General features: G+C 41.5%; 42 protein-coding genes and 1 rRNA gene. 21 read left to right on the forward strand and 22 right to left on the reverse strand.

What is annotated here, in order from left to right; translation table 11 throughout:
- Together JV16_RS12400 and JV16_RS12405 are read right to left on the reverse strand one after the other, a co-directional pair.
- Window positions 1-566 (reverse strand): 16S ribosomal RNA (locus tag JV16_RS12400); the annotation flags it as partial.
- Between the two features lie 196 nt (window positions 567-762).
- Window positions 763-1,635: a nucleotidyltransferase-like protein gene (locus tag JV16_RS12405; RefSeq protein ID WP_021095984.1), complete on the reverse strand. Its 873-nt coding sequence runs from the start codon at window positions 1,633-1,635 to the stop codon at window positions 763-765.
- A 111-nt stretch (window positions 1,636-1,746) separates the two neighbouring features.
- Between JV16_RS12405 and JV16_RS12410 the strand changes: the two genes are divergently transcribed.
- On the forward strand, window positions 1,747-2,109 hold the full coding sequence (locus JV16_RS12410; protein WP_009360872.1) for a YgzB family protein: 363 nt from the start codon (window positions 1,747-1,749) through the stop codon (window positions 2,107-2,109).
- 23 nt (window positions 2,110-2,132) lie between these two features.
- On the opposite strand, the gene perR is transcribed toward JV16_RS12410, so the two are convergent.
- From perR to JV16_RS12440, 6 genes are all read right to left on the reverse strand, one after another.
- Window positions 2,133-2,576, reverse strand: a complete 444-nt coding sequence (gene perR, locus JV16_RS12415) for a peroxide-responsive transcriptional repressor PerR (protein WP_026011847.1) — start codon at window positions 2,574-2,576, stop codon at window positions 2,133-2,135.
- Between the two features lie 183 nt (window positions 2,577-2,759).
- Window positions 2,760-3,221 (reverse strand): thioredoxin-dependent thiol peroxidase, encoded by a 462-nt coding sequence (bcp, locus tag JV16_RS12420; protein ID WP_021095986.1) that lies wholly within the window; start codon window positions 3,219-3,221, stop codon window positions 2,760-2,762.
- Between the two features lie 10 nt (window positions 3,222-3,231).
- The gene (locus tag JV16_RS12425) at window positions 3,232-3,630 is read right to left on the reverse strand and encodes a potassium channel family protein (protein ID WP_021095987.1); all 399 of its coding nucleotides are present in this window, start codon (window positions 3,628-3,630) and stop codon (window positions 3,232-3,234) included.
- Window positions 3,631-3,672: 42 nt separating this feature from the next.
- Window positions 3,673-4,458 (reverse strand): ABC transporter permease, encoded by a 786-nt coding sequence (locus JV16_RS12430; RefSeq protein ID WP_021095988.1) that lies wholly within the window; start codon window positions 4,456-4,458, stop codon window positions 3,673-3,675.
- A gap of 4 nt (window positions 4,459-4,462) precedes the next feature.
- The gene (locus JV16_RS12435; protein ID WP_021095989.1) at window positions 4,463-5,254 is read right to left on the reverse strand and encodes an ABC transporter permease; all 792 of its coding nucleotides are present in this window, start codon (window positions 5,252-5,254) and stop codon (window positions 4,463-4,465) included.
- The gene (locus JV16_RS12440) at window positions 5,247-6,242 is read right to left on the reverse strand and encodes an ABC transporter ATP-binding protein (RefSeq protein ID WP_021095990.1); all 996 of its coding nucleotides are present in this window, start codon (window positions 6,240-6,242) and stop codon (window positions 5,247-5,249) included. The genes JV16_RS12435 and JV16_RS12440 overlap by 8 nt, the downstream gene beginning before the upstream one ends.
- A 133-nt stretch (window positions 6,243-6,375) precedes the next feature.
- Here JV16_RS12440 and JV16_RS12445 point away from each other — a divergent pair, with 133 nt between their 5' ends.
- The 3 genes from JV16_RS12445 to JV16_RS12455 all read left to right on the forward strand — a co-directional run bounded on the left by JV16_RS12445 (window position 6,376) and on the right by JV16_RS12455 (window position 13,616).
- Window positions 6,376-7,671, forward strand: a complete 1,296-nt coding sequence (locus JV16_RS12445; RefSeq protein WP_021095991.1) for a glutamate-1-semialdehyde 2,1-aminomutase — start codon at window positions 6,376-6,378, stop codon at window positions 7,669-7,671.
- Window positions 7,672-7,934: 263 nt separating this feature from the next.
- Window positions 7,935-12,404 (forward strand): glutamate synthase-related protein, encoded by a 4,470-nt coding sequence (locus tag JV16_RS12450; RefSeq protein ID WP_042536097.1) that lies wholly within the window; start codon window positions 7,935-7,937, stop codon window positions 12,402-12,404.
- A gap of 138 nt (window positions 12,405-12,542) precedes the next feature.
- A complete protein-coding gene (locus tag JV16_RS12455; RefSeq protein WP_021095993.1) occupies window positions 12,543-13,616 on the forward strand; it encodes an FUSC family protein in 1,074 nt (357 codons plus the stop codon).
- 31 nt (window positions 13,617-13,647) lie between these two features.
- Here JV16_RS12455 and nikC read toward each other — a convergent pair whose 3' ends face one another.
- The 7 genes from nikC to JV16_RS12490 form a co-directional block, all read right to left on the reverse strand.
- Window positions 13,648-14,541, reverse strand: coding sequence for a nickel transporter permease (nikC, locus tag JV16_RS12460; RefSeq protein WP_021095994.1), 894 nt, complete (start codon window positions 14,539-14,541; stop codon window positions 13,648-13,650).
- 15 nt (window positions 14,542-14,556) lie between these two features.
- A complete protein-coding gene (locus JV16_RS12465; protein WP_009360861.1) occupies window positions 14,557-15,561 on the reverse strand; it encodes an ABC transporter permease in 1,005 nt (334 codons plus the stop codon).
- A 65-nt stretch (window positions 15,562-15,626) separates the two neighbouring features.
- Window positions 15,627-17,231 (reverse strand): ABC transporter substrate-binding protein, encoded by a 1,605-nt coding sequence (locus tag JV16_RS12470; RefSeq protein WP_021095995.1) that lies wholly within the window; start codon window positions 17,229-17,231, stop codon window positions 15,627-15,629.
- Window positions 17,232-17,279: 48 nt separating this feature from the next.
- Window positions 17,280-18,248 carry an ABC transporter ATP-binding protein gene (locus JV16_RS12475; protein WP_021095763.1) on the reverse strand — a complete coding sequence of 323 codons (969 nt, stop codon included), beginning with the start codon at window positions 18,246-18,248 and terminating at the stop codon, window positions 17,280-17,282.
- On the reverse strand, window positions 18,223-19,236 hold the full coding sequence (locus JV16_RS12480) for an ABC transporter ATP-binding protein (RefSeq protein WP_021095762.1): 1,014 nt from the start codon (window positions 19,234-19,236) through the stop codon (window positions 18,223-18,225). The genes JV16_RS12475 and JV16_RS12480 overlap by 26 nt, the downstream gene beginning before the upstream one ends.
- Window positions 19,237-19,428: 192 nt before the next feature.
- The gene (ntdP, locus tag JV16_RS12485; protein ID WP_021095761.1) at window positions 19,429-19,959 is read right to left on the reverse strand and encodes a nucleoside tri-diphosphate phosphatase; all 531 of its coding nucleotides are present in this window, start codon (window positions 19,957-19,959) and stop codon (window positions 19,429-19,431) included.
- A gap of 99 nt (window positions 19,960-20,058) precedes the next feature.
- A complete protein-coding gene (locus JV16_RS12490) occupies window positions 20,059-20,211 on the reverse strand; it encodes a gamma-type small acid-soluble spore protein (RefSeq protein ID WP_021095760.1) in 153 nt (50 codons plus the stop codon).
- Window positions 20,212-20,311: 100 nt separating this feature from the next.
- Between JV16_RS12490 and JV16_RS12495 the strand changes: the two genes are divergently transcribed.
- Complete coding sequence (locus JV16_RS12495; protein ID WP_021095759.1) at window positions 20,312-20,536, forward strand: hypothetical protein; 225 nt, start codon at window positions 20,312-20,314, stop codon at window positions 20,534-20,536.
- 12 nt (window positions 20,537-20,548) lie between these two features.
- Here JV16_RS12495 and mutY read toward each other — a convergent pair whose 3' ends face one another.
- Complete coding sequence (mutY, locus tag JV16_RS12500) at window positions 20,549-21,637, reverse strand: A/G-specific adenine glycosylase (protein ID WP_035063560.1); 1,089 nt, start codon at window positions 21,635-21,637, stop codon at window positions 20,549-20,551.
- Between the two features lie 55 nt (window positions 21,638-21,692).
- Here mutY and JV16_RS12505 point away from each other — a divergent pair, with 55 nt between their 5' ends.
- From JV16_RS12505 to JV16_RS15355, 3 genes are all read left to right on the forward strand, one after another.
- A complete protein-coding gene (locus tag JV16_RS12505; RefSeq protein ID WP_021095757.1) occupies window positions 21,693-22,670 on the forward strand; it encodes a metal-dependent hydrolase in 978 nt (325 codons plus the stop codon).
- 91 nt (window positions 22,671-22,761) lie between these two features.
- Window positions 22,762-22,929, forward strand: coding sequence for a small, acid-soluble spore protein K (locus JV16_RS12510; RefSeq protein ID WP_035063558.1), 168 nt, complete (start codon window positions 22,762-22,764; stop codon window positions 22,927-22,929).
- Between the two features lies 1 nt (window position 22,930).
- On the forward strand, window positions 22,931-23,095 hold the full coding sequence (locus JV16_RS15355; protein ID WP_006322047.1) for a YpzG family protein: 165 nt from the start codon (window positions 22,931-22,933) through the stop codon (window positions 23,093-23,095).
- A gap of 24 nt (window positions 23,096-23,119) precedes the next feature.
- Here the strand turns inward: JV16_RS15355 and JV16_RS12515 are convergent, their stop codons facing one another.
- A complete protein-coding gene (locus JV16_RS12515) occupies window positions 23,120-23,440 on the reverse strand; it encodes a YfhH family protein (RefSeq protein ID WP_021095756.1) in 321 nt (106 codons plus the stop codon).
- Window positions 23,441-23,493: 53 nt separating this feature from the next.
- A complete protein-coding gene (locus JV16_RS12520) occupies window positions 23,494-25,140 on the reverse strand; it encodes an L-lactate permease (RefSeq protein ID WP_021095755.1) in 1,647 nt (548 codons plus the stop codon).
- 157 nt (window positions 25,141-25,297) lie between these two features.
- On the opposite strand from JV16_RS12520, the gene JV16_RS12525 reads away from it, so the two are divergent.
- Window positions 25,298-25,966: an SDR family NAD(P)-dependent oxidoreductase gene (locus JV16_RS12525; protein ID WP_021095754.1), complete on the forward strand. Its 669-nt coding sequence runs from the start codon at window positions 25,298-25,300 to the stop codon at window positions 25,964-25,966.
- A 6-nt stretch (window positions 25,967-25,972) separates the two neighbouring features.
- Here the strand turns inward: JV16_RS12525 and recX are convergent, their stop codons facing one another.
- Window positions 25,973-26,773, reverse strand: coding sequence for a recombination regulator RecX (recX, locus tag JV16_RS12530; RefSeq protein ID WP_021095753.1), 801 nt, complete (start codon window positions 26,771-26,773; stop codon window positions 25,973-25,975).
- Between the two features lie 68 nt (window positions 26,774-26,841).
- Here recX and JV16_RS12535 point away from each other — a divergent pair, with 68 nt between their 5' ends.
- The 5 genes from JV16_RS12535 (at window position 26,842) to JV16_RS12550 (ending at window position 30,206) form a co-directional block, all read left to right on the forward strand.
- The gene (locus JV16_RS12535; RefSeq protein ID WP_042536099.1) at window positions 26,842-27,750 is read left to right on the forward strand and encodes a TIGR01777 family oxidoreductase; all 909 of its coding nucleotides are present in this window, start codon (window positions 26,842-26,844) and stop codon (window positions 27,748-27,750) included.
- 41 nt (window positions 27,751-27,791) lie between these two features.
- Window positions 27,792-28,919 (forward strand): amidohydrolase, encoded by a 1,128-nt coding sequence (locus JV16_RS12540; RefSeq protein ID WP_042536101.1) that lies wholly within the window; start codon window positions 27,792-27,794, stop codon window positions 28,917-28,919.
- A 243-nt stretch (window positions 28,920-29,162) separates the two neighbouring features.
- Entirely contained in the window at window positions 29,163-29,720 is a 558-nt protein-coding gene (locus tag JV16_RS12545; protein ID WP_042536102.1) for a GNAT family N-acetyltransferase, read from the forward strand.
- Between the two features lie 95 nt (window positions 29,721-29,815).
- Window positions 29,816-29,944 carry a YfhE family protein gene (locus JV16_RS15360; protein WP_084220365.1) on the forward strand — a complete coding sequence of 43 codons (129 nt, stop codon included), beginning with the start codon at window positions 29,816-29,818 and terminating at the stop codon, window positions 29,942-29,944.
- Between the two features lie 73 nt (window positions 29,945-30,017).
- Window positions 30,018-30,206, forward strand: a complete 189-nt coding sequence (locus JV16_RS12550; protein ID WP_042536104.1) for a YfhD family protein — start codon at window positions 30,018-30,020, stop codon at window positions 30,204-30,206.
- Between the two features lie 706 nt (window positions 30,207-30,912).
- Here JV16_RS12550 and JV16_RS12555 read toward each other — a convergent pair.
- Window positions 30,913-32,355: a protein adenylyltransferase SelO gene (locus JV16_RS12555; RefSeq protein ID WP_042536106.1), complete on the reverse strand. Its 1,443-nt coding sequence runs from the start codon at window positions 32,353-32,355 to the stop codon at window positions 30,913-30,915.
- Window positions 32,356-32,628: 273 nt separating this feature from the next.
- Here JV16_RS12555 and JV16_RS12560 point away from each other — a divergent pair, with 273 nt between their 5' ends.
- Complete coding sequence (locus tag JV16_RS12560; protein ID WP_244149303.1) at window positions 32,629-33,984, forward strand: DNA cytosine methyltransferase; 1,356 nt, start codon at window positions 32,629-32,631, stop codon at window positions 33,982-33,984.
- Between the two features lie 23 nt (window positions 33,985-34,007).
- Here JV16_RS12560 and JV16_RS12565 read toward each other — a convergent pair whose 3' ends face one another.
- The gene (locus tag JV16_RS12565) at window positions 34,008-34,751 is read right to left on the reverse strand and encodes a PmeII family type II restriction endonuclease (RefSeq protein WP_021095850.1); all 744 of its coding nucleotides are present in this window, start codon (window positions 34,749-34,751) and stop codon (window positions 34,008-34,010) included.
- Window positions 34,752-34,982: 231 nt separating this feature from the next.
- Between JV16_RS12565 and hxlR the strand changes: the two genes are divergently transcribed.
- The 5 genes from hxlR (at window position 34,983) to JV16_RS12590 (ending at window position 39,020) form a co-directional block, all read left to right on the forward strand.
- On the forward strand, window positions 34,983-35,348 hold the full coding sequence (gene hxlR / locus JV16_RS12570; protein ID WP_021095848.1) for a transcriptional activator HxlR: 366 nt from the start codon (window positions 34,983-34,985) through the stop codon (window positions 35,346-35,348).
- Between the two features lie 708 nt (window positions 35,349-36,056).
- Window positions 36,057-36,914: a carbon-nitrogen hydrolase family protein gene (locus JV16_RS12575; RefSeq protein ID WP_042536108.1), complete on the forward strand. Its 858-nt coding sequence runs from the start codon at window positions 36,057-36,059 to the stop codon at window positions 36,912-36,914.
- 33 nt (window positions 36,915-36,947) lie between these two features.
- Complete coding sequence (locus tag JV16_RS12580; RefSeq protein ID WP_042536110.1) at window positions 36,948-37,634, forward strand: GNAT family N-acetyltransferase; 687 nt, start codon at window positions 36,948-36,950, stop codon at window positions 37,632-37,634.
- Window positions 37,635-37,639: 5 nt separating this feature from the next.
- Window positions 37,640-38,311: a hypothetical protein gene (locus JV16_RS12585; RefSeq protein WP_021095845.1), complete on the forward strand. Its 672-nt coding sequence runs from the start codon at window positions 37,640-37,642 to the stop codon at window positions 38,309-38,311.
- Between the two features lie 157 nt (window positions 38,312-38,468).
- A complete protein-coding gene (locus tag JV16_RS12590) occupies window positions 38,469-39,020 on the forward strand; it encodes a DJ-1/PfpI family protein (RefSeq protein WP_020961363.1) in 552 nt (183 codons plus the stop codon).
- 210 nt (window positions 39,021-39,230) lie between these two features.
- On the opposite strand, the gene JV16_RS12595 is transcribed toward JV16_RS12590, so the two are convergent.
- A complete protein-coding gene (locus JV16_RS12595) occupies window positions 39,231-39,680 on the reverse strand; it encodes a DUF5071 domain-containing protein (RefSeq protein WP_052023561.1) in 450 nt (149 codons plus the stop codon).
- 446 nt (window positions 39,681-40,126) lie between these two features.
- On the opposite strand from JV16_RS12595, the gene JV16_RS12600 reads away from it, so the two are divergent.
- Window positions 40,127-41,352, forward strand: a 1,226-nt coding sequence (locus JV16_RS12600) for an IS1634 family transposase (RefSeq protein WP_042536114.1), incomplete at its 3' end; no start/stop codon positions are given.

Genomic DNA, 41,352 nt, shown 5'->3' on the forward strand with positions numbered 1-41,352 from the left:
CCGGACAACGCTTGCCACCTACGTATTACCGCGGCTGCTGGCACGTAGTTAGCCGTGGCTTTCTCGTTAGGTACCGTCAAGGTACCGCCAGTGACTGCGGTACTTGTTCTTCCCTAACAACAGAGCTTTACGACCCGAAGGCCTTCTTCGCTCACGCGGCGTTGCTCCGTCAGACTTTCGTCCATTGCGGAAGATTCCCTACTGCTGCCTCCCGTAGGAGTCTGGGCCGTGTCTCAGTCCCAGTGTGGCCGATCACCCTCTCAGGTCGGCTACGCATCGTCGCCTTGGTGAGCCATTACCTCACCAACTAGCTAATGCGCCGCGGGCCCATCCTGTAGCGACAGCTTGCGCCGCCTTTCAACGAAAAACCATGCGGTTCTTCGTGTTATCCGGTATTAGCACCGATTTCTCGGTGTTATCCCCGTCTACAGGGCAGGTTGCCCACGTGTTACTCACCCGTCCGCCGCTAACGATTCAAAAGCAAGCTTTTGAATCGTCCGCTCGACTTGCATGTATTAGGCACGCCGCCAGCGTTCGTCCTGAGCCAGGATCAAACTCTCCATAGAAAAGTTATCCTTAGCTTCTGTACGCTTTTCGCTTCGTTCAGTTTTCAAGGAACATCTCGTCGCTTTTGAAGCGACTTTCTTATAGTATCACATCATAAACTTGATGTCAACAACCTTTATTTTTAACCGCCGCTACATCTCAGCAGCGACGATTAAAAATATATCACGAACATTTTTAAACGTCAACACCTTTTCTTTATTTTTTTTCAACCATGTAGTGTCTATGAAACACTCCTTGCCCTTTCGTTGCAATTTTTTCAACGGAAAGTATATGTTTTTCAACTAGAAATTCAAGCAAAATAGCTAAATCAACCCCGTATACCGCCAACTCTTGTTCATCGAGCAACTCCGCCATAGACCATGACGTTTTCTTTTTTTGAAGCACGTGTATCAAGTGACTTGCCCCTTGTTTCAACTTCGAATGGATAAAAAAATCGCTTGCTAAAAATAGCAATTGCAATCGTTTATCAAGCGGTTCTTCACTTCCAACTAACTCAGCATATAGTTTATGAATTTGTGGTTCAATATGTTTCACCTGGTTCCATACGGTTACTTCGGGATAAAAACCATTTTCGATAATAGACAGACGGGCTAAGTGATGAAGTGCATGTAATACGTGATTGTACGCATCAAGCCATTGATCTTTTTCAAAAAAACTTCGTCCTTCTATATAGCGACGTACTAACTTAGCAAATTCTATTCCCATCTTTACTTTTCTTTCGTCTACTGGAAACTGCAATAGACGTTGCCGCCACTGCTCGATATATTCATTCCGATCAAATAAAACTTTCCCATTCAGCAACCAATTCATCACTTTTCGATTTGAACCGAACAACACCCATTCTTTCACTTGACGTTCATCTACAATGTGCAAAGACGCGCTTTTTTCCTCAAACGCATAATGTTTAATAAAAATCGGTTCTCTCCCTTCCCGAACGATAACAAATAAAACGACATCAAACAAATCCGTCTCCGGAGAGTAATCCGACCCTTTTTCAATCATTAAAATTCCAAGCGTTTGTGGATGACTTGCTCGCTCTTGGTAAATCGGACGCAACACATCTTCCATAAACCGATTCCTCCACTTTTCAACATTGTTTGACCGTATTCGACAATTTTAAAAAAACTCCTGCTTATTATTCAAAACTTATGATATAGTTATGCCTAGGAGGAGATATATGTGGGTGTGAAATATTCGAGCAAGATCAACAAAATTCGTACGTTTGCGTTAAGTTTAATTTTTATCGGATTTTTCGTGATGTATGCGGGTATATTTTTCCGCACATCGCCTATTGTTATGACATTATTTATGATTTTAGGTTTGTTGTTTATTATCGCAAGTACAGTTGTCTATTTTTGGATTGGAATGTTGTCAACAAAAACGGTACAAGTTGTCTGTCCTTCATGCAATAAAGTAACAAAAATGTTAGGACGGGTCGATGTATGTATGTACTGCAACGAGCCACTTACACTCGATCCAACACTTGAAGGAAAAGAATTTGATGAAAAATATAATCGAAAAACAAGAAACAAAAAAAGCTGATAGCCGCGTCGCTACCAGCTTTTTTAATGATGTCCTTTTTGACAGTCTGGACACGTTCCGTAAATCTCCATCCGATGATGACTAACTTTAAATCCCGTCACATGCGCCGCTAAATCTTCGACTTCATCTAAGCCTGGGTAATGAAAATCGACAATTTTTCCACACGTTTCGCAAATCACATGATAATGATGTGTCGTAACAAAATCAAAACGACTTGACGCATCCCCGTACGTTAGTTCTTTGACAAGACCGACTTCTTTAAACACACGCAAATTGTTATACACAGTTGCGACACTCATATTTGGAAATTTTCCTTCCAAAGCTTTATAAATTTCATCCGCTGTTGGATGGGACATGGACTGAATCAAATATTCGAGTATCGCATGACGTTGCGGTGTAATACGGACGCCGGTTTCTTTCAACGTGTGAAGCGCTTCTTTTAATTGATGTGCGTGCGTCACCGTCATGCACCTCACTTTCATTTATAAAAATTATAATTATTACTTTATAATTTTTATAAATAGTGTACAAAAAAATGAAACTGTTTGTCAATTGTATTTTTAGGTAAGAAAAAAGGCGACCCTTTAAGGAATCGCCGCATACATATTTGAGGAGGTGTGTGCTCTACTATATCGTACGCAACGATCCTTTTATTTGTTTGAGCCAACCGCCTCTTTTAAAGCGTTCAACACTTCTTCGACATGCCCATTTACTTTTACTTTTCTCCACTCTTTCACGATTTGACCGTTTGGATCGATTAAAAACGTCGAACGCTCAATCCCCATATACTCTTTCCCGAAATTTTTCTTTAACTTCCATACGTCATACGCCTTTGCTACGTCTTGTTTTTCATCAGCAAGAAGTAAAAACGGCAAGCGATGTTTTTCAATAAATTTTTTATGCCGAACAATTGAATCAGGGCTAATACCGATTACAACCGCTCCAAGTTCCTCAAATACTTCATGATGATCGCGAAACTCGCAAGCCTCTGTCGTACATCCTGGCGTCATATCTTTTGGATAAAAATATAATACGACATACTTCCCATGAAATTGCGACAACGTCACGTTTTCTCCGTTGCTTGCTGGCAATGTAAAATCAGGTGCTTTCATATTTCTCCTCCTACCTTCTTTCTACATCCATCACTGTTCGAACAACAAAAGCGGCAGGTAGCGCATAGCCGAGCAACGCTTCGACCATCGCAATCCACCGACCGATTCCAATCGGCACAACATCCCCATAGCCGACCGAAAGCAAAGTGACTGCACTAAAATATAAACTTGTTTCGACATATTGCAAAAAGTTAGAAGCCTCTATATTCTTCCCATTTTCCATCATCACAACATGTCCATTTATATGCAAAATCGTATATACAAGCGCAAAGCCAATCATCGTCGTTGAATACACAAATAAAATGGCAATAAAGTTTTTTATCGAAATGACAGAACGCTTCGTCTGCCAAAAGGAAAAAAAACTCATACATATGATAAATGCAATAATCCCAATCCATATATACGTCACAACATCCCCTCCTGTCCTCATATATACGAGAGGATGTTTAATTTAATTCCCGGCACCACGATAACGTTTGACACCCGCATTCCATAACAGCACCGACAATGTAAAACAAACAATTCCCATCACCGGCGTCAAAAACGAGTACGTATACCATTCCGTTTTACGCAAAAAATACGCTGACGGATATACACCAACAAACGCAAACGGCAAAACCCATGTTAAAACGTAGCGAATAACGCGATTGTAAATATCGACAGGGTATCTTCCGTAGTTTCCTATATTATACATCATCGGCATAATCGAACTGCGCGCATCAGACCAAAAACTAATGCTTGCTAATGAAATAAAAATGCCCGCGTAAACGAACGTCCCTCCTAAAACGAACAACACAAATAAAATGACATCATACCAATGAAACGATAAATGTAATCTTGATACGGCATACCCCATAACAATTAAACCAGTAATTCCTCCGAGGAGCGACTCTAACTCCATTCGTTCAAGCACAATTTGGAACAAACTATGCACAGGACGGGTTAATACACGGTCCATTTCCCCACGCACAATATATCTTTCGTTAAAATCCCAAATATTAAAAAACGCAGCAAACAAAGAAAAAGGAACTAAAAAGAAGCCGTAGATGAAAATAATTTCATCGCGCGTCCATCCGTTTAATAATTGCGTATGTCCAAATACAACAAGGATAAAAATTAAATTCACACCTTGAAACATTAAATCAGACAAAAACTCAACGAGCAAATCGGTACGATATTGCAGCTTTGTTTTTACATATTGACTCATATATTGAAAAAAAATCGATATATAAAACATATGTTCACCCCCCTTGAATGATGAGTTTTCGTTTGGCTGCTTTCCATAATACGTAAATCGGCACAATTAATACGACGCACCAAACCGCTTGAAACATCATTCCTTTAATCACAGCATCCCCTGTAAAGCTTTCCGTAAAAATCATACTTGGAATGTAACTAATCGCTTGAAACGGCAAATAGTGCATGATATGTTGTGCCCACTCGGGATAAAAACTAATTGGCAAAATAAGCCCTGAAAATAAATCAATAACAAATCGTTTGGCGCGAAGCAATCCTTCCCCATTTAACGTAAAAAACGTGACCATCCCAGCTATTAAATTGAGCTGAGAGTTAATAATAAAACTAAGCATTGTCGACAAAGCAAAATATCCCCACGTATGAACATTCGTTGTAAATTGAAGCGAAAAAACGAATGTGACGATAATCATTCCGGGAAGTGAGAAGAAAAGTAATCTGAAAATCCCTTCCCCAAGCCCTTGCATCGTTTTCATAATTAAATAGTTGTACGGACGAATAAGTTCAATCGCCACTTTTCCTTCGCGAATTTCCATCGCAATTTCACGATCAATGTTATTAAAATAAAACGCTCTTGCCATCCAAGCGATCGCGACATATGTCGTCATTTGTTCAACTGTCATTCCTTGAATAGACGGTTGCCCTCCATAAATGGCGGACCATAAAAAATAATACGCGCCAATATTAATACTATAAATAAAAATACCGCTATAATAATTCGTGCGATAAGCTAACATCATTAAAAAACGCATACGAATCATTTCAATGTATTTACCCATGATGAATCCCTTCTTCATAAATGTTGCGAATAATTTCTTCCGTCGATACTTCACGAATGTGAATATCTTTTAATTCATAGGAAGAAACGACTTTTCCAATAACATGTGCCATATCCGTTGCACGAACATGCGCAATCCAACTATATCGATCTTCCCCTTGTTCCCACGTCGCATCAACAAGTAGCATAAGCTCTTCTTTTGGGACGATATCGCGAAATTGAAAATGAATTTGCTTTCCTTCTCCCCAATTTTGCTTTAAACGTTGCAATGATCCATCGTAAATGATTTTTCCTTCGTCAAGCATAATGACGCGTTCACAAAGCGCTTCAATATCTGTCATATCGTGCGTCGTTAATAAAATCGTCGTGTTGTATTTTTCATTAATTTCTTTTAAAAATTGACGAATTTTTAACTTTACAAGCACATCTAAACCGATCGTCGGCTCATCTAAAAATAAAAGTGGCGGATTATGAATGAGCGCAGCTGCTAATTCACAGCGCATTCGCTGACCGAGCGATAACTTGCGCACAGGCTTATCAAGCAACGGACCAATATCTAACGTTTCAATCACGTGATCCATATGCTCGTTATAATCTTGATCAGAGACACGATATACTTTTTTCAACAATCGAAACGACTCTTGCACGGCGATATCCCACCATAATTGTGATCGTTGCCCAAACACAACGCCGATCGTCTGCACGAAACGTTCCCGCTCTTTATGCGGATTCATTCCATTTACAACGACTCGTCCAGATGTCGGCGTTAAAATTCCTGTTAACATTTTTATTGTCGTCGATTTACCTGCCCCATTTTCTCCAATGTAGCCAACCATTTCCCCTTGTTTAACAGTAAACGAAATATCGTCCACAGCTCGAATTATTTTATAGTTTCTCGTAAACAAATCACGAAACGCCCCAGCTAAACCGGAGCGGCTAGAGTATGACTTAAATTCCTTACGTAGTTTTTCTACTTCAATCGCATACATGTTCCTCACCTCTCATGAAATCACTATTTAATAGTGTAACGAAAATGTTTAAACTCAACAAATGGTGTGCTCAAATAAATGTGATAAAATAAACACCGTGAAACAATTTTTACATAAAAGGAGGAGGCTTCGCGTGAATTTTACGAAGTCTGAACAATTACACCAAGAAGCGCTTGAGCATATCGTCGGCGGTGTCAACAGCCCTTCCCGTTCATATAAAGCTGTTGGAGGCGGTGCACCCGTCGTGATGGAAAGAGCGCAAGGGGCATACTTTTGGGATGTAGACGGCAATAAATATATTGATTATTTAGCAGCGTACGGTCCTATTATTACCGGACATGCTCATCCACACATTACAAAAGCTATTCAACAGGCGGCTGAAAACGGCGTTTTATATGGGACGCCAACACCGTATGAAATTACGTTCGCGAAAATGTTAAAAGAAGCGATTCCTTCTCTCGAGAAAGTACGTTTCGTCAACTCAGGAACAGAAGCTGTCATGACGACAATTCGTGTCGCTCGCGCTTACACAGGTCGCGATAAAATTGTAAAATTTGCAGGTTGCTATCACGGACATTCCGATCTCGTTCTTGTTGCAGCTGGTTCTGGCCCATCTACATTAGGAACACCTGACTCAGCGGGCGTACCAAAAAGCATCGCTCAAGAAGTCATTACTGTTCCTTTTAATGACGTAGATGCTTTTAAACAAGCGATGGATCGTTGGGGAAGCGAAGTAGCTGCCGTTCTCGTTGAACCAATTGTCGGTAACTTCGGGATCGTCGAACCGAAACCAGGCTTTTTACAAGCGATAAACGACATCGCCCATGCAGCTGGCGCACTTGTCATTTATGATGAAGTGATCACCGCTTTCCGTTTTATGTATGGCGGTGCTCAAAACTTGCTTGGGATCGAGCCAGACTTAACGGCACTCGGAAAAATTATCGGCGGTGGTTTACCAATCGGTGCATACGGCGGTAGAAAAGACATTATGGAACAAGTAGCTCCGCTTGGCCCAGCTTACCAAGCAGGAACGATGGCGGGAAATCCTGCGTCCATTTTAGCAGGTATTGCTTGTTTAGAAGTATTACAACAAGAAGGCGTGTACGAACATCTCGATCACCTCGGTGCGATGTTAGAGGCTGGCATTTTAACACATGCGAAAACATACGATATTCCTATTACGATTAACCGCCTAAAAGGAGCGCTCACTGTATACTTCACGACAGAAAAAGTAGAAAACTATGAACAAGCGGAACGGACAGATGGAGAGATGTTCGCAAAATTTTTCAAACTTATGCTTCATCAAGGCATTAATCTCGCCCCTTCGAAATATGAAGCATGGTTTATTACATTAGCCCACACAGAAGAAGATATTGAATATACAATCGAAGCGGTAGGACGCGCATTTAAATCCTTAAAAAATGAATAAATATACAATCGTAACGAGGGAGGAAATCCATTCCTACCTCGTTTTTTATGTTCAAAAACAATGTAAACGCTTACATCATTCGTGAACGTTTTGTTACATGAACTGAATATTATATCCAAAAATATGAATAAATAATTGATTTTCTTTTGCAAACATGCTAATATAGACTATAAAATTCAGAAAATTTTATTTCTTAAAAAAGTTTTGTGTGGGAGGTGGCGAAGGCGAGAAGCGAGCAATAAGCCGCTTACAAGCCGCATGCTATGAAACAACGGTGGAATCCAACTTCATTTCAACATTTTTATGAACACGAACACGATGCGTGTGGAATTGTCGCTGCGGTTGAAAAACGACGCATTCCGACAAAGGAAAACATTACAACATGTATTAACGCCCTCGTCACAATGAATCATCGCGCCGGATTTATCAATGGTGAAGGAGATGGCGTCGGTATTCATATTGACATTCCGAAAGCGCTTTGGAAAGAAAAATTTGCTGCTGCCCATCTTGATCCTCAACTCGTCGACCGCGACGATTTTATTGTTGGCCATATATTTATTACGCGAACAACGAATGTCGAAGAGAAAAAAGCACGTATGCGTCAATTGTTTGCTCAATTTCATCTCACTCTCATTTTTGAATCCGATCGCGTGACCTCTTCTTCAGCGCTCGGTCCAATCGCTTTACGCGAGGAGCCTGTATTTTGGCAAGTAGCCCTTTTACCAAACAAAAACGAAACGTTATCTAAAACATTATTTGAATTAACGGTTGAAATCGAGAAAGATGAACATATTCATGTCGCTTCTCTTAGCAACCATCACGCCATTTACAAAGTGATGGGGGCTGGAGATATTTTACCAAAATATTATCACGACTTAGCGAGCCCGCTTGTCGCATCTACGATGACGCTTGGCCATAATCGCTATTCAACAAATACACTATCAAACTTTTTCCGTGTACAACCGTTTAGCGTCTTAGGTCATAACGGTGAAATTAACACGATTGCCAAACTACGTGAAGAGGCAACAATGATCGGTGTTCCATTGACAAACGGCGGAAGCGATTCGCAAGACTTGAGCCGAACGATGGAAACGCTTATTTATCGTGATGGCTATACGTTATTTGAAGCAATGGACTTTTTATTCCCGCCAATTGTAAACGAAATAAAAAACTATCCAGCACATTTACAAGATTTATATACTTACATTCGCGAAGCTTGGGGACATTTCGCCCAAGGACCTGCAGGCATCATTTCTCGCCATGCAGATGAAGCAGTATTTAGCGTCGATGCGCTCGGGTTGCGTCCGCTTTGGAAAATTGAAACAGAACACCGTTACGTATTTGCATCTGAGCCAGGCATTATTCCTGTGTGCGAATATACAGGGGAACCAAAACCGCTCGCACCGGGAGAAAAAATCGGATTAAAATGGCAAGCGGATGGAACAATTCGTGTGTATGAATACGCAGATTATCAACAAGAAGTATACAATCGTATTCGAAATCGTTTAAATATCGAGAATATGCGCCAACGTCTCCAAACGCCAACGTTAAAAACATACGTACTTATGGCTCAACCAACAAAAGTGCATAACGGACAATACGCTGCATTTGGTTGGGACCGCGAACATATTCAATTGCTCGAACAAATGGCAGAAAAAGGAGCAGAACCTATTCGCTCGCTCGGACACGATGCTCCGCTTGCAGCGATCGATCCTGAGCGAAAAAATATTGCTGATTTTATAAAAGAAAGTGTGGCTGTTGTAACAAACCCTGCCATTGACCGCGACCGCGAAACAGAACATTTTTCTACACGCGTTGTCGTTGGAAAACGACCAAGTATCGTCTCAAATGAGGAACATCCTTACACCGTTGAGCTTCTTTCACCTATTTTAATTGAGGGAAAACTCGGAAATGAATGTGCAGAAACGTTACAGCAACCATCGTACGATCAACTCGTTCATACATTTGAAGAAAAACAATTGACGTACTTTATATCAGCTACGTCTTTTGAACATGAAACGATTCCAATGGCGCTCGCCCGTTTAAGCGAAGAAGCATGTGCAGCTGCGGCAAACGGAAAAACGTTGCTTGTCATTGACGATGCAAAAGCGCATCAAAATGGTCATTTATGGATCGATCCACTTCTTGTTATATCGGCCATCGATCAAGCGTTAACAAAAGCGCAATTGCGAAGAAACTGTTCGCTTCTTCTTCGTTCTGGAGCGATTCGTTCGTTGCATGATTTCATCGTTGCATACGGACTTGGCGCAAACGTCATTAGCCCATATTTAATGTTTGCGACAGTGGCTGATTCGTCCACTCGACCAGCGATTCATTTGTTCCAAGCGTTAAATAAAGGGCTTGAAAAAGTCATTTCAACGATTGGTATTCATGAATTACGCGGATACAGCCGTCTCTTTTCATCGATCGGCTTGCATGAAGAAGTCGCAGCTGTATTAAATATTGTTAACTTTTTTGGTTCTGATTCGCTTGCCCAAAATTTTGAAGCATTAAAACAAGACGCCATCGCACGCGCAAACGATTTTGAAACAGAACAAGCAAAGTTGCGCAAAACGTTTCACGTCTTCCCACGCATTTGGAAAGCGATTGGCGAAGTAGCTCAAACCGGCTCATACGACAGCTATCGTGACAAATTGACAGAAATCGAAACGGGGACACCAACAGCCATTCGTCATTTAACTGATTTAAAACTGGCAAGCACGCCAGCCAAAAAGGAGCAAGTCGACATTTCAGTTGGTGAACATAGCTTGCCGTTTGTCATTGCTTCGATGTCATTCGGTTCACAAAATGAAATTGCCTTTCGTGCATATGCCGAAGCAGCGAATCGCCTCAACATGATCAGCTTAAACGGTGAAGGTGGCGAAATTAAAGATATGCTCGGCAAATATCCGCGCACGCGCGGGCAACAAGTCGCTTCTGGACGATTTGGCGTCAATGCTGAACTGCTGAACTCATCGAATTTACTAGAAATTAAAATCGGGCAAGGAGCAAAACCGGGTGAAGGTGGTCATTTGCCAGGTTCGAAAGTGACAGCTAAAATCGCTGAAGCACGGAACGCAACGATCGGCTCTGATTTAATTTCACCGTCAAACAACCATGACATTTACTCGATTGAAGACTTAGCGCAAATGATTGCTGAATTAAAAACAGCAAACGACCAAGCAAAAGTCGCTGTCAAAGTACCAGTCGTCCCTAATATTGGAACGATTGCTGTCGGCATCGCAAAAGCTGGTGCGGACATTATTACGCTAAGCGGCTTCGACGGTGGAACAGGAGCTGCGCGCATTCATGCCATTCAACACGTTGGCTTACCTGTAGAAATTGGCGTGAAAGCGGCGCACAACGCGCTTTTAGAAGCCGGATTGCGCCACCAAGTTGAAATTTGGGCAGATGGCGGCATAAAAAGCGCGATGGACGTGATCAAAGTGATGCTTCTCGGCGCCAACCGCGTTGGCTTCGGCACATTAGCGATGATTGCGATCGGATGTACAACATGTCGCGGTTGTCATTTAGATACATGCCATGTCGGAATCGCCACGCAAATTGAATCGGAAGCACAAGCGAAAGAACATGGTTTACGCCGTTTCGTTCCGAGACAATTCGAGCAAGCGGTACAAAACTTAGTTCGTTTCTTTACAGCATTTGGAGAGGAACTAAAAGCGCTCACCGCCTCGCTCGGCTATACGAACTTACAACAGCTTGTCGGTCGCTCTGATTTGCTTGAACAAACGCGCGGACGTGATCGGATGAATTTAACAACGTTATTAAAACCGTTAGAAATCGGTCAATGGTATCAAAAAGAAGTCGCGGCGACATCGGAAGAAGGAAAACTGGCCGTTGCAGCTGGAGCTGAATATTTAGATTATCACGTTGAAGACTTACACCGTTCACGCGAATTTTCAACTGTCACAGCTGAACAACGCGTACTCGGCAGCCGCGTCGCATGCCATCGTGTGCGTGGTCGATTGGACGGATCGTATAAAAAGCTGCCAAACATATCCCTTCGTTATAAAGATGGATCTGTACCTGGCAATGGACTCGGTGCATATAACGTCGCTGGCATTCATATTCATGTTGACGGTGGAGCGCAAGACGGAACTGGAAAGACAACGTTTGGCGGAGGTATTTTCGTCTTTAAAGCGAAAGGAAAAGACGGAAAGTTTTACAACGGATCAGTCGGGAAAGGATTTGGCTACGGAGCACAAAAAGGATTGCTAATCGTACAAGGAAACGCTGACGCACGCGCAGGCATTCGCTTATCAGGAGCGGATATGATTATCGGTGGTCAAGTGACAAAACCAATTCCTGAAGTTGAACACGGCAATATCGGTGTTCACGCTAACATTAAAGGATTTGCCTTTGAATATATGACAAACGGACGCGGGCTCGTTCTCGGCGACCCAGGTCCATGGATTTGTGCAGGAATGACAGGCGGTGTCGTTTATTTACGTCATCAACCAGAAATGGGCTTAACGAAAGCCGCCCTCGAACGCCGAATCGCCAAAGGCGCAAACGTCGCGATTCAGCCGCTAAACGAAAAAGGAAAAGCGGACGTCAAAGAACTACTTCGCACATATATTGATTTACTTATCGAACATGAACAGCATGAAGAAGCAGCAACACTTCAACCGTTGTTGGAACAACCAGAGCAACACTTTTTCCAAGTCATTCCGAAAAAAGAACAAGCCGATCCATCCGTATCGACAGAATAAACGTCAAAAAGAACTGCCTCAAAAAAATGGGGCAGTTCTTTTAATTTTTTTCCTTTTATCTTGATATACTGATGAAAAACATGTATATTTGTTTGTTGTTCTAACAAGATGATGAAAAAGAAAGGAATTTGAGCGACGATGAGACTTGGAGCCCGCGTCTTTAAAACCGGGATTGCGATTACGTTTGCATTAGTTTTAGCGAAACTGTTGCAGTTGCCTTCTCCTGTGTTTGCTGGTATTTCAGCAGTATTTGCCATGCAGCCAACGATTTACCGTTCATACTTATCTTTAATTGAACAAGTGCAAGCAAATGTCATTGGTGCAGTTTTCGCGATCGTTTTTACGCTTGTTTTCGGGCACGACCCATTTATTATTGGGCTAACCGCCATTTTAGTCATTGCGTTATTTCTTCGTCTTCGTTTAGAATCTTCTATTTCTGTTGCGCTTGTGACAGTTATTGCAATTATGGAATATACCGAAGAACACTTTATTGAATTTGCGCTTATTCGCTTTTCAACCATTATGCTAGGCGTGTTCGCAGCATTTATCGTTAATTTAGTGTTTCTACCGCCAAAATACGAAAAGAAGCTGTATACTAAAATTGTGGAATATACCGAACATATTTTAAAATGGATTCGCATGAATGTACGACACGCGTCTGAACATCATTTATTAAAAGAAGACATCGAAAAATTTAAAGAAAACATGATGAAACTAGACCAACTTTATTTGCTTTACAAAGAAGAACGGACATATTTTCGCAAGCATAAATATAGCAAATCGCGTAAACTTGTGTTATATCGCCAAATGATTGTCGCAACAAATCGAGCGCTAGAAACATTAAAATTGTTGCATCGTTTAGAAAACGAGCTAGCACATACATCTGCTGAACTTCAAGACGCCATAAAAAACGAACTCGACTGTTTGTTAAATTATCACGATCAAATATTGCTAAAGTTCATTGGGAAGGTAAAGTCTGATCCACAATCACAATTCGTTACAGAAGCATGCTCTGGAAAAAAAGGATTAATCCACTCGTTTTTAAACCATTATGCTGAGCAAAGCATTAAGCAAGAAAATTATCAACTATTTCCACTTATCGGAGCAATTATTGAGTATAGCCATCAGCTTGAACATTTAGACACGCTGATCGAAAGCTTCCATCATTACCATAAAGAAGAGCACGTCGTCCCTACCCCAGAGCAAGAATAAAAGATGTCCCGACATACAAACGGGACATCTTTTAGCTTTTCATACGCGGATCAAGCGCATCGCGCAATCCATCCCCCATTAAGTTAAATCCTAATACTGTTAACATGATTGCCAATCCCGGAAAAATCATCGTCCATGGTGCTTGCGTTAAATATGCTTTTGAATCCGCTAGCATTTTCCCCCATTCCGGGTTTGGTGGCTGTGCTCCTAACCCAAGAAATCCGAGGGCTGCCGCTTCAATAATAGCCGTTGCAATCGCAAGCGTGCCTTGAACAATAATAGGCGCCATACTATTCGGCAAAATGTGGTGGAATAAAATGCGCGCATCACTCATGCCAATTGCTTTCGCCGCTGTAATATACTCTTCCTGTTTAATGCTTAATACACGCGAACGAATGAGACGCCCGAAGTTCGGAATGTTAATGACCGCGATCGCAATGAGCGCATTTTTCAATGACGGTCCTAAAACCGCCACAATTCCAATCGCTAATAAAATGCTCGGAAATGCGAGCATAATGTCAAATACGCGCGAAATCACCGCATCAACCCATCGTCCATAGTATCCTGCGATAATTCCAAGTAAAGAGCCGATTACAACCGAACCTAACACAGAAAAAAATCCGACCCATAACGAAATGCGTGCCCCATAAACAACACGAGAAAAAATGTCTCGTCCAAAATCATCTGTTCCAAATATATGATCTTTCGATGGTGCTTGCAAACGCATGGATAGTTGTTGGTCATTCATATCGTACGGAGCGATAAATGGTGCGAAAATGGCAAGCAAAATGAAAAATAGCACAATGCCACTTCCGATGAGCGCCATTTTATTTTTTCGAAAGCGAATCCATCCTTCTTTCCATAACGATGTTGCTTTTTCTTCTTGCTGTACAACATTTCCCTCGTTTCGTGCCAGCTCAGCCAATGCGCTCCCCTCCTTTTAGTTATATTTAATTCGCGGATCAATTGCAGCATATAGAAGGTCAACAATTAAATTAATAAAAATAAAAATCATCGCAACAATTAAAATGCCTGATTGAATGACAGGATAATCACGATAGCCAATCGCTTCATAAATGTACCGACCAATTCCCGGCCAACTAAAAATCGTTTCCGTTAAAATCGCCCCGCCAAGTAACAACCCCATTTGTAAACCGATGACCGTCAATACAGGAATGATCGCATTTTTTAACGAATGCTTGTACACAACCCAAAACATGCTTAATCCTTTCGCACGTGCCGTACGAATATAATCCGACTTCATCACTTCAAGCATGCTTGAACGAGTCATACGAGCAATAATAGCCATTGGAATTGTCGCTAAAGCGACACTTGGAAGCACTAAGTGTTGCAATGTTTGAAAAAACTGATCTGTATTTCCTTGAATCAACGTATCAATGACATATAAATGGGTAATCGGTTCAATTGGATTTCGTACATCTTCTCGTCCAGATGTCGGGAACCAATCTAAGTTAATCGCAAAAATCCATTGTTCCATCAACCCGAGCCAAAAAATAGGCATCGAAACCCCAATCAGCGCTAAAACCATCGCAACATAATCAAACCAAGAGTTTTGAAACCATGCGCTAATAATACCTGCATTGACACCAATCACCACAGCAATGAACATCGCTGCAAGCGATAGTTCTAATGTCGCCGCTAAATATGGCCAAATTTCTTGTGAAACCGCAACCCCCGTGCGAATGGATTCCCCTAAATCCCCTTTTAATAATCCGCCAAGATATTTCATGTATTGAATGTACCACGGTTGGTCTAATCCGAGTTTATGCGTTAACGCCTCTACCGCTTCTTTCGTCGCCTTTTGTCCTAAAATGACTTGCGCAGGATTTCCCGGAATGGCACGAATCATAAAAAACACGACGAGCGACATGCCAAGCAAAACAGGAATGACCGTTAAAATGCGTTTGACCGTATATGAAAACATACGTTTCACTCCTTTCTGACATGATGGAAAGGGAGAGGATTCCCTCCCCTCCCTCAACACAAATGTTATTTAAACTGTACTTTTGTAAATTTATCCGTTCCTGTCGGATGCGGATTAAATCCATCAATGTTTGCCTTACCTGCTAATAACGGTGTTGAGTGTACGAGCGGAATCCATGGTGCGTCTTCTTTAATAATTTCTTGTGCTTTCTTGTACAATTCGTTTCGTTTGTTTTCATCGCTAACTGTTTGTGCTTCGATTAAAATGTTGTGTAACTCATCGTTTGCATAGTACGTGTAGTTGTTGCTGCCAATGCTATCTTTATCAAGCAACGCATATAAGAAGTTGTCTGCATCACCGTTATCGCCCGTCCAACCGAGCAAGAAGGCGTCTGCTTCTCCTTTTGCCACTTTATCTAAGTATGTCGCCCATTCATACGTAACGATTTTTGCTTTTACGCCAATTTTCGCAAAGCTTGCTTGTAACGCTTCGGCTACTTTTTGTCCGTCTGGCATGTATGGACGTGGAACAGGCATCGCCCATAATTCCATTTCAAAGCCGTTTGGATAACCAGCTTCCGCAAGTAATTGTTTTGCTTTTTCTAAATCATACGGATAGTCTTGAATCGCGTCGTTGTAGCCAGGAATGCTTGGCGGTAATGGGTTTTTCGCCGGTTGTGCTTGACCTGCATAAAACGCATCAATAATCGCTTGTTTATCTACCGCATGATTCAACGCTTGACGAACGAGTTTATTGCCTAATGGACCGCGTGTAACAGTTAATCCGACATAACCGACGTTCATCGAAGGACGTTTAAACACTTGGAAATCTTTATTTCCTTCTACTTGAGCTAAATCAGAAGGATTCAAATCTTCCATAATATCAATCTCGCCTTTTAACAACGCATTGAGGCGTGCAGAGTTGTCTGGAATCGATACGAAAATTAACTTATCAAGTTTCGGATGACCTTCTAACCAATATTCCTTGTTTTTCTCAAGCACGATGCGCTCATTGCGCTTCCACTCTTTAAAGACAAATGGACCTGTTCCAACAGGATTTTCACCGAATTTGTCGCCATATTTTTTAATTGCTTCAGGGCTAGCGATCGCAAACGGTACCATCGCAAGATTTTTTAAGAATGGCGCTTGCGGACGTTTTAAAACGAACTGCACCGTATGTTCATCTAACGCTTTTACTTCTTTAATGACATGCCCTTCATCATTTTTGTATCCACCAAACATTGAGCCATAATAAGGGAACGTATCTGCATTCCCGTTTGCCCAACGTTCAAAGTTAAATACAACAGCTTCTGCGTTAAAATCTGTTCCGTCATGGAATTTTACACCTTCACGAAGCTTGAACGTGTACGTTAAGCCGTCGTCAGAAATTGTCCATTCTTCCGCTAATGCTGGTTGAATCGTTGTATCACCATCGTTATAGTCTAGAAGTGTGTCAAAAATGTTTTTTGTTACTTTAAACGATTCACCATCTGTCACTGTTGCTGGATCTAACCCAACAGAGTCACCGCCGCGTCCATAGACGAGCGTCGTTGGCTTTTCGGCTTCTTCCGTTTTGCCTCCACCTGTTTGTTCCGACTTGCCGCAACCTGCAAGCGCAGTCGCTGCTACAAGAAGAAACGTAAGCATGGTTAATAACCATTTTTTCTTCATTTCTTTTCCCCCTTAGTGAATAATATATATTTCATCACCTAGCCATCTTTATGTATAAAGATGGCAGGCGACGTAATGCCCATTTCCAACTTCTTTCCATTCTGGTTTTGTCGTTTTACAAATATCCATACATGCTTGACATCGTGTATGAAAAGCGCAACCTGTTGGTGGATTTGATGGACTCGGTAAATCCCCGGTAAGCAGTTGCTTTTCTTTTTTATATTCCGGATCTGGAATCGGAACAGCTTCAAGCAACGCTTTTGTGTATGGATGTTTCGGATGGCGATATAGCTCTTCGCTGCTAGCGAGTTCAACCATTCGTCCTAAATACATGACGCCAACACGATCGCTAATATGACGCACGACACCAAGGTCGTGAGCGATAAAAATATATGTCAAACCAAACTCTTTTTGTAAATCTTCTAGTAAGTTGAGCACTTGTGCCTGAATAGACACATCTAGTGCTGAAACGGGCTCATCCGCGATAATGAGCTTCGGTTTCGTCATCAATGCGCGAGCGATACCGATACGTTGTCGTTGTCCTCCGCTAAATTGATGCGGATAACGTTTCGCATGATAGCTACTTAATCCAACAACTTCCAACATCTCCCGCACCTTTTTTCGTCGCTCTTCCTTTGACCCAATTCCATGGACGATCAGCGGTTCTTCTAAAATTTTTTCTACTGTATGGCGCGGATTAAGCGATGCAAACGGGTCTTGAAAAATCATTTGCATATCGCGACGCACTTTTCTTAATTGTTGGGGCGATAGTTTTGTCACTTCTTCCTTTTCAAATAAAATAGATCCTTCCGTTGGCTCAATAAGCCGCATAAGCATACGCCCCGTCGTCGATTTTCCGCAGCCGCTCTCCCCGACAATACCTAGCGTTTCTCCTCTGTAAACAACGAACGATAAATCATCGACCGCTTTCACTTGACCAATTTGTTTATTAAATAAACCTGCCGTAATGGGAAAATATTTTTTTAACCCTTTAACTTGTAGTAACGGTTCGTTCATGGATGACGTTTTCCTCCTTTGTATACAAAAAACAACGCGCGCGATGGCCTTGTTCTACTTCGTATAAATCAGGATTTTGGGAAAAGCACCGCTCAAATGCTTGCTCGCATCTTGCCGCAAAACGACAACCTTGTTTAATCGAGCCCGGCTTCGGTACGCTTCCTGGAATAGAATATAAACGTGCTTTTCTTTCCCGAATATCTGGAACAGAACGAATAAGTCCAATCGTATATGGATGTTTTGGATTTCGAAAAATCGTTTGAACATCCCCTTCTTCAATGATTTTTCCCGCATACATAACAACGACGCGATGACACATTTCAGCGACGACTCCTAAATCGTGTGTGATCATCATAATCGCTGTGCCGAATTGTTCGTTTAACTGTTTCATCAAATGTAAAATTTGTGCCTGAATCGTCACGTCTAAAGCAGTCGTTGGCTCGTCTGCAATTAATAAAGATGGATTGCATACCATCGCCATCGCAATCATCACGCGCTGCCGCATGCCTCCTGATAGCTGATGCGGATATTCATCAATGATCTCCTCAGCACGAGGCAAACCGACAAGTTTAAGCATATCAATGGCTCGCTTTCGCGCTTCTAGTTTGCTTATTTTTTCATGAATACGAATCGCTTCAATCATTTGGTTACCGATCGTAAAAAGCGGATTTAACGACGTCATCGGCTCTTGGAAAATCATCGCCATTTCATTCCCACGTATTTCTTTCATCCGTTTTTCCGATGCTAACGCAATATTTTCATGTTTAAACCATATTTCGCCATCTGTAATTTTTCCGATTCCTTTTGGCAACAATCCCATAATAGAGAGCGATGTAACACTTTTTCCACAGCCCGATTCACCGACAACACCTAAAATTTCGCCTTTATTTATGTAAAAGTCTACGCCATCAACCGCAGGAACTTCTCCTTCGTCTGTGAAAAAGCATGTTTTTAAGCTTTTTACTCGTAAAATCGCTTCATCTCCCACGGAAGCCACTCCTTCTATATACAGAAAATTTATATTTTTAAAATAACTTTTATGTTACGTTTCAAATTATTACACGAATATTAAAAAAATACAATAAAAAAATTCAAAAAATTTAATCATTGTTTATAAAAAATAAAAAACAACGGCCATTAGTAAGTAACCGTTGTTTTTTTGTTCATGTATGTATCATTTTCACTTTCTACACATAATAAACTTTTTATACCAATGTTCAACTACTTCAGGGGCAAATGGCCCCTTTTTCTCTTTAATCCATTGAATTAATTTTTGAACATTATTTTTTAAAACTTTATCAATAATTTCAGGGTAGTTCATTTGTTCGCGATGACGCTCATATTCATCGTGATCTAATATGTCGTATTGACCGTTCGGAAATACTTTAATATCTAAGTCATAATCGATGTATTTTAACGCTTCCCCATCCCAAACGTAAGGCGAGCTAATGTTGCAATAGTAATATACTCCTTCAGCGCGAATCATCGCAATAATGTTAAACCAATGTTTTGCATAAAAAAAACAAATGGCCGGCTCACGCGTCACCCACGTTCTCCCATCCGCCTCTGTCACAAGTGTACGATCGTTGCCGCCAATCACTTCTTCTTCGCTTCCTTTTAGCACAACAGTTTCTTTCCATGCACGATGGATATGCCCGTCATGTTTATAACTATGAATTTGAATGATCGCCCCTGTTTGTGGATACTCCATACACATTCCCTACTTTCATTCGACGCTTTTTCCTCTATTATACCGTTAATAAGCAATGAAGAAAAAGAGCATCGGACGAAAACCGATGCCCTTTGCCTGTTATTGATTTTTCTTCGCTTCTGCTTTTGCGTTTTGTTGTTTCACATGTTGAACATCTGTTTCAGTTGAAAACTCTGTTCCGTACTGACCAGCATTTTGCTGTTTCACATGTTGAATGTTTGTTCCTGCAACTGTTTTGTTTGGCTTCATCATTCTCACCTCCACGCTCATTACTTTGTACTATCCGTTTAAAAAATATCCGTATGAATAATTTTTTGTTTCACTTTCTACACTACATAAAGAGGTGAGAACGATGTATATTGGACGCGATTTAACAGCCTTGCAAATGATTCCTAAACAGCAGTGGAAAGATAGCGAGTTAGCGTTTTTTCATCATGCTCTTCAACAAGTCACTCCGTATTTAAACGCGGAGGGACAAACAATGCATCGTGAAATTGTGGAAGAAATTGAAGCAAGAGGCGGTTTACAGCGAAACGAAGCGACATATACGAACGGAACGCGCGTATTTTACGAGTAAAGGCAGTTGCCTTTACTCGTACGCTTGCCATATTTTTTGATATATAACCGGGAACGCATATTGCTTAAGTTCATCGATCGTCACCCATTTATTCGTTTCATCTCCCATTTGTAATTCAAGCGCGTTCCCTTTATATGCTTCAATATGCCATACAACATGGGAAAAGACGTGCTCAAATGAACCGATTCGCTCCATCGAACGAATGACGACATGATATCGTTCACTTATTTCTTTTACAAAGGATTCATCGTTTCGTGTTGGAGCATGTTCATCATTTGGGAATTGCCATAAATTCGCCAATAATCCACGAGGCGGGCGTTTTTGAATGAGTATATTTCCCTTTTCATTCATAAGCACAATGGCACGAAAAGAAACACGTTTCGGGGCTTTCCCTTTTGTTTTTACAGGTAGCTCTGTTTCTACCCCTTCTGCAAACGCACGGCAATGACGCTGAACAGGACATAGAAAGCAACTCGGGTTTTTCGGCGTGCAAACGAGTGCACCAAGTTCCATTAACGCTTGATTAAAATCAGACGGATTGTCGTGTGAAATAATATGGGAAACAATGTTTTCAAACTTTTTTCTTGTACTTCCTTTCGCAATATCGTCTGTTATATAAAAAATGCGCGACAATACTCGCATGACATTTCCATCTACCGCTGGTTCCGGAATGCCATAAGCGATGCTTAACACCGCCCCTGTTGTATAAGGCCCAACCCCTTTTAATGAAGAAAACTGTTCTTTGGACGCAGGTACACACCCTCCGTACTTTTCTTTCACTTCTTTTACCGCTTCATGCAAATGACGAATACGCGAGTAATAGCCGAGCCCTTCCCACGCCTTCAACACTTCTTCTTCCTCTGCTTCAGCTAAGGAGTCTAAAGTCGGGAACTTTTCGATAAAATGATAAAAGTAAGGGATGACTGTATCGACTCGCGTTTGTTGAAGCATCACTTCAGATACCCATATTTTGTAAGGGTCTTTATCTTTTCGCCACGGTAAATCGCGTTGCTCTGTTTGAAACCAATGAATTAAATCATGTTGAAACTGCTTAATATGAAAATGAGCCAATATTTGTTGTACATTTTCTTTCACGTTCATTCCTCCAAGGTGGTAAACTAAAAGTAAGTCCAATCAGAAAAAGGAGGCCTTTTATTTGGATACAGGTACACACGTTTTAATGGGGTTTGCATTAGGTGGATTAGCTACGTTCGATCCAGCGATCGCTAACGATCCGACGCTTGCGCATGCCGTGCTGATCGGCACGCTCGTTGGGTCACAAGCACCTGATATTGACACCGTTTTTAAATTAAAAAATAACGCGAAATATATTCGCAATCATCGTGGCATGACGCATTCGATCCCCGCTTTGTTCATTTGGACGTTGCTCATTAGCGTCACTCTCTTTTATATATATGACACGTCTTTTTTTCATGTAGCCCTTTGGACATTTATCGCCGTCAGTGTACACGTGTTTGTCGATATTTTTAATTCATATGGCACACAAGCGTTACGTCCGTTTTCAAAAAAATGGGTTGCGCTCGGTATCATTAACACGTTCGATCCGTTTATTTTTATCGTCCACTTAGCTGGTATTGTCTTATGGCTAAACGGACATCATGCGGGGTACACGTTTCTAGCTGTATATGTCGTGCTCATTGGTTACTATATCATTCGTTTTCGCCAACAACAAGCAATAAAACGCAAGTTGAAACAAATGTTTCCGGATGTTGAACAAGTCATTACCGTTCCGACAATAAAATGGAACGAATGGCATTTAGCTGTGACGACATCAAACCATTTTTACGTTGCGCGCGCACAAAACGGGACAATTGATGTACTTGACATATTCGAAAAATGTCCGATTCCAGACATCCCAATCATTGAAAAAGCAAAACAAGATGAAAATTTAGCTGCATTTTTATCGTTTTCCCCTGTATATCGTTGGGAAATTCATGAATATAACGATCATTATGAAGTGCGTTTCATCGACTTGCGTTACCGAAGCAAAAATTATTATCCGTTTGTGGCAGTCGTCCAACTCGATCTCGACCTAAATATTGTTAGCTCATATACAGGATGGATTTTTAGCGAAAAGAAATTGCGTAAAAAATTAGAACTTATTCCAAGCTAAAGCAACCTTGCTCGTTCATAAATAGACGTTTATTAACGAATACTATACGTGTGCTCAAAAAGCACGAAATGAACGGCTGGGGGGACTAACATTGAGCAATAAAGAACGAGGCTTTCCAAATCAAAACAATGAAAAATTAGAAGGCGAGCCACGCGCAAAAGCAGAGTACGCATCAAAACGTGCGAACGGCACGATTAATACGCACCCTCAAGAACGAATGCACGCGTCCGATAAACGGGGCGACATCGAGGAGGAATAAAATGGGTAAACATTGGCGTAAAAAATTTTATGATAACCGCTATTCCGATCCGTTCCCACAACCATGGGCAAACCCGAAACACGCTCATGCCCAAGTAAATGGCGAAACACAACAATCACAAAGTTTAATGATTTTACATTCCGAAGTAAGTAAAAGGAAAATTTAATGAAAAAAGAGGTTGGCGGACGTGTCAACCTCTTTTCTTTAGCAATGAAATGGGCAACGCCACTTCGGTGTTCGGATCATTCAAACGATACCCCCATGCGAATACGCCATTTATATATTGAAGTTTAAATAACGACTGCGGATCTCCTTCAATTTCGTAAAATTCTCCCGGTAGAAAGTCATCGGGATTTAATAAGTATGCTTTAGCCATGGCAATTTTCCGCTCATACACAGCGTATTCGTTTACCATTCCCATTTGTTCTGCTTTTCGTGCTTTTTCAGTTAATGTGGCAATCTCTTGTTTTAATTCCCATTCGCTCATTTCACTATACCGTTTTTGGTCCATTCTCCCCACTCCACTTTATGACAACTTCATTTTCATCGTATCATAAAGTGAAGCTAAAATACATAGATCAAGAGAAGGCTAAATATTCCAGTCATCAATACGTAATAAAGCATCGGGATGAGCGTCATACGAATGATCGTTCCTTCTTTCCCAGCTAGACCAACAACGGAAGCCGCTGCAACAACGTTTAATACACAAACCATGTTACCTGCATTCGCCCCTAACATTTGGCCAGCGATGACGATATGATGAGGCACTTGAATTTGATCAGCAATGCTAAATTGGAATAAAGAAAACATCATATTACTAAACGTCGCACTACCGGAAATAAACGAACCAAGGGCCCCAATCAAAGGAGCAACTAACGGCCAAGCAGCCCCTACTCCCCCGGCGACCATCGACGCTAACTCAATTGGCATACTAGCAAGCCCTGCATCGTTTACACCAGAGTTAATAAAAATGCGAACCATCGGCACAGCTGTTCCGAGTGCAATGGCGCTACCGATCAGCGTATATGCCGATTCTTTCATCGTCGCCACGACATCTTCTCGCTTCATTTTATGCATAAAAATCGTAATAAAGATGACGACAAGGAAAATCGTTCCCGGCAAATATAACGGTTCAATCGATGTGCTAATGTTTGTTCCTAAAATGTTGTTGAACTGTATTTTCACAGAACGTAACCATGCTTTTAGCGGCAAGTTTTGCAAACGTGTCAACACTAAAATAAGCGCCACAAGAACATACGGCATCCATGCAAGTAAAAGTGGCATTTCATTTTTTTGTACGTTCGCGACATGTTGTATTCCATCTGTTTTCTTAAAATCCCATGGCTCTTTTGGCAATAAAAATCCTTTTTTCGCTGCCGGGACAACGATCGCTAAACCAATTAACCCACCGATCATGGACGGGAACTCTGGTCCGAGAAAAGAAGCAACGAGAAATGCTGGAAGTGTAAAGCTAAGCCCCGCAAATAAAGCAAACTTCCAAATTTCAAATCCTTCTTTCCACGAACGATTTTCTCCAAAAAAGCGCGTTAAAATAAGCACTAAAATAAGCGGAATGAACGTACCGATTACAATGTCAAATGACACTGCTTGTTTTGCGAGCGTTTGAAGAAACGTAGATAAATCGGCTGTGCCGATCACTTGTTGCACTTGTTGGGCAACAGAATTTCCTTCGCGAAGCCCTTGGTCTACCCCGACAATAATCGGTGTTCCGACTGCACCGAACGAAACAGGGCTACTATCTGCGACAAGGGCAACGACAACCGCAGCAAGTGGCGGAAACCCTAAAGCAACAAGAAGTGGAGCCCCGATGGCTGCAGGCGTTCCAAATCCTGCTGCCCCTTCAATAAACGCACCAAACAACCATGCGATAATGATAACTTGCACACGCCGGTCGCGCGTAATGCCTAAAAATCCGCTTCGAATCGTATCCATCGCTCCACTTTTCGTCAACGTATTTAACAACAAAATCGCACCGAAAATAATCCATAAAATTGAAATAGCTACAATAACACCTTCAATCGTTGCAGCTGCCACTTGAATGCCGGGCATTTTCCAAACAAATAATGATAAAATAACAGTAATAAGAAAACTAATCGGCATCGCTTTTGCCGCCGGTAAACGCAGTAAAACGAGAAAAAGAAAGACAGCCAATACCGGTGTAGAAGCTGTAATCACTTGTAAAAAGCTCATATTGTTCCCCTTTCTTTTTTGTAATATAATGACATAAGACATTATACCATATGTTTGTGCATATATTCACAATGACATTTGACTACTTCTTGACAACTGCTTATGTATACGTTTTCCATATTGTTGTGAATATATGATATACGAAAGGATGAAAGTAATGGAAAGTATCATCATCACAGGGGCTGGAACGGGTCTCGGAAAAGAACTTGCCCTTTTATATGCACAACGAGGGTACGAAATCATTTTAGTCGGGAGAAGAAAGGAGCCACTACAATCTGTCCAAAAACAAATCGAATCTTTTAGAGGAAAAGCAGTCGCTTTTTCTCTTGATATTACAAATAATGAACAAGTGCATAAAGCGGCTGAAACGCTTTGTCAGAAGCATAACGTAACAATGCTCATTAACAATGCGGGTGTCGGTCATTTCGGACCGCTTGAGCAAATGACGGAGCAACATATTCACGAAATGATCGACATTAACGTCAAAGGCACAATATATATGACAAAAGCGTTTCTTCCGTATTTTAAGACGTTGCAGGAAGCAAGTATTATGAACATTATTTCGACGGCTGGTTTGCGCGGCAAAGTAAACGAAAGTGTATATGTCGCAAGTAAATTTGCTGTGCGCGGATTTAGCGAAAGTCTTGTAAAGGAGCTTGCGGGAACGAACGTTGCCGTCACCGCTGTATATATGGGTGGGATGAACACACCTTTTTGGGACGATTGCAACCATATTCAAGATCGCTCTCGTCTTCGTTCTCCTAAACAAGTAGCGGAAACGATCGTAAATGAATACAAACGTCAACCAGAAATAATCGTTGAATAGGAGGAATTAATCCTCCTTTTTCTTTTCCAAAAATTTCTCAATTAACGAAATCGGAAACCCTTTTCGGTATAGTGCTTGTTTCATTTTTTGTTCGTACGTATAACGGTCATATGTTTCATAGCGACGATGTGCCTTTTCTCCATGATATACGAGCGCTTCCCATTGTTCTTCATCGTTTAAAGTGATCTGTTGCTTTACTCTCTCAATGATATGGGCAGGAAAACCTTTCATATGCAGCAGTTGCGCTATATACGCTTTTTGTTCTTGATATGATCGTTTTTTTGATTGTTTATTTACTTTTTCAACCCACTTCATCGCTTTATCCTGTTGCATCTCTTCCGTATAACGCTCCATCGCTTTCGCAATCGTATCTTCACATATTCCTTTATCTATCAGTTCTTTATAAATAACATAAGGCCCTTTCATCGTCGTATTTACTTGCGTTTGTACGTACGCATGTGCAAATTGTTCATCGTCTATATATCGCTCATTTTGTAGCTTCCCCATTACTCGTTCGATCGTCCCATGATCTACTCCTTTTTTTTCTAAATGATCCATAACTTCTTGTTTCGAACGCATACGGTAAGCTAAAAAACGAAGCGCCATCTTATATGCTTGTGTTTCGTCATCTTTTTTTATCATTTCCATCCATTGCTTTTCTGTTATTGTCATTCCTTTTTTCAGCCGATACTCAATCAATACGTCTTGATCAACAGAAACGAGTTGTTTCTCTCCATCTTCTTTGACAAGATGGACGTAAAAACGTTCAGCATTTTTTTTATCTACTTCAATTTTTTCAATTCGCATCGTTGAACACACCTTTTCTTTCTTTTTCTTTTAAAAAAACGCATAATATAAGGAAAGGAGGGAAAATAATGAATATTTTAATTGCTGGAGGAACCGGATTTGTCGGTAAAGCATTGACGACATATTTTACACGAAATGGCCATCATATGTATATATTAACGCGAAACGCTCAAAAACGGGAGAACGATCCGTATGTTCACTATGTGCAATGGCTAACGGACGGGGCGAATCCTATCGAACAATTGCCTTCGATCGATGTTATCATTAATCTAGCTGGTGAATCGATTAATAGTGGACGGTGGAACGAAGCGAGAAAGCGAACCATTGTAGAAAGTCGATTACAAGCAACAAATGCGATATATGACCTTATCACCAATATGAAACAAATGCCAAACGTTGTCATTCAAGCGAGCGCCATTGGCATTTATGGCACATCGCTTGATCAGACGTTTACAGAGCGAAATGAAACGACAGGAACAGACTTTTTAGCTCAAACCGTAAAACGATGGGAAGAAGCTGGACGGCGCATGGAAGCGCTCGGCGTACGAACGGTGTTTATGCGTTTCGGCATTATTTTAGGAAGAGACGGTGGGGCTCTTCCACGCATCGTTCTTCCTTACAAATGGTTCATTGGTGGAACGATTGGCCACGGTAAACAATGGATGTCATGGGTGCATATAGAGGACATCGTTGGTGCTATCGATTTTGTTATTCGACACGAAAACGTATCAGGCCCGATTAACGTCACCGCTCCATATCCTGTAACGATGGAGCAGTTTGGAAAAACGGTGGCAAACATATTACATCGCCCACATTGGCTCTCTGTTCCATCCTTCGCTCTAAAAGTATTATTAGGGGAAATGAGCATGCTTGTGTTAAAAGGACAACGTGTCATCCCAGAAAAACTTCTTCAAGCAGGATATCATTTTTCATTTCCCACTATTGATCAAGCGCTAGCGAACATACTAAAATCGTGACGAATACACTATACGAAAAAGAAATAAAGGAGCTTCTTGGAATGAAAAGCATATTGCTCAAATACGGGATCGTATATCCAATTACTTCTCCTCCGATGAAGGGGGCAGATGTACGTATTGAAAACGGAAAAATCACACATATTGGTTATGATCTTCCTGTTCACGAAGGAACAGAAGTGATCGATGTATCAGGAAAATATGTTTTCCCTGGTTTCATTGATGTGCATACACATCTCGGTTTGTATGATGAAGGAACTGGATGGGCAGGTAACGATGCAAATGAAACGATTGAAACGATGACTCCTCATGTGCGTGCCATTGATAGCGTATATCCGCTCGATCCCGGCTTTCGAGATGCGATCGAACACGGCATTACGACGGTTCATATTATGCCTGGAAGCGCGAATGTCATCGGTGGAACGACGGCAGTCATTAAGACGTATGGGAAAAACGTCGAAAACATGATTATTAAACAACCAGCTGGCTTAAAAATCGCCCTTGGTGAAAACCCGAAACGAATGCATAGTCAAGGGAATAAAGAGTCGCTCACGCGCATGGGCATTATGGGAATGCTTCGCGAAACGTTTTACAACGCGAAATATAGCGATTGGCCGCACGATTTTCGCACGATCCCGATCATTCAAGCATTAAATCGTGAAATTCCGATTCGTGTTCACGCCCATCGCGCTGATGATATTTTATCCGCCATTCGCCTAGCCGACGAGTTTGGGCTTGATTTACGCATCGAACATTGTACAGAAGGACATTTAATCGCTGAGGAGCTACAAGGCCGAAACTTACAAGTGTCTGTCGGACCAACACTAACACGCCGTTCCAAAGTAGAACTAAAAAATAAAAGTTGGAAAACGTACAAAATTTTATGTGATGCAGGTGTTCATGTCTCTATTACTACAGACCATCCGTACACGCCAATTCAATATTTACACATTTGCGCTGCCATCGCTGTGCGCGAAGGGCTTGATGAACAAAAAGCGCTCGAAGGCATTACGATTTTACCAGCACGTAATTTAGGAGTAGACGACCGTGTCGGCAGCTTAGAGGTTGGAAAAGATGCCGATATTGTCGTTTGGAATTACCATCCGTTTCACTATATTGCAACCCCTATATTTACAATGATTAATGGGGAAATAATATACAAAAAAAATTAACAAAAAAACTATTTATTTTTTACACCGTTTCAAGTATGATATAAAAGGTTATATGCGAAATATACGTTCAAAACTATATATCGATGCGACAGTAAGGGAAGGCAAATGGTGCGCCACCAGCAATGTGCTGGTTCTAGTGGGTTCGATTCCCACCCCGAAATTTTTTGATTTGCATAAATTAAAAAATTTCGAGGGTGGCTCGTTCCCTATGGTCGACTGCCCTCGTGAATGGAGGGAGATTCGATGTTAAAAAAACGCGAACTACAAGATTGTCAAGCGTTATACGAGCTTATGGTGCACCCAGACGTCTTCCCTTTCGTGCGCCATAAAGCAAATTCATACGAAGAATTTTTGTTTATAACGAAGCAAACGATTGAAGCCGAAGAACGCGGTGAACTTATTTCGCGCACCATTTTAGATGAGTGGGGCAATCCGATTGGAACGATTAACTTATTTGACATTGAAGATGGTGCTGGTTTTTTAGGCACATGGCTTGGAAAGCCGTATCATGGGAAAGGTTACAATCAAATCGCAAAAGACGCCTTCTTTCATGAACTGTTTTACGAACGTTCCATCAACACGATCTTCATGCGCATTCGCAAAGTCAACGTCCGCTCCACAAAAGCCGCTGAAAAACTTCCTTACGTCACCCTTGCTAATGAAACGAGAAAGCAATTATGGGAAGCAATAAACCAAGGCGAAGATATATATAACTTATATGAAATTTCAAAGGACAACTATACGTTGTACGCGATGCGCCAACAAAAACTTGACGATGAACAACAGCGAAAAGAAGCATAACCTGTTCTGTGCGAACAGGTTTTTTTATTTGGATAATTTTTTATTTTTCTGTTCATAATGTTAACGTGACATTTTTATAAAAGCGAGGGATACATATGCCTGACAAAAAGAAACGTGAAAAAACAAAAAGTACGCTCTCTAGCGCACAAGAAGTGACATACGCCCGCGACTTTAAGCGTGCCGATCAAGCTGGAGGATTCACCGCCAAGCACGCACGCCATTAACAACATTCTCCATTCATTTTTTTCTCTATTCGTCACATGCTAGTAGCGAAAAAATAACGAGGAGGCAATTCACATGGGACGTTCACGCGGTCAAAAGGCGCGCGATAAAAACAAGGCGACGATGCCACAAGTGCCAAAGACGATGAAATCAGACGGACATGATGTAGAGTTTTCGGCAGAATTTGCTGATCACGAAGATTTAGAAGCGCAAGCTCGCGCCGAAGCGGCTGGCATTCGCCAAAGTAAAAAGAGAAAATCTTAAGAGACGAAGAAGGTGTCCGAATGTCGGGACACCTTCTTTCCTAACCTCGTAACTCGTACTACACTCTAAATTTCGCCACTTCACTTCTTAATTTCTCGGCCATTTCAGCTAACGATGTAGCTGCGGACATGATTTCTTCACTATATGACTAAAACAGAAACTTTATATGATGTCAACGCCCAAACTAAATTTTTAACTTTTTATCCAAAAATATTTTTCTTTTTTTGAACGTTTTATTTGCGATATTTTTCTCAAATAAAATACATGCTACATTACATATGTACAGACCAAAAAGTCCTTTTTTGCTTAGAAGGAGGATTATAATCATGAAAGCTGCAGTTGTGGAACAATTTAAAGAACCATTAAAAATTAAAGAAGTAGAAAAACCAACGATTTCATACGGTGAAGTGCTATATAGATGCAATTTGGAACTTTAACGTTTTCGTCTTTTATGGAGTAATCAGTATTTTTCGTCAGCCATAAGTCAAACCTTCCAGTTGTATTTATATAGTACGTCTTAAATGTCGAAGTACAACCGCTTGAAAACATTAACGACGTGTTCGACCGCATGTTAAAAGGACAAATTAACGGTCGCGTCGTGTTAAAAGTAGATTAAAAGAAGGCGTCACTCGGCGCCTTCTCGTTCAATTTCAACAGAAAACACTTGATGGTCATGAAGCTCTTCCTTAATTACGTCCCACAAAAATTACGTCCCACAAAACGTCCGATACGGCCGATCAGACGGCTCAGGAGGTATAGCATATTGTTCTTGTTCTTTCGTGTATGCATACGGATGTTGCAACGCATGAAGCAACTGCTCCATGACCGTATAATCCCCGCGTTCAACCGCCGCCGTCAGCGCTTCTTCGACCCGATAGTTGCGCGGAATGATCGCCGGGTTGTTTTGCCGCATTCGTTCATACACTTCATCTTTTGTTACGCCTTGACGGGCGATTCTTTCCTGCCAACGTGCATACCAATCACGAAACTGTTGTTCGCAAAAATTCCACTCGTCTAACGTTAATGAGCGAAACGTATTCGTATAGTCAACCCGATAAGTATACATAAGATGAAGCAACTCCCCAATAAGCTTTTTGTCTTCCTCCTCTTTCGTAAAAAGCCCGAGTTTTGCCCGCATCCCTTCTAGCCAATACGTTTCATACAATGCTGGAAATTGTTCAATGACTTTTTGCGCAAGCTCAATCGCTTTTTCCTCTTCGTCATGTAAAAGCGGTAGTACACTTTCTGCAAAACGGGCGATGTTCCATCCAGCGATATATGGCTGATTTCCGTACGCATACCGCCCTTGAGTATCAATCGAACTAAACACCGTCTTCAGATCGTATACGTCCATAAACGCACACGGTCCGTAATCAATCGTCTCTCCGCTAATCGTCATATTATCGGTGTTCATCACCCCATGAATAAACCCGGCCAATTGCCATTTCGCCACAAGTGCCGCCTGCTTTTTCATCACTTCTTCAAGTAAAAAAACATAGCGGTTGGACGCATGTTCCCCGTTCGGATAATGTCGCTTGATCGCATAGTCGGCTAACGCTTGCAATTCCTCTTTAGATAAAAAACGCGCCGCATATTGAAACGTCCCGACACGTACATGGCTCGCAGCCACGCGCGTCAAAATCGCTCCCGGAAGTTCCGTCTCTCGCATCACAACTTCCCCTGTCGTCACGACCGCTAAACTTCTCGTCGTCGGGATCCGAAGCGCGTCCATCGCCTCGCTAATGATATACTCCCGAAGCATCGGTCCAAGCGCCGCTCGACCATCCCCACCACGCGAATACGGCGTCCGCCCTGAACCTTTTAGCTGAATATCCACCCGTTCTCCACTTGGCGTCACATGTTCCCCAAGCAAAATGGCACGCCCATCGCCAAGCATATTAAAATATCCAAACTGATGTCCTGCATACGCCTGCGCCAAAGGCTCCGCACCTTCAGGAATTCGATTTCCGGCAAACACCGCCACCCCATCCTCGCTCGCTAGCGCCTCCGCACATAGCCCAAGTTCCCCTGCCAGCGAACGATTGAGCACAGCCATCTTCGGATCACGAACAGGCGTCGGATATATTTTCGTAAAAAACCGCTCAGGCAAGCGGGCATAACTATTGTCAAAGTTCCAGTTCGCGTCCAACGTGCTTCCTCCCTTATGAAATGTTCAAATGATGGTTGTATGTATTAGTATATCCTATTTTCTTTCATCGTGCTGTGTGGGAATGCATGACGTCAATTTTGTTCGTTTAATTCGATAGTGAAAAATTGAAGATGAAACACGATACAACATGCGAAGAAAAAAGAATATCAAGCGAACAGTGCCTGGCACCATTAATTGACGGTCACCTTCTAATTATATATAATAACCACATAACAGTTAAAAAAATATTTTAACTTTTATGGGGGTATAAATTTGTATAGCATTAGTAAAGAAAAAGTTAGGAAGTATATGACGAAATCAGGAATTTCTACACAAAAAGAACTTGCGGAAAAGATGGGAATTAGTAAAAATCAATTATCTATGCTCCTTTCCCCTAATTTCAATCCTATCAAGTCAAATGCCTTAAAACTTTGCCATACACTTGGAGTAGAAATTGAAGATATCATTTATTCCGAGCAACTGGAGCTTGATTTAGGAGATATAGATACAAAAGCTGATGTTGAAACAGAAAATACCGTTAATGTTTTTCACTATGAAGGCTCTCATAGTGTAGAAGTGAGAGATATCGTTGCTGATAAACAGTACACAGCTGTTGAATTATTTGCAGGTGCTGGGGGGTTAGCCCTTGGGCTTGAAATGGCAGGTTTTCACTCCTTGGGGCTAGTAGAAATTGATAAATATGCTTGCCAAACATTAAGAAAAAATCGACCTCATTGGAACGTAATCGAAAAAGATATTATTGAAGTGGCTGAGCATGGAATAAAAAACTTTATCAATAACTGTCCAAACGATATCGATCTATTATCTGGAGGGTATCCTTGCCAGGCTTTTAGCTATGCAGGGAAAAAACTAGGGCTAAATGATGCAAGAGGAACGCTATTTTACTATTACGCAAAAATTCTGCAAGAACTGCAACCAAAAATGTTTTTAGCCGAAAATGTAAAGGGGCTTGTCAACCACGACAACGGAAAAACATTAGCAACCATGCTCTCCGTTTTTGAAGAAATAGGCTACAACGTTCAATGGAAAGTATTGAATGCTTTAGACTATGATGTAGCACAAAAAAGAGAACGAATATTCATTATAGGGATAAGAAAAGATTTAGTTGAAAAATATAGCGTTTCTTATCGTTTTCCTAAACCGTATGGATATACGCTGACATTAAGGGATGTCTTGCAAGATGTTCCTCCATCCGAGGGCGCTAAATACCCTGAAGAAAAGAGAAAAGTTCTTGAACTTGTTCCCCCTGGCGGTTATTGGAGAGATCTCCCAGAAGAAATCGCCAAACAGTACATGGGAAAAAGTTACTACTCAGGTGGCGGAAGAACCGGGATGGCGCGAAGATTGTCATGGGACGAACCATGCCTAACATTAACATGTTCTCCTGCCCAAAAACAAACGGAAAGATGCCATCCAGAAGAAACAAGGCCTTTTACTGTCAGAGAATATGCAAGAATACAAAGTTTCCCTGACGATTGGATATTTGATTGCTCGATGAACAATGCTTATAAACAGATTGGTAACGCTGTTCCCGTTCATATGGCTAAAGCTGTAGGTTTATCTATCGTAAAAGTTTTGAACGAAATTAACAAAAAGGGGAATGCCTAGGCATTCCCCTTTGCTTTATATTTCTAGCTATCGGCGTTCAACGTTTCCTCGATCTCTTTTGCGAGCTGTTCAATAATCTCTTCGATTAGCTTTGAAGAGTCAAATTCTGTTGCAACTTCCCCTATCGCATCTGTTAATCTTTGATAAAAGTTTTCAATCCCCGTAATTCTGTACCAAAACTCTTGTCCAACAATGACAGGATATTCTTGATTAATTTTTTGATAATGACCGCTTAACTGATCAGGTGTACCATAAAGAACACCAACGACTAAATCAGTGAAGCCAATATGAAGATTATTCGTCCTCGCAAGCCTTTTAACACCTGCAAAATGATTCTTTATCGTTTCTACATCGTCTTTATTAATGGTGTTGGGTCCTGCTTTTACTTGACAATATTTTCTTCTTCCATCTACTTTATCAATAAATTCAATGTCTATCCCTGCTGTAGTAGAAGCAAAGCTCCCCAGTACTTCACTACAAAATTTTTGGAGTTTATTCCCAAACGTTGTGTTAATAGATGTCCCCAATACTCTTGGATACACCAACGCCTTTGCAATGCTAACAGGATCGTCATTCCCTGTTAAAAATCTCGCTTTATACTTGTCTAAAAACGGGTTCAAATGGAACTCCTTTAATTTCTTCAACTTTTTTGTATTACGTATATGGCTAGAAGCGATTTCTTTCCTAAAAAATTCTTTCGCTCTTTCAATCATTTCGTTCGATTCTTCTTCACTCAATACATTTACATGTGACGTTTCTCCCGACATTTCCATCCCTCCTACAAACACCCTCTACTTTTATATTAACATTTCTACCCTCCAAAATGTGTTAAAGTAGCATCAATTTATTTGAGTTTTTGGCGAACAGTGCCAGGCACTGTTCGCCTTAATACTAGATGTTATAGGTGTAAATGAAATGTTTTGTAAATACATGCATTGTTATCATATAGTGATAAAAAGTATACTATTGGTTTATAATAGAGAATGGAGGTGGAATAAATGGGACATGTTTGTGGCAAAATGTATAACTGTGAAAAAGAATTGACACTTGCTGTTATTGGCGGTAAATGGAAAATGCTTATTTTATGGCATCTAGGAAAAGGTGGGACGAAGCGGTTTGGCGAACTGAAGGCTCTCATGCCGGGGATCACCCAACGAATGCTTGTTAACCAGCTGCGAGAACTGGAAGCAGACCTTATTGTTGAACGCAAAGTCTATCCAGTAGTTCCTCCAAAAGTAGAATATTCACTGACTGAACATGGAAAAAGTCTAATGCCAATTCTCGATGCTATGTATGAGTGGGGTAAAAATTATATGGAGACGGTCGTGAAGGGCCAAGTAAAAATCAATGAGTCCACCAAATAAAAAACGCTCTCTCCTTTGCTCGAAAACGGCCTTCTCATCTTCCTTTATTTCAATATCGTTATGTTTGCAGAAAGAATGTGTGTTTATTGGAGCGCTAAATCTTATAGAGGCATACAGTCATCAAAAAACGGGCAGAATCTTTATAAATGGTCTGCTGCCCGTTTTTTACGTATATACATTGATGACTCTCCTCGCTTAATTCTTTATATTCCCTTTCAGTATACTTTTTTACACTATGTTACATGAAAGTGTGTACTTGTTAAAGCGAATGATATGCTTAATAATATCAAATATCATGGTTATTAATAACGTCAACTACCCCCACTTAGCTAACGCTTGAAGCGGGGGCTTGCAACTCCCCAGAAGTGCGAACGGACTTCGTCCTCCTTCCTTGACTTGGGGTTACATCAGGGGCAGGTTGACGACTACCCAACGACATAGGTCATGCCTATATCGCTACCGAGTGGCTCGGCATGTCTGTAGGCAGTACTTGACTTCCACGCACAACAGACGGATGTACGCTCGATGTTTTACGGTTGCAACGTTTCCTGCAACCAACTCCCTACATCGAGTAACGGGGATTGGAGTGCCTTGATTCAACGGTTTTCTCCACATTCTTATTCTATCATATACAAAAGAAAGGAGGAAGGGCGATTCCTCCCCGACTTTCGCTCTCGCTTAGAAGTCGGGGTCTCCTCGCCAAAGATGATGAAACTAAGAGTTTCAGCCGTTCAATACCATCTCCATACGATAAATTCTTTTGAAGAATTTGCTAATCAAGTGGATCATTATATTAAAACAGCTCAAGAATTTGATGCAGATTTTGTTTTATTCCCAGAATTTTTTACTACTCAGCTCATGTCCATTGGCAATGAACAAGGACAGCCTTTGACGATTCAAGAGCTTCCTGATTTTACTGAACAATATCGATCTTTATTTATAGATTTAGCCAAGAAAACAAAGATGCATATTATTGGAGGAACACATGTCATCCGTAAAGGTGACCGATTATACAATGTAGCTCATTTGTTCTATCCAGATGGAAGAGTCGCAGAACAGGCAAAGCTCCACATTACTCCTACGGAAGTAAAGGAATGGAACATGTCGCCTGGCGATGGTCTACAAGTGTTTGAGACTGAAAAAGGAACGATTGCCATGTTGACGTGCTATGACATTGAGTTTCCAGAAATTGTTCGCATGGCTAAAGCGAGAGGTGCTGATGTTATTTTCTGTCCTTCTTGCACGGATGATCGTCACGGATTCCATCGTGTCCGTTACACAAGCCATGCAAGAGCCATCGAAAATCAAGTCTATGTTGTCACGACTGGTACAGTAGGTTCCCTTCCGACGGTTGACTTTATGCGGGCGAATTTTGGGCAAGCAGCGGTGATTACACCGAACGATATTCCATTCCCTCCGCGCGGCATCTTAGTCGAAGGGGAAATCAATCATGATATGATTGTAACCGCTGATCTCGATTTAGAACTGTTATATCAAGTTCGCGAAAGCGGTTCCGTCACTACATGGCGCGATCGTCGCACCGATCTCTATCCGGACTGGAAATAAGGTAAGACTAACGCTCTTAAAGGAGGGAGAAAAATGTATCGAAAAGAATTTTACGTCTTTGACCAAGATCGGCCTGTTCCTGCGGTCATTCGAAATTATGAAGAAAAGGACTTTCCCGGCTTAATCCGCATCCAGCAAGAAAGTTTCCCACCGCCATTCCCATCTGAATTATGGTGGAACACGGAACAGCTGAAAAACCATGTTACTCTCTTTCCAGAAGGAGCCTTATGTGTAGAGGTCGATGGCGAAATTGCTGGATCGATGACAGGATTGATTGTTGACTTTGATCCGAATCATCCGGATCATACATGGGAAGAAATTACCGATAATGGATATATTCGCAACCATAATCCAAATGGAAATACGCTCTATGTAGTCGATATTGGCGTGCGTCCTGCTTATCGCAAATTAGGATTAGGAAAATGGCTAATGTTATCCATGTATGAAGTCGTCGTTCAATTGGGATTAGAACGTCTGTTAGGCGGAGGAAGAATGCCCGGCTATCATAAAAAAGCTGATGAGATGACGGCAGAACAATACCTCGAAGCAGTCGTCAAAGGAGAATTAAAGGACCCTGTTATTACTTTCCTGCTTCGCTGTGGCCGTACCCCTGTTCAAGTGGTTGCTAACTATTTAGAGGATGAAGAGTCTTGTAACTACGCGGCGTTGATGGAATGGAAAAATCCTTTTTATACAACAAAATCTGAACAAGGAGAATGATGAACATGGAATATCGGAGAATTACGAGTATTGAAGACCCTTTGTTTAAAAAAATGCACGAATTGATGCAAGAGGTATTTCCTCCTGAAGAAGTATTAGCATTCGATCTTTGGAAAGAGCCTCTAGAGGATCCGGGAATTCGTGTGTGTGTTGCTGTTCATGAAGGGAATGTCGTAGGTGCGACAGAGTACCGCTATTATGAAGATTTAAATGTCGCAATGACAGACTTCACGATCATTGGCCAAGCAGGACTTGGTATCGGGCGATTTTTAGCACAAAAAAGATTAGAGGATTTGAACGCTTGGGCCGCAGCAAGCGGAAAACAGTTATTTGGCATGTTTGCGGAAATTTATGATCCTTATCGCGTAGAACATTATGAATTTGGCGGAATTAAGCCGATGGATCCATATGTCCGCCGTGAAGTATTGTCTCATCTTGGTTATAAGCGTCTTGATTTCCCTTATGTTCATCCGTCTTGGAACAACGATGGAGAGGCTGTAACTGGACTCGACCTTTGTTTCCTTCCGATGGATGATAACGTAAATGAACTTCCAGCGGAGCTTGTTGTGAAGTTTTTGAAACGATATTATTCTGTCTTATCAAACAAGCCAAAGGCTTGGTATGAAATGGTTGAAAATCTTGAAACAAAAAATACGGTACCTCTTTTAAGCATTTAATGTACTGACGTCGTATTCATTTAACTTCAAAAGTCCAAATTCAAAAAACTAAAAATCCTTGATCAATTCAAATAGTAACAGTACACTTTGTTTATAGAAAGTACCGTGTTAAAATTCTTTCTATAAATATATCATCGTAATGAAGGAGGTTGTTCATATGAGCAAAAAAGTGTTAATTGTTACAGGAGATGCGGTGGAAGCTTTGGAGATTTATTATCCGTATTACCGTTTGTTAGAGGAAGGTTTTGATGTTACAATCGCTGCTCCGAAGAAAAAGAAACTGCATACAGTTGTCCACGATTTCGCTGATTGGGATACTTTTGTAGAAAAGCCAGGCTATCTCATTGATGCACATGCATCGTTTGCAGAAATCGATCCAACACAGTACGATGCGCTCATTATTCCGGGAGGACGTGCGCCAGAATACATCCGCCTCGATGAAAACTTGCCAAAAATCGTACGCCATTTCTTTGAAGCGAACAAACCAGTTGCGGCGATTTGCCATGCTTCACTTGTATTAGAAACCCTTCCTGATATTATGAAAGGGCGCAGCATGACCGCATACATTGCCTGCAAGCCAGGTGTAGAAGCAATTGGTGCCAACTATGTATCTGAGCCAACTCATGTTGATAACAATTTCGTATCCGCTCATGCATGGCCAGATTTACCAGCATTCATGCGCGAATTTATTAAGTTATTAAACAAGTAAAATCGTTTGTTAAGGCGTTCTCCTATGGGGACGCCTTTTTGATTTAAACGACATGTTGCACTGATTGTTGATGATCTAGACACAAAATATTATCGAACAGTGCCAGGCACTGTTCGCCAATAAAACACCCCCAGCTGCATTTTACGCAGTTGGGGGATTCTATACAATATTATTTCATAAAAGACAAGTGCCCGCTCCTAATTTCTTGGTTTACCAATCCGATAATTTTAATAACTTATATACTTCCTTATCATGAAAGTCTGATTCAGAAATTTGTAATATATCTATAAGTCTCTGAATTCCCCCTATCCACATGCGATCGTCATCCTCAGCTGCTTTTATTAGCGAAGCCTCTATATGTGGAACTATCACACTTTTATCTATACTCTTCAATATCTCTATCGCTGTAGGGACACCAGGCCAATTCATATCTTGCATTAACTCTATTAAGCAGGGTATCGCCAGCCTATTTCGTGGGTATCCAATTTTATTTAAAACTTTAACCGCATTCTCCCAACAATGCTTCTCGGTATCTTGTATTAACAAAGGAGTGTATTCATCATCAATTGTTGTTAACTCCCTTATTGCAGATAGTTGAACTTCTTGGGGCATATTCCAACTCAAGTTTTTCATCAATCTTTTAACTTCACTAAGTTCCATTAAAATTCATCTCCTACTATTTAACTTTCACAGAAAGGGCCTGCAATAATTTTGTATATTCATGTGGTCTAGTATTAGCATTTTCCCTTGAGTTTATCCATCCCTGCATTTTCTTCATATTTACTGGTCTCACTGACACATGAGTTTTACCATCTTTTATTGCTACTAGTTTTCCTGTTGCATTAATGGCCTCAATAGTAGTTGCTGTATATGGTCCAGATAAAGGCTTTACTGTAGTATAGGATAGCCCACTAACATCTTTTGGTCTTGGAGTTAAATTAGTGCCGTTTCCACTTCCAGTACGATAAATAACTGTTGGGTTTTTCCTATTAAATTTACGTTCTAACTCACATTTCGCACCCTCTCGACAAAAATCGGGAGGATTTTTTTATCTTCCTGTCGAATAAAACCTTGGAATACAAGGAAAGCAAAGGAGTTTGCTCATCATGGACGTTCAAATTCGGGCCATTTATGAAAGTTCTTATTTGAATATAATAAGCGCCCTGTTCAAAGATCTTGACCTTCCTCAGTTGATTGATCGTCTCGTTCCCGTGGATCCGCAATGCCAAACTCGAGCCAGCGATATCGTCAAACTAATCGTTCTGGATATCTTGAGCGGCCGGCAAGCGCTCGTTCATTTGGAACAATGGGCGCATGACATCGATTTGCCGAAGCTGATTCGGCCAGGGCTGGAGCCGTCTTGGTTCAACGACGATGCCATCGCGCGTCATTTGGATCGCCTGTATGAGGCGAATATCCATCAAGTCCTTTCGTCTTGCCTCGTGCAGATCTACAAGAAAGAAGGCCTCTCTCTTCGCGTCTTCCACGCCGATACGACGGACAAGACCGTTTATGGCGCGTATGAATCGGCCTCGCCGGATGCCTTGCAGATTACGCATGGCTACAACCGGCATCATCGTTGGCAAAAGCAGATCGGATTTGGGCTGATTGGCAACGAGGATGGCATCCCGTTTTATGGCGATGTACACGACGGCAACCTGCCGGATAAGACGTGGAATCCCGAGGTGTTGTCCCGTGTGCAGAAACAGCTGAAGCAGGCGAAGATCGAAGATGAATGGATTTATGTTGCCGATTCTGCCGCCATGACGAAAGACACACTGGCGCAAACGAAGGCCGCCAAAGCCTTTTTGATCACAAGAGGCCCTTCTTCGCTCCGGATCGTCAAAACCGCGCTGGCTAAAGCTGATGCCCAAGACACGCCGTGGAGCGATCCGTTTTCCTTAGCGGAGAAAAACGGAGCCACCTACCGGGTGTGGGAAACGACATCGACGTACGAAGGTCATTCGGTCCGGTTGATCGTCGTTGAATCCAGCGCGCTCGACCAACGAAAAGGAAAGACGCTCGAAAAAGAGCGAAACCAAGAAGCAGAGCTTCTTCGGCAGAAACAAACCCAGTGGGAAAGCCGTCTGTTTTCGTGCCGGGAAGACGCCGAACAAGCCCTAGCGTCTCTAAAGGCGTCCCTTCGTCTTCGGTTTCATCGAGTCGAGGCGTCGGTCGAAGCGATCGTGCGCCCGAAGAAACGGCGCGGACGTCCGACAAAAGGGGCGAAACCGGACATGGAGACGCTGTATGCCCTTCGCTTGAACGTGGAATTCGACCAAGATGCGTGGGAACAGGCAAGACGGAAAGCGTCCCGGTTTGTCCTTGTCAC

Origin of the sequence: Anoxybacillus ayderensis, from assembly GCF_000833605.1 — a bacterium.
GTDB classification, from domain to species: Bacteria; Bacillota; Bacilli; order Bacillales; family Anoxybacillaceae; genus Anoxybacillus; species Anoxybacillus ayderensis.

Coding starts and splice junctions, on each gene's coding strand:
- bcp (WP_021095986.1), bottom strand. CDS start 3,221: ATGAAAGCACCTGATTTTACATTGCCAGCAAGCAACGGAGAAAACGTG.
- JV16_RS12515 (WP_021095756.1), bottom strand. CDS start 23,440: ATGGACCAAAAACGGTATAGTGAAATGAGCGAATGGGAATTAAAACAA.
- JV16_RS12535 (WP_042536099.1), top strand. CDS start 26,842: ATGAATATTTTAATTGCTGGAGGAACCGGATTTGTCGGTAAAGCATTG.
- JV16_RS12590 (WP_020961363.1), top strand. CDS start 38,469: ATGAGCAAAAAAGTGTTAATTGTTACAGGAGATGCGGTGGAAGCTTTG.
- JV16_RS12495 (WP_021095759.1), top strand. CDS start 20,312: ATGTATATTGGACGCGATTTAACAGCCTTGCAAATGATTCCTAAACAG.
- JV16_RS12440 (WP_021095990.1), bottom strand. CDS start 6,242: ATGTATGCGATTGAAGTAGAAAAACTACGTAAGGAATTTAAGTCATAC.
- JV16_RS12475 (WP_021095763.1), bottom strand. CDS start 18,248: ATGAACGAACCGTTACTACAAGTTAAAGGGTTAAAAAAATATTTTCCC.
- JV16_RS12470 (WP_021095995.1), bottom strand. CDS start 17,231: ATGAAGAAAAAATGGTTATTAACCATGCTTACGTTTCTTCTTGTAGCA.
- JV16_RS12520 (WP_021095755.1), bottom strand. CDS start 25,140: ATGAGCTTTTTACAAGTGATTACAGCTTCTACACCGGTATTGGCTGTC.
- JV16_RS12580 (WP_042536110.1), top strand. CDS start 36,948: ATGTATCGAAAAGAATTTTACGTCTTTGACCAAGATCGGCCTGTTCCT.
- JV16_RS15360 (WP_084220365.1), top strand. CDS start 29,816: ATGCCTGACAAAAAGAAACGTGAAAAAACAAAAAGTACGCTCTCTAGC.
- JV16_RS12585 (WP_021095845.1), top strand. CDS start 37,640: ATGGAATATCGGAGAATTACGAGTATTGAAGACCCTTTGTTTAAAAAA.
- JV16_RS15355 (WP_006322047.1), top strand. CDS start 22,931: ATGGGTAAACATTGGCGTAAAAAATTTTATGATAACCGCTATTCCGAT.
- JV16_RS12565 (WP_021095850.1), bottom strand. CDS start 34,751: ATGTCGGGAGAAACGTCACATGTAAATGTATTGAGTGAAGAAGAATCG.
- recX (WP_021095753.1), bottom strand. CDS start 26,773: ATGCGAATTGAAAAAATTGAAGTAGATAAAAAAAATGCTGAACGTTTT.
- ntdP (WP_021095761.1), bottom strand. CDS start 19,959: ATGGAGTATCCACAAACAGGGGCGATCATTCAAATTCATAGTTATAAA.
- JV16_RS12455 (WP_021095993.1), top strand. CDS start 12,543: ATGAGACTTGGAGCCCGCGTCTTTAAAACCGGGATTGCGATTACGTTT.
- JV16_RS12465 (WP_009360861.1), bottom strand. CDS start 15,561: ATGTTTTCATATACGGTCAAACGCATTTTAACGGTCATTCCTGTTTTG.
- JV16_RS12450 (WP_042536097.1), top strand. CDS start 7,935: ATGAAACAACGGTGGAATCCAACTTCATTTCAACATTTTTATGAACAC.
- JV16_RS12405 (WP_021095984.1), bottom strand. CDS start 1,635: ATGGAAGATGTGTTGCGTCCGATTTACCAAGAGCGAGCAAGTCATCCA.
- JV16_RS12550 (WP_042536104.1), top strand. CDS start 30,018: ATGGGACGTTCACGCGGTCAAAAGGCGCGCGATAAAAACAAGGCGACG.
- JV16_RS12490 (WP_021095760.1), bottom strand. CDS start 20,211: ATGATGAAGCCAAACAAAACAGTTGCAGGAACAAACATTCAACATGTG.
- hxlR (WP_021095848.1), top strand. CDS start 34,983: ATGGGACATGTTTGTGGCAAAATGTATAACTGTGAAAAAGAATTGACA.
- JV16_RS12575 (WP_042536108.1), top strand. CDS start 36,057: ATGAAACTAAGAGTTTCAGCCGTTCAATACCATCTCCATACGATAAAT.
- JV16_RS12430 (WP_021095988.1), bottom strand. CDS start 4,458: ATGTTTTATATATCGATTTTTTTTCAATATATGAGTCAATATGTAAAA.
- JV16_RS12540 (WP_042536101.1), top strand. CDS start 27,792: ATGAAAAGCATATTGCTCAAATACGGGATCGTATATCCAATTACTTCT.
- perR (WP_026011847.1), bottom strand. CDS start 2,576: ATGACGGTGACGCACGCACATCAATTAAAAGAAGCGCTTCACACGTTG.
- JV16_RS12525 (WP_021095754.1), top strand. CDS start 25,298: ATGGAAAGTATCATCATCACAGGGGCTGGAACGGGTCTCGGAAAAGAA.
- JV16_RS12595 (WP_052023561.1), bottom strand. CDS start 39,680: ATGGAACTTAGTGAAGTTAAAAGATTGATGAAAAACTTGAGTTGGAAT.
- JV16_RS12545 (WP_042536102.1), top strand. CDS start 29,163: ATGTTAAAAAAACGCGAACTACAAGATTGTCAAGCGTTATACGAGCTT.
- mutY (WP_035063560.1), bottom strand. CDS start 21,637: ATGAACGTGAAAGAAAATGTACAACAAATATTGGCTCATTTTCATATT.
- JV16_RS12435 (WP_021095989.1), bottom strand. CDS start 5,254: ATGGGTAAATACATTGAAATGATTCGTATGCGTTTTTTAATGATGTTA.